At 52.3% G+C, this 57,325-nt stretch carries 57 protein-coding genes (2 of these 57 cut by a window edge); 29 read left to right on the top strand and 28 right to left on the bottom strand.

Translation table 11 applies throughout. The features are described 5' to 3' along the window. The 4 genes from DZC79_RS08505 to DZC79_RS08495 all read right to left on the bottom strand — a co-directional run. Positions 1-348: the 5' end (the start) of a hypothetical protein gene (locus DZC79_RS08505; RefSeq protein WP_157977014.1), read on the bottom strand. The gene continues 1,770 nt to the left of window position 1, outside the view; only the first 348 of its 2,118 coding nucleotides appear in the window; it begins with the start codon at positions 346-348; its stop codon lies beyond the left edge, outside the window. Between the two features lie 11 nt (positions 349-359). After that, complete coding sequence (gene nhaA / locus DZC79_RS08500) at positions 360-1,553, bottom strand: Na+/H+ antiporter NhaA (protein ID WP_118951135.1); 1,194 nt, start codon at positions 1,551-1,553, stop codon at positions 360-362. 98 nt (positions 1,554-1,651) lie between these two features. Continuing rightward, positions 1,652-1,822: a hypothetical protein gene (locus DZC79_RS21145; RefSeq protein ID WP_157977013.1), complete on the bottom strand. Its 171-nt coding sequence runs from the start codon at positions 1,820-1,822 to the stop codon at positions 1,652-1,654. Between the two features lie 282 nt (positions 1,823-2,104). Further along, positions 2,105-3,763 carry a pyruvate dehydrogenase complex dihydrolipoamide acetyltransferase gene (locus DZC79_RS08495; protein ID WP_118951134.1) on the bottom strand — a complete coding sequence of 553 codons (1,659 nt, stop codon included), beginning with the start codon at positions 3,761-3,763 and terminating at the stop codon, positions 2,105-2,107. Between the two features lie 222 nt (positions 3,764-3,985). Here DZC79_RS08495 and DZC79_RS08490 point away from each other — a divergent pair, with 222 nt between their 5' ends. Next, a complete protein-coding gene (locus DZC79_RS08490; RefSeq protein WP_118951133.1) occupies positions 3,986-4,294 on the top strand; it encodes a hypothetical protein in 309 nt (102 codons plus the stop codon). Positions 4,295-4,367: 73 nt separating this feature from the next. Here DZC79_RS08490 and rpsG read toward each other — a convergent pair whose 3' ends face one another. The 6 genes from rpsG to DZC79_RS08460 form a co-directional block, all read right to left on the bottom strand. Then, positions 4,368-4,835, bottom strand: a complete 468-nt coding sequence (gene rpsG / locus DZC79_RS08485; RefSeq protein ID WP_118951132.1) for a 30S ribosomal protein S7 — start codon at positions 4,833-4,835, stop codon at positions 4,368-4,370. An 81-nt stretch (positions 4,836-4,916) separates the two neighbouring features. Further along, positions 4,917-5,297 carry a 30S ribosomal protein S12 gene (gene rpsL / locus DZC79_RS08480; protein WP_118951131.1) on the bottom strand — a complete coding sequence of 127 codons (381 nt, stop codon included), beginning with the start codon at positions 5,295-5,297 and terminating at the stop codon, positions 4,917-4,919. A 107-nt stretch (positions 5,298-5,404) separates the two neighbouring features. Then, positions 5,405-5,869, bottom strand: a complete 465-nt coding sequence (locus DZC79_RS08475) for a hypothetical protein (RefSeq protein ID WP_118951130.1) — start codon at positions 5,867-5,869, stop codon at positions 5,405-5,407. Positions 5,870-5,874: 5 nt separating this feature from the next. Further along, positions 5,875-6,252 (bottom strand): hypothetical protein, encoded by a 378-nt coding sequence (locus tag DZC79_RS08470; RefSeq protein WP_118951129.1) that lies wholly within the window; start codon positions 6,250-6,252, stop codon positions 5,875-5,877. Then, positions 6,242-6,793, bottom strand: a complete 552-nt coding sequence (locus tag DZC79_RS08465) for an RNA polymerase sigma factor (protein ID WP_118951128.1) — start codon at positions 6,791-6,793, stop codon at positions 6,242-6,244. The genes DZC79_RS08470 and DZC79_RS08465 overlap by 11 nt, the downstream gene beginning before the upstream one ends. Positions 6,794-6,901: 108 nt before the next feature. After that, positions 6,902-8,041: an acyl-CoA dehydrogenase gene (locus DZC79_RS08460; RefSeq protein WP_118951127.1), complete on the bottom strand. Its 1,140-nt coding sequence runs from the start codon at positions 8,039-8,041 to the stop codon at positions 6,902-6,904. A gap of 155 nt (positions 8,042-8,196) precedes the next feature. Between DZC79_RS08460 and DZC79_RS08455 the strand changes: the two genes are divergently transcribed. The 3 genes from DZC79_RS08455 (at position 8,197) to DZC79_RS08450 (ending at position 9,884) form a co-directional block, all read left to right on the top strand. Beyond that, positions 8,197-8,421 carry a hypothetical protein gene (locus DZC79_RS08455; RefSeq protein WP_118951126.1) on the top strand — a complete coding sequence of 75 codons (225 nt, stop codon included), beginning with the start codon at positions 8,197-8,199 and terminating at the stop codon, positions 8,419-8,421. Between the two features lie 86 nt (positions 8,422-8,507). Beyond that, positions 8,508-8,708 carry a chryseobasin-related MNIO class RiPP peptide gene (locus DZC79_RS21140; RefSeq protein ID WP_157977012.1) on the top strand — a complete coding sequence of 67 codons (201 nt, stop codon included), beginning with the start codon at positions 8,508-8,510 and terminating at the stop codon, positions 8,706-8,708. Positions 8,709-8,750: 42 nt separating this feature from the next. After that, positions 8,751-9,884, top strand: coding sequence for a multinuclear nonheme iron-dependent oxidase (locus DZC79_RS08450; RefSeq protein WP_232831792.1), 1,134 nt, complete (start codon positions 8,751-8,753; stop codon positions 9,882-9,884). On the opposite strand, the gene DZC79_RS08445 is transcribed toward DZC79_RS08450, so the two are convergent. The 4 genes from DZC79_RS08445 to DZC79_RS08425 all read right to left on the bottom strand — a co-directional run bounded on the left by DZC79_RS08445 (position 9,881) and on the right by DZC79_RS08425 (position 15,286). Continuing rightward, complete coding sequence (locus tag DZC79_RS08445; protein ID WP_118951124.1) at positions 9,881-10,612, bottom strand: DUF481 domain-containing protein; 732 nt, start codon at positions 10,610-10,612, stop codon at positions 9,881-9,883. The genes DZC79_RS08450 and DZC79_RS08445 overlap by 4 nt on opposite strands. Positions 10,613-11,093: 481 nt before the next feature. After that, positions 11,094-12,500 carry a dihydrolipoyl dehydrogenase gene (lpdA, locus tag DZC79_RS08435; protein ID WP_118951122.1) on the bottom strand — a complete coding sequence of 469 codons (1,407 nt, stop codon included), beginning with the start codon at positions 12,498-12,500 and terminating at the stop codon, positions 11,094-11,096. 243 nt (positions 12,501-12,743) lie between these two features. Beyond that, on the bottom strand, positions 12,744-13,511 hold the full coding sequence (locus DZC79_RS08430; protein WP_118951121.1) for a DUF3592 domain-containing protein: 768 nt from the start codon (positions 13,509-13,511) through the stop codon (positions 12,744-12,746). Between the two features lie 185 nt (positions 13,512-13,696). Further along, entirely contained in the window at positions 13,697-15,286 is a 1,590-nt protein-coding gene (locus tag DZC79_RS08425; protein WP_118951120.1) for a T9SS type A sorting domain-containing protein, read from the bottom strand. 297 nt (positions 15,287-15,583) lie between these two features. On the opposite strand from DZC79_RS08425, the gene DZC79_RS08420 reads away from it, so the two are divergent. Next, on the top strand, positions 15,584-17,518 hold the full coding sequence (locus DZC79_RS08420; RefSeq protein ID WP_118951119.1) for an ABC transporter ATP-binding protein: 1,935 nt from the start codon (positions 15,584-15,586) through the stop codon (positions 17,516-17,518). 174 nt (positions 17,519-17,692) lie between these two features. Beyond that, positions 17,693-18,400, top strand: a complete 708-nt coding sequence (locus DZC79_RS08415; RefSeq protein ID WP_157977011.1) for a LuxR C-terminal-related transcriptional regulator — start codon at positions 17,693-17,695, stop codon at positions 18,398-18,400. Between the two features lie 195 nt (positions 18,401-18,595). Here DZC79_RS08415 and DZC79_RS08410 read toward each other — a convergent pair whose 3' ends face one another. The 6 genes from DZC79_RS08410 to DZC79_RS08385 form a co-directional block, all read right to left on the bottom strand. Next, positions 18,596-19,621: an MvdC/MvdD family ATP grasp protein gene (locus DZC79_RS08410; protein ID WP_118951117.1), complete on the bottom strand. Its 1,026-nt coding sequence runs from the start codon at positions 19,619-19,621 to the stop codon at positions 18,596-18,598. Positions 19,622-19,649: 28 nt separating this feature from the next. Beyond that, complete coding sequence (locus DZC79_RS08405; protein WP_157977010.1) at positions 19,650-20,648, bottom strand: MvdC/MvdD family ATP grasp protein; 999 nt, start codon at positions 20,646-20,648, stop codon at positions 19,650-19,652. Between the two features lie 125 nt (positions 20,649-20,773). Beyond that, positions 20,774-21,028, bottom strand: a complete 255-nt coding sequence (locus DZC79_RS08400) for a microviridin/marinostatin family tricyclic proteinase inhibitor (RefSeq protein ID WP_118951115.1) — start codon at positions 21,026-21,028, stop codon at positions 20,774-20,776. A 59-nt stretch (positions 21,029-21,087) separates the two neighbouring features. Then, the gene (locus DZC79_RS08395) at positions 21,088-21,321 is read right to left on the bottom strand and encodes a microviridin/marinostatin family tricyclic proteinase inhibitor (protein ID WP_118951114.1); all 234 of its coding nucleotides are present in this window, start codon (positions 21,319-21,321) and stop codon (positions 21,088-21,090) included. A gap of 40 nt (positions 21,322-21,361) precedes the next feature. Further along, complete coding sequence (locus DZC79_RS08390; protein ID WP_118951113.1) at positions 21,362-21,595, bottom strand: microviridin/marinostatin family tricyclic proteinase inhibitor; 234 nt, start codon at positions 21,593-21,595, stop codon at positions 21,362-21,364. Between the two features lie 56 nt (positions 21,596-21,651). Next, positions 21,652-21,891, bottom strand: a complete 240-nt coding sequence (locus tag DZC79_RS08385) for a microviridin/marinostatin family tricyclic proteinase inhibitor (protein ID WP_118951112.1) — start codon at positions 21,889-21,891, stop codon at positions 21,652-21,654. A 358-nt stretch (positions 21,892-22,249) separates the two neighbouring features. Between DZC79_RS08385 and DZC79_RS08380 the strand changes: the two genes are divergently transcribed. The 8 genes from DZC79_RS08380 (at position 22,250) to DZC79_RS08340 (ending at position 33,166) form a co-directional block, all read left to right on the top strand. Continuing rightward, positions 22,250-24,529 (top strand): NADP-dependent malic enzyme, encoded by a 2,280-nt coding sequence (locus DZC79_RS08380; RefSeq protein WP_118951111.1) that lies wholly within the window; start codon positions 22,250-22,252, stop codon positions 24,527-24,529. A gap of 63 nt (positions 24,530-24,592) precedes the next feature. After that, entirely contained in the window at positions 24,593-25,420 is an 828-nt protein-coding gene (locus tag DZC79_RS08375) for an RDD family protein (RefSeq protein ID WP_118951110.1), read from the top strand. 28 nt (positions 25,421-25,448) lie between these two features. Next, positions 25,449-26,051 (top strand): acyl carrier protein phosphodiesterase, encoded by a 603-nt coding sequence (locus tag DZC79_RS08370; RefSeq protein ID WP_157977009.1) that lies wholly within the window; start codon positions 25,449-25,451, stop codon positions 26,049-26,051. Between the two features lie 52 nt (positions 26,052-26,103). Then, on the top strand, positions 26,104-27,330 hold the full coding sequence (locus DZC79_RS08365) for a serine hydrolase domain-containing protein (protein WP_118951108.1): 1,227 nt from the start codon (positions 26,104-26,106) through the stop codon (positions 27,328-27,330). Between the two features lie 329 nt (positions 27,331-27,659). Next, positions 27,660-28,028: a BlaI/MecI/CopY family transcriptional regulator gene (locus DZC79_RS08360; RefSeq protein WP_118951107.1), complete on the top strand. Its 369-nt coding sequence runs from the start codon at positions 27,660-27,662 to the stop codon at positions 28,026-28,028. A gap of 51 nt (positions 28,029-28,079) precedes the next feature. Beyond that, entirely contained in the window at positions 28,080-29,798 is a 1,719-nt protein-coding gene (locus tag DZC79_RS08355) for a M56 family metallopeptidase (protein WP_118951106.1), read from the top strand. Between the two features lie 128 nt (positions 29,799-29,926). Continuing rightward, a complete protein-coding gene (locus DZC79_RS08350; RefSeq protein ID WP_118951105.1) occupies positions 29,927-30,364 on the top strand; it encodes a transposase-like zinc-binding domain-containing protein in 438 nt (145 codons plus the stop codon). A 324-nt stretch (positions 30,365-30,688) separates the two neighbouring features. After that, the gene (locus DZC79_RS08340) at positions 30,689-33,166 is read left to right on the top strand and encodes a TonB-dependent receptor (protein WP_118951103.1); all 2,478 of its coding nucleotides are present in this window, start codon (positions 30,689-30,691) and stop codon (positions 33,164-33,166) included. Between the two features lie 24 nt (positions 33,167-33,190). Here the strand turns inward: DZC79_RS08340 and DZC79_RS08335 are convergent, their stop codons facing one another. Further along, positions 33,191-35,206 (bottom strand): hypothetical protein, encoded by a 2,016-nt coding sequence (locus DZC79_RS08335; protein WP_118951102.1) that lies wholly within the window; start codon positions 35,204-35,206, stop codon positions 33,191-33,193. Between the two features lie 167 nt (positions 35,207-35,373). Here DZC79_RS08335 and dnaG point away from each other — a divergent pair, with 167 nt between their 5' ends. After that, on the top strand, positions 35,374-37,314 hold the full coding sequence (dnaG, locus tag DZC79_RS08330) for a DNA primase (RefSeq protein ID WP_118951101.1): 1,941 nt from the start codon (positions 35,374-35,376) through the stop codon (positions 37,312-37,314). Between the two features lie 66 nt (positions 37,315-37,380). On the opposite strand, the gene DZC79_RS08325 is transcribed toward dnaG, so the two are convergent. Further along, positions 37,381-38,805: a T9SS type A sorting domain-containing protein gene (locus DZC79_RS08325; protein ID WP_118951100.1), complete on the bottom strand. Its 1,425-nt coding sequence runs from the start codon at positions 38,803-38,805 to the stop codon at positions 37,381-37,383. 472 nt (positions 38,806-39,277) lie between these two features. Between DZC79_RS08325 and DZC79_RS08320 the strand changes: the two genes are divergently transcribed. From DZC79_RS08320 to pyk, 9 genes are all read left to right on the top strand, one after another. Then, positions 39,278-39,817: a TetR/AcrR family transcriptional regulator gene (locus DZC79_RS08320; RefSeq protein WP_118951099.1), complete on the top strand. Its 540-nt coding sequence runs from the start codon at positions 39,278-39,280 to the stop codon at positions 39,815-39,817. Positions 39,818-39,879: 62 nt separating this feature from the next. Beyond that, positions 39,880-41,550, top strand: a complete 1,671-nt coding sequence (gene ade / locus DZC79_RS08315; protein WP_118951485.1) for an adenine deaminase — start codon at positions 39,880-39,882, stop codon at positions 41,548-41,550. 50 nt (positions 41,551-41,600) lie between these two features. Next, positions 41,601-42,011 (top strand): energy transducer TonB, encoded by a 411-nt coding sequence (locus tag DZC79_RS08310; protein ID WP_118951098.1) that lies wholly within the window; start codon positions 41,601-41,603, stop codon positions 42,009-42,011. Positions 42,012-42,030: 19 nt separating this feature from the next. Beyond that, positions 42,031-42,429, top strand: a complete 399-nt coding sequence (locus tag DZC79_RS08305) for an energy transducer TonB (protein WP_157977008.1) — start codon at positions 42,031-42,033, stop codon at positions 42,427-42,429. Between the two features lie 9 nt (positions 42,430-42,438). Then, positions 42,439-42,897, top strand: a complete 459-nt coding sequence (locus DZC79_RS08300) for an energy transducer TonB (protein ID WP_118951096.1) — start codon at positions 42,439-42,441, stop codon at positions 42,895-42,897. Positions 42,898-42,902: 5 nt separating this feature from the next. Beyond that, positions 42,903-43,385: an energy transducer TonB gene (locus tag DZC79_RS08295; RefSeq protein WP_118951095.1), complete on the top strand. Its 483-nt coding sequence runs from the start codon at positions 42,903-42,905 to the stop codon at positions 43,383-43,385. Between the two features lie 7 nt (positions 43,386-43,392). Next, positions 43,393-44,382 carry a bifunctional heptose 7-phosphate kinase/heptose 1-phosphate adenyltransferase gene (locus DZC79_RS08290; protein ID WP_118951484.1) on the top strand — a complete coding sequence of 330 codons (990 nt, stop codon included), beginning with the start codon at positions 43,393-43,395 and terminating at the stop codon, positions 44,380-44,382. Between the two features lie 56 nt (positions 44,383-44,438). Next, positions 44,439-45,362: a PfkB family carbohydrate kinase gene (locus tag DZC79_RS08285; RefSeq protein ID WP_118951094.1), complete on the top strand. Its 924-nt coding sequence runs from the start codon at positions 44,439-44,441 to the stop codon at positions 45,360-45,362. A gap of 98 nt (positions 45,363-45,460) precedes the next feature. Next, entirely contained in the window at positions 45,461-46,882 is a 1,422-nt protein-coding gene (gene pyk / locus DZC79_RS08280; protein ID WP_118951093.1) for a pyruvate kinase, read from the top strand. A gap of 82 nt (positions 46,883-46,964) precedes the next feature. Here pyk and DZC79_RS08275 read toward each other — a convergent pair whose 3' ends face one another. The 4 genes from DZC79_RS08275 to DZC79_RS08260 all read right to left on the bottom strand — a co-directional run bounded on the left by DZC79_RS08275 (position 46,965) and on the right by DZC79_RS08260 (position 50,918). Beyond that, the gene (locus tag DZC79_RS08275) at positions 46,965-47,354 is read right to left on the bottom strand and encodes a hypothetical protein (protein ID WP_118951092.1); all 390 of its coding nucleotides are present in this window, start codon (positions 47,352-47,354) and stop codon (positions 46,965-46,967) included. Positions 47,355-47,622: 268 nt separating this feature from the next. Next, positions 47,623-49,413: a DUF885 domain-containing protein gene (locus DZC79_RS08270; protein WP_118951091.1), complete on the bottom strand. Its 1,791-nt coding sequence runs from the start codon at positions 49,411-49,413 to the stop codon at positions 47,623-47,625. Positions 49,414-49,508: 95 nt separating this feature from the next. Beyond that, a complete protein-coding gene (locus DZC79_RS08265) occupies positions 49,509-50,492 on the bottom strand; it encodes a cation diffusion facilitator family transporter (RefSeq protein ID WP_118951090.1) in 984 nt (327 codons plus the stop codon). Between the two features lie 30 nt (positions 50,493-50,522). Then, positions 50,523-50,918: a hypothetical protein gene (locus DZC79_RS08260; RefSeq protein ID WP_157977007.1), complete on the bottom strand. Its 396-nt coding sequence runs from the start codon at positions 50,916-50,918 to the stop codon at positions 50,523-50,525. 68 nt (positions 50,919-50,986) lie between these two features. Here DZC79_RS08260 and DZC79_RS08255 point away from each other — a divergent pair, with 68 nt between their 5' ends. After that, a complete protein-coding gene (locus DZC79_RS08255) occupies positions 50,987-51,952 on the top strand; it encodes a geranylgeranylglycerol-phosphate geranylgeranyltransferase (RefSeq protein WP_118951088.1) in 966 nt (321 codons plus the stop codon). Positions 51,953-51,969: 17 nt separating this feature from the next. After that, a complete protein-coding gene (locus DZC79_RS08250; protein ID WP_118951087.1) occupies positions 51,970-52,545 on the top strand; it encodes a Maf family nucleotide pyrophosphatase in 576 nt (191 codons plus the stop codon). Positions 52,546-52,627: 82 nt separating this feature from the next. Here the strand turns inward: DZC79_RS08250 and gpmI are convergent, their stop codons facing one another. Beyond that, entirely contained in the window at positions 52,628-54,157 is a 1,530-nt protein-coding gene (gpmI, locus tag DZC79_RS08245) for a 2,3-bisphosphoglycerate-independent phosphoglycerate mutase (RefSeq protein ID WP_118951086.1), read from the bottom strand. A gap of 242 nt (positions 54,158-54,399) precedes the next feature. Between gpmI and DZC79_RS08240 the strand changes: the two genes are divergently transcribed. Together DZC79_RS08240 and DZC79_RS08235 are read left to right on the top strand one after the other, a co-directional pair. Beyond that, on the top strand, positions 54,400-54,786 hold the full coding sequence (locus DZC79_RS08240) for a DUF4783 domain-containing protein (RefSeq protein ID WP_118951085.1): 387 nt from the start codon (positions 54,400-54,402) through the stop codon (positions 54,784-54,786). A 71-nt stretch (positions 54,787-54,857) separates the two neighbouring features. Next, on the top strand, positions 54,858-56,099 hold the full coding sequence (locus tag DZC79_RS08235) for a DUF1015 domain-containing protein (RefSeq protein ID WP_118951084.1): 1,242 nt from the start codon (positions 54,858-54,860) through the stop codon (positions 56,097-56,099). Between the two features lie 253 nt (positions 56,100-56,352). Here DZC79_RS08235 and DZC79_RS08230 read toward each other — a convergent pair whose 3' ends face one another. Next, complete coding sequence (locus tag DZC79_RS08230; protein ID WP_118951083.1) at positions 56,353-56,814, bottom strand: GNAT family N-acetyltransferase; 462 nt, start codon at positions 56,812-56,814, stop codon at positions 56,353-56,355. 102 nt (positions 56,815-56,916) lie between these two features. Here DZC79_RS08230 and DZC79_RS08225 point away from each other — a divergent pair, with 102 nt between their 5' ends. Next, positions 56,917-57,325 carry the 5' end (the start) of a BT_3928 family protein gene (locus DZC79_RS08225; RefSeq protein WP_118951082.1) on the top strand. It continues 818 nt past the right edge of the window, so 409 of the gene's 1,227 nt are visible here — the first part of the coding sequence; its start codon is at positions 56,917-56,919; its stop codon lies off the right edge, out of view.

Below are 57,325 nucleotides of genomic sequence, written 5' to 3'. Positions count from 1 at the left end.
ATAGTTGAAGAAGGCCAGCGTATGATCAGAGAGATCCCAGATATGGTGGCAGAACCAGCGAAAAGGAATGGTAAATAAGGGTGTGTTGTCTGTAGCATAGACATAATCGCCGAAAGGATAGCTGAAGCTATTATACTTGAACAAGCCTTCAGGTCCTATCGGTTCCTTTACATAGCTCAGCAAGGTGAAATTATTCTTCAGCCCGTCGCCCCACATCGTCAGCATGTTCTCATCGGGATGAAACATATGGCCGGGAAAGACCAGGCAAAGCAAGAGCAGGTGAAACAAGGCAACGAGGCTATAGGCCGTCGTTCTCCGTTGCCATAAGCTGCTGGGCATTTTTTTCATTCAGGACAGGTTTATTCCGGCTCCTTTCCGGCTGACGAAGATGCAACGCTTTTGCGGTATAAAAAAACATAGCCGGCAATTCCCGATACCGCCGAGGCAATAAGGATACCCAGCTTGGCTGTTGTTTGCACAGGACCTTCGCTGAAAGCCAGCAGGGCGATAAAAATGGACATGGTAAAGCCGATCCCGGCCAGCAGGCCCATCCCCAGGACATGGCGCCAGTCGAGGCCGCCCGGAAGGCCCGCCAGGCGCAGCTTTACAGCCAGGTAGCTGAATAGCGTGATCCCCAGCGGCTTGCCCAGGATAAGGCCGGCCAGGATACCGTAATTGACCGGAGATTGCAATGCTGCAGCCGGATCGGCGGGCAAAACGATCGCCGTATTGGCAAGAGCGAATAAGGGGAGCACGATAAAGTTAACCGGGATATGCAGGCGGTGTTCCAGGTGTGCGATCCGGTCGAGTGGCAGGGCAAAGGCCAGCAATACGCCCGCCAGGGTAGCATGTACGCCCGAGTTGAACAGGCAATACCAGAGCAGGATGCCGAGCAGGAAATAAGGAAGCAGGGGCTTCAGCTTAAGCCGGTTCAAGGCCAGCAGCAGGATAAAAATGCCCGCAGCGCCCAGCAGGTAACCCATATGGATCGTATCGGTATAAAAGAGCGCAATGGCTACAATGGCGCCCAGGTCGTCGATAATGGCCAGGGCGGTTAGTAATACCCTGAGCTGCAAGGGCGCCCTGCGTCCCAGCAAAGAAAGGATGCCTAGGGAGAAGGCGATATCGGTAGCCATAGGCACGCCCCATCCGCCGGCATAGCCCGAGCCTGTATTGCACAAAAAATAAAAGCAAGCCGGCAACAACATGCCGCCCAGCGCTGCAAAGGCCGGCAGGCCTGCCTTGCGCCGGTCGTTCAGCTCGCCCTGCAGCAGTTCCCGCCGGATCTCCATACCAACCAGGAGAAAGAATAAGGCCATGGCGCCGTCGTTGATCATATGCAGCAGGCTGTGCGGCAGATGCAGCATGCCGGAGGAGAGCGGTAACGCGGTTTCCCAGAAGCCGGTATAGAAATGGCCCCAGCGGGTATTGCTCCACAACATAGAAATGAACGTGCAGCCCAGCAAAGTAATACCGATAGCCCGGCTGTCCTGTATAAAGGTATGGAGCGGGGAAAGCAGGCGTCGCCTGATCGCATGGGTCAGTTTGTTCATGTCGGGAGGAAGTGTTGGTCCGTCCGGCAAATTTCGGAATTTTATTCCGGCTGGCCTGCCTTTACCTTTATGGGATATCAGGGCGGAACATCTGTGCATCATACAGCGCGTGTACCTCCGTAGCTGCGTAGCGCCTGTGTCAGGTAGCCGGAGGTATAAGGCTCCTGGTAGGCCATATCCCGGCTGTTGTAGTCATGGGCCTGCGCGTCGCAGAGGCTCAGCATCAGCAGGGCCGACGCTCTTTTCCCCTTATTGCGGCTCAGGGACAATACTTTTTTATACTGTTCTATAGCTGCTTTACATTCATAATAATCGCCGCGATAGCGTTGGTGAGCGCAGGGCTCATATCAACTTCGGAATGGTTCTTCCAGAAATAAAAAGAATGTTCGGCTGTCTGCTGGCGGCAGGGCTGGAAGGGCAACAAGCATAATACCGGGAGCGCAGGTATCATGAGATGGGGCGGTAGCAGCCTGCTACGGCCGCTGCTTCTATAAATTAGCAAGAACGCCGGTTTTGCCGACGTTCTTGCTAAATATATTTCTTTCCTATTGCTATACGAGCATGGTTACCGGGTTTTCCAGGTAGGCCTTCAGCGTTTGCATGAATGCCGCGCCCACAGCGCCGTCTACCACGCGGTGGTCACAGCTCAGGGTCAGCTTCAGCAAATTGCGTACCACTACCTGGCCGTCTTCCACCACCGGTGTTGCTTCGATCTTACCAATGGCCAGGATGCAGGCATCGGGCGGGTTGATGATGGCGGTAAATTCGTCAATATCCATCATACCCAGGTTGGATACGGTAAACGTATTGCCGGTAAATTCATGCGGCTGCAGCTTGCGGTTGCGGGCTTTCTTGATCAGCTCGGCGGCTTCGGCCGATATCTGGGACAGGGACTTCTGATCGGCAAATTTGATCACCGGTACAATAAGCCCGTCTTCAATGGCTACAGCAGTACCCACGCTGATGTGGTGGTTCTCGCGGATGAAATCACCCATCCAGCTGCTGTTCACGGCAGGATGCTTGCGCAGCGCCATTGCACAGGCCTTGATGATATAGTCGTTGAAGGAGATCTTCACCGGGGATACTTCGTTCATGGCCTTGCGCGCTTCTATGGCATTGTCCATCTTGATGGTCATACGCAGGTAAAAGTGCGGTGCGCTGAATTTGCTTTCGCTCAGGCGGCGGGCCACTACGCTGCGCATCTGCGACAACGGTTTGTCGGTATGGCTTTCCTGGCCGAGCGGCGCAGCTGTAGTACCTGCGGCTGCGGCAGCCGGCGTTTGTGCCGCAGGCTTGGGCTTGTAGCTGTCGATGTCGCGCTTAATGATGCGGCCGCCTTCGCCGGTACCTTCCAGCTCGCTGAGCGCTATGCCCTTTTCTTCGGCCATTTTGCGGGCCAGGGGCGATATTTTCAGCCGGTCGTCGCCGGAAGCTTGTTCAAAGCCGCCTGTGGCATGGCTTGCAGCGCTTTCCTGCTTTTCTGCGGGGGCTGCAGTGCCGGCTTTTTCCTTATTTGCTCCGGGTGCTGCTTCTGCTGCGCCGCCTTCATCTTCCAGGTAAGGTGCAATATCGGTGCCTTCCTTGCCTACGATGGCAATGATATCATTAACTTTGGCAGCCTGTCCGGCTTCTACGCCGATATACAGCAGGGTGCCGTCTGCATAGCCCATCACTTCCATGGTCGCCTTATCGGTCTCCACTTCGGCCAGCACGTCGTCTCCTTTTACCTTATCGCCTTTATTCTTCAGCCAGCTGACGATTTTGCCTTCGGTCATGGTATCGCTCAGCAAGGGCATGCGGATCACCGTAGCGTCGCCCGATTTGGGCTTGGCAGCCTTCTTCGTTTCGGCTTTGGGCGCCTCGGCTGCTTCTTTTTGAAGCTCTTCTTTCGGCGCCTCTTTTTTGCTTTCCTTTTGTTCGGGAGCAGCGCCGCCTTTGCTCTCTTGCTCCAGCAAGGCTTTATAATCTTCGCCCTCTTTGCCTACGATGGCGATAATACCGTTTACCGGGGCGGCTTTTCCTTTCTCTACGCCGATATAAAGCAGAGTGCCTTCTACATAAGGCATCACTTCCATGGTGGCTTTGTCGGTCTCCACCTCGGCAATAACATCATCGGATTTTACCTTGTCGCCCACTTTCTTATGCCACTCAGCGATCACGCCTTCTTTCATCGTGTCGCTCAGGAGCGGCATCCGGATTACTTCAGCCATAGTTTGTTTATTGTCAGTTTTTTTGAACGCTCAAAAATAGTTATTTTGAACTGAAAAAAAGAAGGAAAGGGAAAATGATGACCAATGTTAACGCGGCTTAAGGCCGGGTAGCAGAGCATCCTGCGGGAAGCGGCCTTCAACGTTAAAACAATATGAAATTCGGTAAACTGTCGGGACAGGCTGCAAAAATTTGAAGAACTTTAAGGATAAAATATAAAGCATATGAGTGTAGGCGCGAAACATATTGCCACCTTCCTGCTGGGCGCCGCTGCCGGAGCCGCGGCCCTGAAGTATGCCTCGATGAGCGAGGAAGAACGCGAAAAGCTAATGGCCAGCCTGAAAGAAAAGGCCGAGAAAGTGAAAGGAGAGGCAGAGGATACCTTTGAAAAGGCCAAGGATTATTTTTCCGAGCTGACCACCAAAGGCGGCGAATCGCTGAAGGAGCACTGGGCCGATGCCGAGAGCTTCCTGAAGGATCTTTTCAGGGGCAAAGAAGAGCAGGGTGGCGGGGAAAAAGCGAACCCGGCCTGATCCTGCTATAGCCTGGTCTATAAAAAAACCTGCAAGCAAAGCTCGCAGGTTTTTTTCCAAAAAAAGTATAAGGTTATACCCGGAAGTGAGCAAATGCTTTGTTCGCATCAGCCATACGGTGTGTATCTTCTTTCTTCTTGAAAGCACCACCTTCACCTTTGCTTGCTGCTACGATCTCGTTAGCCAGCTTGTCGGCCATGGTCTTGCCATTGCGCTCGCGGCTGTAACGGATCAGCCATTTCATGCTGAGGGAGATCTTACGATCGGCACGTACTTCGGAAGGGATCTGGAAGGTAGCACCACCGATGCGGCGGCTGCGTACTTCTACAGAAGGGGTAACGTTTTGTAACGCTTTTTTCCAGATCTCGTAGCCATCTTCAGAAGTCATCTGGCTTACTTTATCTACAGCATCATAGAAGATGTTGAAAGCAGTTGTTTTTTTACCGGCCCACATCATCGTGTTCACGAAACGGGTAACTTGTTTGTCATTGAACTTTGGATCCGGAGCCAAAGGGTGTTTTTTAGCTTGCGCCTTTCTCATCGATTTTTAATTTTTAATTCGCAGGCTGAATTTCTTCAAGTATTAAAACTTTACTCAGCCTATAGGTAGATAAACTATTGCTTATTTTTTCGCTTTTTCCTTCTTGGTACCGTACTTGGAGCGGCTTTGCTTACGGTCTTTTACACCGGCAGTATCCAAAGCGCCGCGTACGATGTGGTAACGCACACCTGGCAGATCCTTCACACGACCACCGCGGATCAGCACGATGGAGTGTTCCTGCAGGTTGTGACCTTCACCGGGAATATAGGCGATCACCTCAATTTTGTTGGTCAGACGTACTTTCGCCACTTTACGCAGCGCCGAGTTCGGCTTCTTGGGAGTTGTAGTGTACACACGGGTACATACACCGCGACGCTGAGGGCAATCATCCAATGCGGGTGATTTTGATTTGGCTTTGATCTGAGTACGTCCCTTACGAACTAATTGTTGTATAGTAGGCATTCCTGTTAATTAAATATTTTTTTGGACTGCAAAGGTAAGTCCTTTTATTATTTATCCAAAATTTTTTTACTTTTAATTTGTGGCTTTAACATTGGCGCCTTACCTTATTACCGGTTGGCGCGCCTTTTTTGCCTTTCGGCCTGTATCTTCAGGGCAAAGTCCTGTTCGGCCTGCTGCAGGCGCAGCAATTCGGTAGGGCTCAGCACTTTCAGAAATTCTTTTTTGTACTGCTCTTTGAGCGCCAGCATCTTTTTCGCACGATCCAGCTTGTCGTCCATTAGCTGATCCGCTTCTTCATCGTTCAGGGAAGGCTTGTCTTTAAGCTGCTGCTGCAGGCTGCCGCGCGCAATGTCTCTTTTGGCGGCCTGATAGGCCTCGTAAACCGGTAACAGCCTGCCGGCTCTTTGCTCATCGAGCTGCAGCCGGTCGATAATAAAGGCCCAGCGGGCCTCTTTTACCCTTTGCATGGCCTTGCCCTTTGTCGGCGGCGGTGCGGCGACGGATTGTGCATGGATAGCCGGCGCTGCCCAAAGTATGCCACAGATAAGGACGATGCTGAATAAATACTTCATAACCGTTAGTTTTCAGAGGATTCGCCGGCTTCGGCCAGCTCTTCTTCATTCAATTGATGGATCCAGCTCAGCTCGGCATCGCTGAGGCTGCTGATAGCCTTATCCAGCTGTTGCTCGGGGCTTAGCTGCCTGGCAGGTGTCGCCGTGTGTGGGCCATTCTGCTGTTGTACTACATATATAGATAAGATAAGCGCTATGCCTGAAGCCATTCCGGCGGCCAGGCGTGGCATCAGCCGTTTGCTGCGGGGGGGCGCCTGTTGTGCCCGGTCGGCCAGAACACCGGCCTTCAGCCTTTGCTGCATGGCTTCCCATTGCTCCCCGTTCACCTGGTACGGGCTATGGCGCTTCAGGTAGTCTTCCCGCTCTTCCATATTATCCTTCATGACTCAGCTGTTTTTTAAGACGCTCAAAAGCATAATGATAATTGGTTTTCAGGCTGGAAACCGAGGAACCGGTAATGCTGCTGATCTCTTCGTAGCTCAGTTCATCAAAATACCGCATATTGAAGACCAGGCGTTGCTTTTCGGGCAGCAGCAATATCGCTTCATGGAATTTCAGCAATATGGTTTCCGCCTTCATGCTGTTTTCGGCATATAAAGTTTGTGCCAGCCACTGACCTTCATCGTCGAATCCTTTCAGCACCAGCTTCTTTTGCCGGTAAAATTTGAGACACTGCCGCGTAGCAATGGTATGCAGCCAGGTATACAGCCGGCTATCGCCCCGGAAGCTGTCTATGGCCCTGAATACATCGATCAGCGTATCCTGCAGCACATCTTCCGCATCCTGCTCGCCCACCACCAGTCGCCGGATGTATTGGTACAGCCGGCGGCCATAGGTCTTCATCAGCAGATCAAATCCCTTGTCCACATCACCTTCCCGGCTACATAGCTGTATGATCTGCTCATCGATATCGTTAACGGCCATAAATTAAGGACACTGTTTATGAGAGTCGCAGGGAAGCCAAAGGTTAAAAAAGGAGAAGTCAAGTTTTTGAAAACTTGACTTCTCCTTTTTATCATTGATGCTTCGCAATTATTTCAGGATAGTACGGCTGATCACGATCTTTTGTACCTCGCTGGTGCCTTCGTAGATCTGGGTGATCTTCGCATCGCGCATCAGGCGCTCTACGTGGAATTCTTTTACATAGCCATAGCCGCCGTGAATCTGTACCGCTTCGTTGGTCACACTCTGGGCAATCTCGGAGGCGTATAGCTTAGCCATAGAACCCGCCAGGGTATAGTCCTGGCCCTGGTCTTTCAGCCAGGCCGCTTTAAGGCAAAGCAGGCGGGCCGTTTCGATCTGGGTAGCCATGTCGGCCAGCTTGAAAGCGACGGCCTGGTGGTTCATGATCTCGGTTCCGAAAGCTTTACGCTCTTTGGAATATTTAAGCGCCAGCTCATAAGCGCCGCTGGCAATACCGAGGGCCTGGGAGGCGATGCCGATACGGCCGCCACCGAGGGTTTTCATGGCAAAGTTGAAGCCGAAGCCATCCTCGCCGATACGGTTTTCCTTGGGCACTTTCACATCCTGGAAAGAAATGCTGTGGGTGTCGCTGCCGCGGATACCCAGCTTGTTTTCCTTGGCGCCCACTGTAACACCAGGTGTATTTTTATCTACGATAAAGGCATTGATCCCTTTATGCTTTTTAGCGATATCCGTCTGGGCAATGACCAGGTAGGTAGAAGCGGAGTTACCGTTGGTGATCCAATTCTTAATGCCATTGAGCACATAATGATCGCCTTTGTCTTCGGCAGTGGTCCTTTGAGAGGTTGCATCGGAACCAGCTTCAGGCTCGCTCAGCAGGAACGCGCCGATCTGCTGACCGGAAGCCAGGGGTACCAGGTATTTTTGCTTTTGCTCTTCAGTACCATAGGTTTCCAGGCCCCAGCATACCAGGGAATTGTTCACGCTCATCACTACCGAAGCGGAAGCATCCACTTTGGAGATCTCTTCCATAGCCAGCACATAGGATATCGCATCCATTCCGGAACCACCGTATTTAGGGTCTACCATCATACCCAGGAAACCCAGCTCACCCAGCTTCTTGATCTGTTCAGCAGGAAATTTCTGATGCTCGTCGCGCTCGATCACACCGGGCAGCAGCTCATTTTGGGCGAAATCACGGGCAGCCTTCTGTACGGCCAGTTGTTCTTCGGAAAGTTGAAAGTTCATAAACAGGTTAAGTTTTGGGACAAATAGTCAAACAGGCTGCAAAAATAATTTTTTACCCCGTATCCGCAAATTGTCTTTCCTGCCCCTTTCTTAAAAAGTGTGAACCGGAATATGGAATCCTGCCGGTAAAGGCATCTTGTTCTAAAACGATCCCTATGAAAGTATCCCAAACCTTATTGCAGGCCCTGAGCCTTGCCCTGGTGGCGGGCTCCTGCGGTACCGCCAGCACCGGGCAAGAAGCCTCCCGGCAGCAATCCCGCCCTGAAGCCCGGACGAAGGCCCCAAAACAAACCGACACGCTGTACCGCGTCGACAGCCTGGGACCAGCAAAATCCAAAAGCTGCGGCAAGCATTATTGCCCCGCCTGTGGCATGGGATAAAAAAAATCCGGGGTGCTCTAAGATATACCTTTACGGTCGCGTCTATATAGGAAAGAACGGTATCATTCATCATTAAAGACAAGACCATGAAGATCTCAAAAGCATTGTTGGGCGCTATCCTGGTAGGGATTGCCGTACAAACGACGGCGACTTCCTGCAGCAAGAAAGAAGTAAGCCCTGTCAAAACGGACACCGGCGCTCCGGGCGAGCAGGTACAGCCGCCGCACTCCGATCCGCCACCAACCCCGCCGCCGGGCGGAGACTGTCCCGCATGTGGTATGGGATAAAAGAAGCATATACAGGACAGCTATCGACTAACAGACTGGATTATGGACAAGATCAGATCAACTATTGCGTGTAACCTGGATGCCGGCATTTTGTCGGCATCTTTACCTTTATTGGAGGAAGCCCGCGTAGAGGCCATTGAATGGTCGTTCGATACTTTATTCAAGCTGGAAACGGTGCCTCAATGGTTTGAAGCGCTGCTGGAAGCCTTCAGCAAAGAAGGCCACCTTATCGGTCACGGTGTCTTCTTTTCCCTGTTCTCGGGACGATGGCTGCCCGAACAGCAGGCCTGGCTCGATCACCTGCGACGGCTTTGCCGGCAATACCATTTCGATCACATCACCGAACATTTCGGGTTCATGACGGGCGCCGATTTTCACCATGGCGCACCGCTCAGCATTCCCTTTACGGCCGAAACCCTGGCCATAGGCCGCGACCGCCTGGCCCGTATTTATGAGGCCTGCGGCTGCCCGGTAGGCCTGGAGAACCTGGCTTTTTCCTATTCCCTCGATGAAGTGAAGCGGCACGGCGCCTTCCTGGAAGCCCTGTTGGAGCCCCTGAATGGCTTCATTATACTGGATCTGCACAACCTGTATTGCCAGCTCCATAATTTTTCCCTCGATTTTGACACCCTTATCCGCTTGTATCCGCTGCACAGGGTCCGCGAGATCCATATCTCGGGCGGCAGCTGGGAGCCCTCGGACCTGTTCGGCGGGCAGCCGGTACGCCGGGATACTCACGACGATGCTGTGCCTGAAACGGTATTTACCCTCCTGGAAAAAACGATACCGATGTGCCCCCTCCTGAAATACGTGGTAATGGAGCAATTGGGTGCAGGGCTGGAAACAGAGGCGAGCCGGCAGGCTTTCCGCAACGATTTTCTCCGCATGGACGGGATCGTTTCGGCGGCAGCCAGCGATCCGCAGGCTTTCCGACCGGAAGCCTTTTTACCGCAGGTTCCGGTAATACCCGGTCCTGTAACCGAGTCGATGGCGCTCCACACGCAGCAGCTCGAATTGTCAGCGATCCTGGAAGCCAGCGCCGGCTATGAGGAAGCGTACCACAGGCTGCAGCATTCCTCTCTCGCCGCTACCGGCTGGCAGGTGGAGACCTGGCAACCGCATATGCTCGAAACGGCCATTCATATTGCGCAGAAGTGGCGTAAGAAAAGTACCTAAAAGAAACGTTCGGCCACCAGGCCATATGTAAAGAGGATATTTTCCCGCCGGGTGCGGCTTACATTGTTGTAGGTAAAGGTGGTGGTAAAGCTCAGCCATTTCCATACTTTGATGCCCAGGCTGGCATTGGCCGTAATGATGAAATCGCCGCCGTAGTTGAGCGAAGGCTGGTAAAAGCCGGCGCTGTTAAAAGTGAGCAGCTCCTTATATTTAAGCCGGTACTGCAGCCTTAAGGAATTCCGGAAAGTATGATAGCTGAGCTCCGACTGGTCTTCCTGGATAATGTTGCTGCGTTCGTAGAGGAAGCCATCGCTGATGCTGAACATCATCTGCTCCCTGTCGATAAGCCGGTAAGCCACGCCCAGCCCGCTTTGAAGCTGCTCCTTGATCTTCAGCGAAAAGCTGGACGTGAAATTGACCAGGCCCCAGTAATAAAAATGCGGGAAGGTCGCATACAGGTTAAAGTCCAGCGTCGTATTGAAATCATTGTTGGTCAGTTTATCGGGGGTATTGCCATAGATCCAGGCGGTGGTCGAATTCATCACGAAGCTTTTCTTCCGCACACTATACTTCACACCATTGTTCAGCAGGTAAGTCAGCCCGTCGGCGGTGCGGTTAAAAGTGCCCGATGAAGAAACATTGATCATATGGTGCACCGAATCGCTGAATTGCGCGCGGACGCCAAAAGGGAACAGGAGAAGAAAAAGCAGGTAAAGGTATCGGGCCATCGGCAAAACATGCAGTGCCGGCGCAGCCGCCGGCGTTTATTGGCCTGTAAAGATAGTCCCGCCCGCCAAGACGGCGAAACGCTTATTATTGTTTTAACAGTTGCGCCGCCTGTGTATAATACTTCAGGGCAGCTGTATCACATGGGTTTTTTGATAAAATTGCAATAGGGACCCGATATGCCGTTCCTGTTGCACCGACGGTTGAGAGAACAATGGCTGGATCGGGATATTTTCTTAGCTGTTCTTGTTTTGCTCCTACGGAGCAAGGCTATAATGGATGATGCTACTACAAACGTTCGGCTCCGTAGGAGCCATACAGCAGGGATGAATGATATGACCATCTGCAAAAGCGTTGTCTTGCGGTACTGAGTATGAGTTGCCCTCAGCATGCGTCCTGTTGTCTTGTAATCCTATAAAAAAATACCGCTCCTGTACAAGGAGCGGTATGCTATCTGAAAAATGTATTTGACCATTATCCGGCTTACAGGTGGATCGCTTCGCCCAGGGCCACTTCAATCGCGTCTTTTACCGCTTCGCTCATGGTCGGATGGGGGAAGATGGTATCCAGCTGCTCGTGCCAGGTAGTTTCGAGCTTGCGGGCGGTTACCGTCTCGGAAATGATCTCGGTCACATTGGCGCCGATCATGTGCGTACCCAGCCATTCGCCGTATTTGGCGTCGAATACCACTTTAACGAAGCCTTCGTTGGCGCCGGCTGCAGTAGCCTTACCGCTGGCAGAGAAGGGAAATTTACCCACCTTGATCTCGTAGCCGGCTTCTTTGGCCTGTTTTTCGGTCATGCCTACCGATGCGATCTCGGGTGTGCAATAGGTACAGCCCGGTACATTGCCGTAATCGAGCGGCTCGGGCTGATGCGCGAATTTGCCTTCCTGCTTACCAATAGCTTCGATACAGATCACGGCTTCCTTCATGGCTACGTGTGCCAGGGCCTGGCCGGGAACGATATCGCCGATGGCGTAGATGCCTTCAACATTGGTCTTGTAGTAAGGATCGACAGTTACTTTACCCTTATCTGTTGCGATGTTCAGGGTTTCAATGCCGATGTTTTCCAGGTTGGTCGCTACGCCTACAGCGCTCAGCAGCACGTCGGCTTCGAGGGTTACTTCTCCGCTGGCTGTTTTTACGGTGGCTTTTACGCCATTGCCGCTGATGTCTACTTTTTCTACAGAAGAATTGGTCATCACATCGATGCCTTTCTTCTTGAATGATTTTTCCAGCTCTTTGGAGATATCTTCATCTTCTACCGGTACGATACGCGGCATGAATTCAACGATGGTTACCTTGGTGCCGATACTGTGGTAGAAGTAGCCGAACTCAACGCCGATAGCGCCGCTGCCCACTACGATCATGGACTTGGGCTGCTGGGGCAGTATCATCGCTTCGCGATAGCCGATCACCTTCTTGCCATCGATAGGCAGATTGGGCAGCTCGCGGCTGCGGCCGCCGGTAGCCAGCACGATGTGCCTGGCCTGGTGGGTGGTTACATTACCATCGGCGCCGGTTACTTCCACTTCTTTTTTGGCGTTGAGCTTACCATGTCCTACCAGCACATCGATCTTGTTCTTCTTCATCAGGAACTGGATACCCTTGCTCATTTTATCGGCAACACCACGGCTACGCTGGATCACTTTTCCGAAGTCCACTTTAGCGCCCTCTACCATCATGCCGTAGTCCTGCGCGTGGCTGATATATTCAAATACCTGCGCTGATTTCAGCAGGGCTTTTGTAGGGATACATCCCCAGTTGAGGCAGATACCGCCCAGGCTTTCTTTTTCAACGATTGCTGTTTTGAAACCCAATTGGGAAGCGCGGATAGCGGCAACATACCCGCCGGGACCACTGCCGATTACGATCACATCGTATGCCATAAGAAGAAATTGATTTGTTTTCTACAATTTATAAAACAGGGCAAATGTAGGTAATAAAATGTAAAAATACAGGGTAGAAGCTGCGGCATTACCGGGGCATAATGTTTTGATAAATGTCAGGATGAGGCTGGCCCGGCAACCTTTACAGTACAGCTTTATTGATAAATGTCAGGGAGGTCTGGATCTGTAAAACCATGGTCGTTTTTATAATGAGCAGAGCAGGGTTGTGGCGCTGCCTGAATTTTACGCTTGCTTCCCTGCAAGCATCCGCACATAACCATAGAAGGAAGGTAGCAGCACCAGCAGGAAAAAGATGCAGATGGCCAGCGCCCACATCGGCATATCCGGCTTGTCGCCCCTGAAATAGGCAATAACGGCATAACCCAGGCCGGCAATAAAGCCCAGCATGGCCAGGGGAATGATGACGAAAAGTAAAATATTGATGCCTAACCGGCTCAGGCCCTGCATGCGGGCGCCGCTGGCATAGGCGATACCGGCTACCGAAAAATAAGCGAGGATCAGGAGCATCACAAAGCCGCCACCGACAAGGATATATTTGCTTGTGGAAAATGCCTCAACGCGGTTCATACCGGGTTTATAGCCTACGGTCAGCACTGCGCCTATGGTCTCGGGACTGGAAGAGGATACGTCCGATTTCAGCTGATGCTCCTGGCCATTCCCATCCCGGAAGACGACGATCGGCCGGTACATGGTTGTACGACGGGTGTAGTCTTTATCGCGGCTTTCACTGACATAGGACTCATGATCGACCACCCGGGCCTCGTAGCGGGGCAAGGTAAAAGCATTGTATACAAAGCCACCCAGCATGCCGGTGAGGCCCGTGGTAAGGCTGAGCACAACAAATACCACAAGGCCCACATAGCCTATACCCATGCAGCCGGGCTTGCGGCCGCCGCGGCGGAGGATGCCTGCAGTGATGATGATGGACACGAGCAGTACGCCCAGGGCTGTCCAGCCAAAAACCGTGATCTGTAGGAGGATCGGATGCATAGCGCAAATTAAGTGCTTCCCTGTCTGAATGCTGCTGCCGGATTTTTATTCGCCGGCATACCGTACAAAAGCGGGCATCCCGGATCGGCTTGCGTCGGTAAGGTGTCCCTCGCAAACAGGAGAAGGGCTGCCGCATGGGCAACCCTTCTGTGCAATCGATACACAAGTATCAGACAGCGTCCGGACTAGTGTTTGACGAACTTCATATTGTTCATTGCCTGCGTGTCGCCGCCGGCGATCCGGACAAAATAAGTGCCGTTGGCCAGGCTTTGTACGTTGATCAGGGCTTTGCCATTGGCGATGCTACCTTCCGATACTTTTTTGCCGTACAGGTCGAAAACAAAATAGCGGTATTGCGCATCGGAGCGGGGGGCGTTCAGGGTCAGGAAATCCGTAGCAGGATTGGGTGACAGGGTAAACCCGGCGATGGTTTCCGCTATGCCTTGCTGCTCGGGCTGACCGGGCCGCCAATGGACCATGCCGAGGTTCTGTATGGTCCACACCTGCTCTGCAACGGATTGCTTGCCCACATTGTAATGCTCGAAGGCCGCGCTCTTTCCCCATATGGTATAACGTCCTGAGATGGCTATAGCGGAAGGCGCGTTGAAGTCGGGCGTGTCGCAGATGTCCAGGTATTGGCTGGGCGTAGTCGGTACAAAGCTGCCATCCTGCAGGTCAAGCCCTACAAAAGTGCTGTTCTGGGCAGAAGGAGGTCCGGGCAGGTTGGCCGTGTGCCAGCCTACGACGATCTTATCGCTGACAAAGGAGAGGGCCGGCAGGCGGTTCACGTTCGAAGCGATGGAGGGCGGGAAGCCCGGCATGCCGGTATTCAGAACCCTTGAAGCGATTGGTGTTGTACCGTTGTAGGCGTCGAACAGGATCTGGTAAGTCGAGGTGCCGGGATTGTTTTGCATCATGGTAACGGCAAAGCGTGTTGACGCATCCAGGGGAGAAGCGATCCTCGGGTTGTTCAGGCTGAAAGCGGGGTAAGAAGAGGACGTGATTGTCGGACCTGTTGTGGGGGTAAGCATCCTGTTGGCTACTTTGTAGCCTGCACGATTCTGCCGGAGGCCTACAATTTTTACCTTCATATTCGGTGTCGAAAGGGAATGCTGCAGGCTTACATCCGGTTGTATCCAGTCGTTAAGGACCGTTGTGTTGCCGGGTACCGAAGCCACAGGCGTTGCGCCGGGCGTCAGTACGCCTGTTTTGCAGTAAGTCTGGTTACCGACCTGGTAGGCGATCGCATAATTGCCATCATTGTCGGCATCGATATTGATGCAGGTGAGGGTGTCGTTAGGAGAAGTATAGGAATGGACCAGCACAGGAGCGGCCAGGGGACCGAAATTGGGCGTGCCACCGGTATTGAACAGGCTCCAGGTCATGCAGTAGCCACCGCCGGAGGCGCTGTAATAAACGATCAGCGCGGCGATGGCGACATTGTTCTCAATCAGCACCACATCGGGGTCATAAGCGTCCGCCGGCAAGGTCAGGCTGCCGAAGGTACCTACCGCATGAGATCCGTGCCAGTAAAACCTGGGCGTGCTGGACCCGGGATGGTCGGTCACGGTTACATTCAGGAAGTTGGCAAACCATACGCTGGTCGAACCGTAAGGATTAGAAAACTCGGCCCGGGTGTCGGTGCCTACGTTCCAGACTTTTTTCAACCCGTTAAGCGAACCGTAAAAGGTTTCGGGAGCGGTGGACGGCTGGTACTGGGCCGATGCCGGCAAGGCAAACGCTGCCGCCAGGCCGATAGTAATGAGTGTTTTCATAAATGGTTTTTTATAAATGGAAAATGGTAGGAAAGGAATACTGGGCGCCGGTTAACTTTTCCTGATACCTGTTCTACAAAAATGGAATTATATACCGGAAGGAAAAGCTTTAATACATGATCCTGTCAATTTATTTCATAAACCTGTTATCCGCTGCATATTCTTGCAGGAGCGCCGCCGGACCTGCACGAACAGCTATGGAGGCGCCTATATCCGAAGGGCGGAAGAATCCCCGTAAAATAGATTAATTTTGTTCCCTCAAATTGTAAACCGGCCGCCTTCACGGCGGAAAATGATATGTTATTAGCGTTAAACAATGTTTCCTTTTCTTTCGGCGCCAGGCCTATGCTCACGGAGGCCAACTGGCAGATCGGCGAGGGGGAACGTATAGGCCTTATCGGTCCCAACGGGGCGGGAAAATCTACGTTGCTGCGCCTGATCATGGGAGAATATTCGATCGACAGTGGCAATATACAGCGAGCCAACGATACCTCTATAGGCTTCTTTAACCAGGACCTGCTGAGCTTTTCCTCCTCCGATTCCATCCTTTCGGTAGGCATGACGGCCTTTGAAAAGGCCGTGGCCATCGAGAAGACGATGGAAAGCATCATGAAGGATCTTGAGACCAACGGTGACGATGAAGAGCTGTTGCTGCAATACAGCGAGGCGCTGCACGACTTTGAAATGGCCGGCGGCTACGAGATGGAGCACCGCACAGCCGAGGTGCTGGAAGGCCTGGGCTTTTCGACGGCCGATCTGCAGCGCCCTTATAATGAGTTCAGCGGCGGATGGCGTATGCGTGTGCTGCTGGCAAAGCTGATGCTGCAGCAGCCCGATATCCTGATGCTGGATGAACCGACCAACCACCTGGATCTGCCTTCGATCGAATGGTTGGAACGTTACCTGCAAAGCTATCCCGGTACAGTGATCATCGTATCGCATGACCGCTATTTCCTCGACCGCATGGTGACCCGCATTGTAGAGCTGTTTCAGCAGGACCTGATCAGCTACAGCGGCAACTATTCGTTCTACGAAGTGGAAAAGGCCACCCGCATGGAATTCCTGGAAAGGGAGTTTGAGAACCAGCAGAAATTTATTGAGCAGCAGGAGCGTTTTATCGAACGCTTCAAAGCGAAAGCCAGCAAGGCCAAGCAGGCGCAAAGCCTGATGAAAAAGCTGGACAAGATAGAGCGGATCGAGCTGCCCGGGAATAATGCCCCGAGAATGAACATCAGCTTTGATGTGGAGAAGCAGCCGGGTAAGATCATCTGCGACCTGAAGCATGCCTCGAAGAGCTATGGTACGGTTGAGATACTGAAGAATACCAATGCGGAGATCGATCGCGGCGACAAGATCGCGCTGGTAGGCGCCAATGGTAAGGGTAAATCCACCCTGATGCGCATCGTCGCCGGTACCGAACCGTTCGAAGGCGAACGGAGCGGCTGGCACAATGTAAAAGCGAGCTTTTATGCGCAGCACCAGCTGGAGTCACTTCACCTCGATCATACGATACTGGAAGAGATGAAGAACTGTGGCAGCGGAAAAACAGAGCTGGAGCTAAGGCAGCTTCTGGGTTGCTTTCTGTTCAGTGGCGACGATGTGTTTAAAAAGATCAAGGTATTGTCCGGCGGTGAGAAGGCGAGAGTAGCCCTGGCCAAGGTAATCGCCAGCAAGGCCAATTTCCTGCTGCTTGACGAACCGACCAACCACCTGGATATGCAATCGGTGGAGCTGCTGATCGAAGCCCTGAACAAGTACGAAGGCACTTATGTGCTGATCTCGCACGATCGTTACTTTGTCAGCCGTACGGCTAATAAATACTGGGAGATCGAAGACGGCAAGGTAAATGCTTTCCCCGGCACCTATGAAGAATGGGCTACCTGGAAGGAAGATCGGGCCGAACGCCAGAAACAGGCTGCTGTACAGGCGCCCGAGCCCCGTAAGCAGGAAGTGAAAAAGGAAGCGAAGCCCATAGATACCCGGGAGCAGAACGATCGCAAAAAGGAGCTGCAGAAGCATCAGAAGGAGTTTCAGAAAGTAGAGCAGCAGGTAAGCGAAGCTGAAGCGATAAAAGTTCGCCTGGAGCAGGCTATGGCCGACCCCCAGGTTTATGCCGACAATAAAAAATTTAAAGAGATCGAACAGCAGTACCAGGTATGCCTGGCGTCGCTCAGCGATGTACAGCAGCGCTATGACAGCCTCTTTGAGAAGATCATGGAGCTGGAAGGTTAGGCATGGTGTGCCTGTATGCAGGAAAAAACAAAAAAGCGGAATGGAGAATCCATTCCGCTTTTTTGTTTTGAACGGCCAGCTTAGGCCGGCAGATGAGCTAAGGTTAAGGGGCCTTTACGGGGTAAAGGTAGACAGAAGTTTTTGGGCGCTATATACCCGTTAACAGGTATATTTGTGTTATCCTTAACCATGACCATGACACCGCAGATATCACCCGGTCTTCAGCTACGCATAGATAAAAAAATAACCCAGCTGCACGGCATCGCCGCGCAGCTGCCTGGTGTGATCATTGTCCATTCGATTCCCGGATTCTGCGTGGAATATATGTCGCAGCCTGGCCTGGATAGCCTGGGTACCACAGTCAGCAAGCTGAAGGCCATGGGTATGGACTATTATGCCTATTATTTCAATGAAGAAGATGCCGCCGACTATATTCCCAAAGTAGCGGCGATGATCGGACGGAATAATTTTGACGAGCAGGTCTCTTTCTTCCAGCAGGTAAGGCGCTTTCCGGGTGATGCCTGGAGCTGGTATTTCAGCACCACACGCTTGTTTCTGCAGGATGAAGCCGGGCAGCCCCTGCTCACCATTACAACCGCTTTGCCTATCGATCCCCTGCAACATGTAACGCCCAAGGTGAGCAGGCTGCTCGATGAGACCAATTTTGTACGCACCCATCAGCAGCTGTTTGAAAGCCTCACCGACCGTGAGCGCGAAGTGCTGCGGCTGCTGGCCATGTCTTACTCCGCTGCAGAAATCGCCGGCCAGCTGGTAATCTCGGTACATACCGTAGAGACGCACCGTAAAAACCTGCGGAAGAAGCTGCAGGCCACCACCGCTTACGAGATCAACCGCTTCGCTTCGGCCTTCAACCTGATTTAAGGATGCCGATATTTTCTCGCAACGCCGCTGCATTGCTGGAGAAGATAAAACACTACAGTAACTTAGTGCCTCTGCGGCTTTGTGAGCAAAGAACCGCCGCGAGAAAATTGAACATATTAATGCCACCTCGGCGCTTCTGCAAAAAAGCAAAGGCGTATCCGGTACGGGTACGCCTTTGCTATAGCAATATAATAGCTATACAGTAAGGGTAGGCTCGGCCAGCGTGATGGGCTGAAACCGCCTGGGCGCCACTCCCAGCAATACTTTCGCGATCTGTTCCGAGATCTGTCCCTGGATCAGCCGGTCGAGCCAGAAGTATTCGCCCGCCGAGTTGATCTCCAGGAAATAGTATTCCCCTTCGGGATTAACGATAATATCTATTGCGCCGTAATTGATCTGGTAAACGTCCATCAGGCGTAGCAGCTTGTCTTTAATGTCTTCGGGCAGCTCGTAAGGATCCCATTGCTCCAGCAGCTCGAGGCCCTCCCTGCGCCAGTCTACTTTGGCATTCTCCAGCTTCTGCGAGTCTACGGAGAAGCAGTAAACGGCATCGCCTACGATGGTGATGCGCAGCTCTCTCGCTTTTTCGATCTTTTCCTGGAACTGCATGGGGCAGTACTGCAGGGTGTCGACAGTGTCGAGGTTGTCTTCGGTGATCACGTTGGTAAAAACGACATGCTCTATACCCTCACGGTAGATGGCAAAGGAGCTCTGCATCTTCACGATAGCGCCGGCAAGATGTTCTTTTACAAAGCGGCGGGCTTCTTCCGGGCTGTTGGTAATGCAGGTATCAGGTACATTAAGGCCCAGGCCCGAAGCGATCTTCATTTGTTCCTCCTTGCTGTCGAGGCGGCGATACTGGCTGAAACGGCCGATCTGGAAGCAATGCAGGCCTTCGAGCATACCGAAAAGGGTTTGCCGTACCTCGCCGTGAACGCTGCTCAGGTATTCGGGTTCCAGCACTTTGTTGAGCCCGTCGCCAAGGTTGTGGCTGCGGCGGTACCATACCGCATCAACATCATGAATAGTTTCCCGTTTGCCATCGCGGTCGAGGAAGATTTGCCATTGCCCTTGCTGGTAGCAGGTACTGAGGGCATATTCGAGCGGGTACAGGTCCACATTGAAGCGGATCACCTCGGCGCCCATCCGGCGCAGGTTTTCCGATACGGTCTCGATACATTCATTGTCGCGGGTATGGGTAATGATAAGTACTTTTTTCATCAGGTCTTTTTTTGCGTTGGCAATATGTTTAGTTCATTAAGGGCTGTGTTGTGGGTATGCGTGCCGATAGTTTGGAAGCAATCGTTTGCCCTATGGCGTAGCCCAGGTCGCGCTGCAGCATGCCCCATTCTCCCTGTGGATTGACCTCAAGGAAAATATAGCGGCCATCGGTATGGCGTATCACATCGATGGCCCCGAAGAGCAGGCCCATTTCCTTCATCATGCGGTCCAGCGCGCCGGCAATGTCTTCGGGCAAAGTATAGGCTTGCCATACCAATGGGATATCGGAGGCGATCCGCCAGTCGGTGCGGCCGCGGGCAGAGCTGCTGGCATCGATCTTGCCGGCAAAGAATTCGCCGTCTACATAAACGATCCTTAGTTCATAGGCTTTAGGAACCAGTTCCTGGAAGATCATAGGGCAGTAGGGCAATCCTGTCAGCTGCTCCAGGTCTTGCTCTGCAACCTGTGTTGTTGGGAAGAAAGGGGTATCACCCGACATGCTGCGCGATAAAGTGCCGTGCAGCTTGGTGATCATTTGCCCTTTACAGGTCTCATAAAAGAAATGGCGTACCTGTTCCGGGTCGTTGGTGAAAAGGCTTTCGGGTATCTCCAATCCGTTCCTGCGGGCCAGCTCGAGCTGCAGGGCTTTGTTGCCTCCGATCCAGTGATCCTGCGCAATAGGATTCATCCAGGGCACATGGCGCAAGGCGTCGAAGAAGAGATCGCGCATGGTAGTGTACTCCTGGTAGAAAATGGATTGAAACTGTGGATCCAGTTCTGGTGGCGGTTTTACGCCCCATAGCTTGCGGTACCAGACCCCGCTTACGTCGCTGCTGCTGAAGCTGCGGTCGCGGGTATGCAGGGTAAAGGAGAGTGAGCGGTCGGGCTGCGAAGCATAGCTGAAGGTCAGCTCCTGCGAGAAGTCGTCAGTGTTAAGCCGGTATACATCGTGGCCCAGTTCCCGGAACGCGTTTTGTACGATGTCGATCGTATAGAAGTCCTGGGTATGGGAAAGGCAAAGGATCATAGCATGTCCGGGGTTTAAGGAAAGCCGGTGGGAGCGGTGCCAGGGAAGCATCAGCACCGGCCGCGGATACAAATGGAGCTGTCCGTTCCCGGGCAGCTCCATCCGGATAAAATCAGGATCGGTAATTACAGATCGATAAAGATCGGATCATCGTCACCATCAGACGGATACTTTTGCGTCTGTGCCATGTCCGACAGGGGCTTTGTAGAACCGTCTTCGTCAGAGTCGGAGGGATACTTTTTCGTCTCGGGCGAATCGGCCAGGCTCATCGTATGGATCGGCGAGTCATCGCCACCTTGTACATTGTTTTCCGTTTTTTTGTCCATTTGATTCTCCAGGAAATTGGAGAAGAAGGGTTTTTTCAGGTTTTGCTTCTTCATAAAAAAGAATGGGTTTGGTGATTAAAAAAGCAGTTGGACAGTCCTTGGACTGGCTATTGTCAGGCATCTTCCCAATCGGAAGGATACTTCTTGGAATAATCGTCGTCCTTCTCTTTATCTGTAGGATTGTCTTCCTGGTCGGAGGGGTATTTCTGGGTCTGGGCCTGATCTGTGATCACATCGGTGGGTGAAGGATCGCCACCGCCCTGGATGCCCAGGGAAGAATCTTTCCCCATTTGATTTTCGAGGAAAGCAGCGAAGAAGGGCCTTTGCAGGCCGGTGCTCTTTTTCATAACGGTTGTGTTTGGTGTTTGGTGAGATAAGCAATGCTACTTACATCCATTCGTCGTTATCGGAAGGCGCCTTCATGGTTTGTACAGAATCTTTGATCACGCTGGTCGGGCTGGGATTGTCTTCCTGGTCGGAAGGATATTTCATGGTTTGCGGCTGATCCGCCAGCACGCTTGTCGGCGAAGGATCATCGCCACCCTGAATAGATTGCCGGGCCTGGCTTTCAAGGAAAGAGGCAAAAAAAGGCTGGTGCAAACTGTTCGTCTTCTTTTTCATTTGGGTTTGATTTGGTGGATGAGAAAAGAGGAAACATTAAAGCTTATAGGGCAGGCTTAGATACCGTCTTCATCGCCGTCTGAAGGATATTTGTCGGTATGACGAATATCTGCAGCCGGTTTGGTTGTCGTGGCATCTTCCTGATCGCTGGGATATTTGTTGGTCTGGGCTTCCTCCAGGTCGGAAGGGAACTTAAGTGTTTGTCCGCCCTGGATGGCGGTTTCGGTTGTCCTCTTCAGCTGGTTTTCGAGAAATCCGGCAAAGAAAGGTTTTGCGAGGCCTTGTTCTTTTTTCATATTGTTTTGGTTTGGACGTTAGAAAAATACCACCCGTTACCGGCCTGGTATTACCGGTAACCGATTTTACTAAAACGTTACCGAAGTTAAAATCATTTTTTCTGAATAAAAAAATATTGGCTGAACTTTAGACGATAAACCACTGGTGCAAGAAGATAGAATTTATTTAAAAATAGTTATGTAAAATGGTGACAGATAATTGTCTGTATGTGAATTGGTTTTTAACCTGGGAAAAAGGCCAGGTGGAGCAGGTGCCGGTAAAGCCCTCTTTACCGCTGGTTATATCTGTTTGAAAGCGCGGCCCGGCCGGCTTGCAGGTGTCATGGAAATGTGCCCGAATTGGTTAAATTTGCTTCTTATGAACAATCGTAAAATCAACCCGCAGGATGCGCTGGATTACCACAGCCAGGGGCGTCCGGGAAAAATAAAAGTCGTTCCCACAAAGAATACCAAAACCCAGAGAGACCTTTCCTTAGCTTATTCCCCCGGTGTAGCCGAGCCTTGCCTGGCGATTAAAGACAATCCCGAAGATGTTTATAAATATACGGCCAAGGGTAACCTGGTTGCGGTGATCAGCAATGGTACCGCGGTGCTGGGCCTGGGCGATATAGGCCCCGAAGCCGGCAAGCCGGTGATGGAAGGAAAAGGGGTCCTGTTCAAAATATTTGCCGATATCGATGTATTCGACATCGAGCTGAATGCAAAAGGCGTTGAAGAATTCATCCAGGTCGTAAAAGCGCTGGAGCCTACTTTCGGCGGCATCAACCTGGAAGACATCAAAGCGCCGGAATGTTTTGAGATCGAGCGCCGACTGAAAGAAGAGCTGAACATACCGGTGATGCACGACGACCAGCACGGTACGGCGATCATATCGGCCGCGGCCCTGCTGAATGCGCTGGAGCTGGTGAACAAGAAGATCGAAGAGGTAACCTTCGTCGTGAACGGGGCCGGCGCGGCGGCTATTGCCTGTGCCAAGCTTTATGTCGCCCTGGGCGCCCGCCAGGAAAATATACTGATGCTCGACAGCAAGGGAGTACTTAATACTACACGCACGGGCCTCGATGCGTTGAAGCAGGAATTTGTACGCGATACGCCCATCAATACACTGGAAGAAGCCATGAAAGGCGCCGATGTCTTCATCGGGCTCAGCAAGGCCGGCGTATTGACGCAGGATATGGTGCGTTCCATGGCTACCCAGCCCCTGGTGTTTGCTATGGCCAATCCCGATCCCGAAATTACCTGGGAAGATGCGGTAGGCGCCCGTCCCGACGTGATCATGGCTACGGGGCGCAGCGACTATCCCAACCAGGTGAACAACGTGCTGGGCTTTCCTTTTATCTTCCGTGGCGCGTTGGACGTACGTTCCCGGCAGATCAATGAAGAAATGAAGCTGGCCGCCGTAAGGTCCCTGGCGGCGCTTACCCGCGAGCCTGTGCCCGATATGGTTACTATGGCTTATGGCGAGAAGAACCTTTCCTTCGGTCCGCAATATATTATTCCCAAGCCTCTCGATCCTCGTCTGCTCACAAGAGTAGCGCCTGCAGTGGCCAGGGCCGCTATCGAAAGTGGTGTGGCCCGCCAGCCCATCGAAGACTGGGAGAAGTATGAGCAGGAGCTGGCGGCACGCCTGGGTCTCGATAATTATGTCATACGGGTGCTCAACAATAAGGCCCGTAAAGATCCGCGCCGTGTGGTCTTTGCCGAAGCTGATAATGTAAAGGTGCTGAAGGCCGCGCAGATCGTGAAGGACGAAGGCATTGCGATGCCGATACTGCTGGGCAATGAGAAAAGGATCGAGCAACTGTTGTTTGAAAATAATATCGAGCTGAAAGGCGTACAGGTGATCGATCCCCGCAGCGATGAGATGATCGAGAAACGGAATCGCTTCGGCGAGCTTTTCTTTGAAAAGCGGCAGCGCAGGGGCTTCAATATCTACGAGGCCAAAAAGATCATGAAGGAGCGGAACTATTTTGGCTGCATGATGGTGGAGACGGGCGAAGCTGATGCGCTGATCAGCGGCCTTACCCGCAATTACCCCGATACGATAAGACCTGCGCTGGAAATCATCGGTATGGAAGAGGGTGTGAAAAAAGTAGCAGGCATGTACATCATCCTTCGCCCGCAGGGCCCGCTGTTCCTGGCAGATACGACGGTGAACCTGAACCCTACAGCCGAAGAGCTGGCCGATATCACGATGCTTACTGCTAAAGAAGTACGGCAGTTTAATATCGAGCCACGTGTGGCGATGCTGTCCTATTCCAATTTCGGCAGCAGCCGCACACCCGAGGCGATCATGGTGCGCGAGGCTTTGCAGCTGGTAAAGCAGGCCGATCCGGGGCTGGTAGTAGACGGCGAGATACAGGCTTCCATGGCCTTCAACAAGGAAGTGCTGAAAGACAGCTATCCCTTCTCCCCGCTGATCGACGGCGAGGTGAATACCCTCATCTTCCCCAATCTTTCAGCTGGTAATATTGCTTATAATCTGCTGATGGAAGTAGGCGGTTTTGAAGTGATCGGTCCTGTATTGCTGGGCCTCAGGAAGCCGGTGCACATCCTGCAGCTGGGCAGCAGCGTGCGGCAGATCTGCAGCATGGTGGCCATGGCCGTTATGGATGCGCAGGTGAAATGCACAAAATAAAGATTCAACAGGCAGTTGCCGCAGGCCTTAGCGTCTGCGGCGCTTCCACGAACAAGCAGCTACATGGCTTTATTTACGGTAACGACCCCTTTCAATATCGACCTGGAGTTCTCCCTGGCCGCTTTCCACAAGCGCATGTTCGCCTGGCTCATCGACCTGCTGGTGATCTTTATCTATTGCTATATCATGCTGTTCTTTATTTATGCCAACCTGATAACGGACTTCTCCTGGCGGGAGCAGACCCGCGACAATGTCCAGTCGGTGCTGGTGCTGTGTAGCGTGTCGATACCGGTGATGCTGTACCATCTGCTGTTTGAAGTATTCATGAATGGCAGAAGCCCTGGCAAATGGATGCTGGGCATCAAGGTCATGAATCGTGAAGGGGCTTCGGCTACTTTGTCGCAGCTGCTGCTGCGCTGGGTCCTGTGCCTGCCCAACTATTTCCTGATCATGGTGATATGGGCCTATAATCCCTTTTTTCTGCTGGTGATTGCTATGCTGCTGGGCGTTACTGCGCTGCCTGATATTATCTGCATTGCCGTATCGTCCAAGTCGCAGCGTCTGGGCGACCTGGCTGCAGGAACGGTGGTGGTGGACACGCGTTACCGCATGGATATCGCCGAAACCATTTATGTCGCGGTAGAGGCCGAAGGCTATGAGCCGCAGTACCCGCAGGTGCTTAAGCTTTCCGACCGCGATATCAATGGTATCCGAAACCTGCTGACGGATAAGCTGAGCAAGGAGTCGGAAAATTATATCTATCGCGTAGCCTACCGTATTGAAGAGGTGCTGCAGATCAAGATGAACAGCGAGCCTGTTGATTTTCTCCGTACTCTGCTCAAAGATTACAATTACCTCACGCAGCACCAGGGCGAGGCCGACAGGCATTGATGTCAATGATCTTTAAAACGAAACTATTTTGAACTACCTCGGACACGCCTTGCTATCTTTCAAGCATCCCGAAATCCTGGCCGGCAATATGATCGGCGATTTCGTGAAAGGATCGAAGGCGCTGGACAATTTTCCCGAAGGCATCAGGCAGGGCCTGCTGCTGCACCGCAAGATCGATAGCTTTGCCGATGCACATCCTGCTACCTTGAAGGCAAAGAACCTGTTCCGTCCCGACTACAGGCTTTATTCAGGCGCTTTTGTCGACAGTCTTTACGATCACTTCCTGGCCAACGATCCACATTACTTCGCCAGGGAAAAGGACCTCTTCGATTTTGCCCGCGAAGTATATGAAACCCTGCAACAATACGGGGAGCTGCTGCCCGAAGGCTTCAGACGGATGCTCCCATACATGGTCAGCGACAACTGGCTGTACAGCTACCGTACCCTGAAGGGCATGCAAAATGCCTTCAGAGGACTTGCCCGCAGGGCGCAATATATCGAGAGCAGCGATAAAGCTTACGAGATACTGGTCGGCCATTATTACGAGCTCAACCAATACTACTTCGACTTTATGGATGACGTTTCCGTATATGTCAAAAATGAGTTAAACGGGATATCCCCAGGGTTATAGCTTGTACCTTTGCCGCTTCGGCGTTACATTTACGGGTTATTTTTTGCTTATCATGATCAGAGCTTTTTTCAGGGTACCCTTTTTTCTATTATCCTTTTGTTTCTTTTTTGTTGCCTGTCAGACGGTTTCCGAGCAGAATGCCCAGGCCAGCCCCGCGCTCAGCCCGCCGGATAACGCATTTTCAACCATAAAGCTTGGCTTTGCCGACACCAGCTCGGAGGAAGGGCAGACCCTGATCCGCCGCCTGGATTCTTTCTACCGCCGGGAAGTAGGGGCGGGCTTCAATGGCAGCGTGCTGGTGGGCTACAAAGGCAAGATCCTTTACGAACGCTACTTCGGTTATTGCAACCGTGCAGAAGGTACCCAGCTATGCGCGCAGAATCCCAGCCAGCTGGCCTCTACTTCAAAGCCTTTTACCGCTACTGCTGTACTGTGGCTGCACCAGAACCGCTACCTCGATATCAACCAGCCGGTGCAGAAATACCTGAAAGACTTTCCCTATCCCGACATTACCATCGCTATGCTGCTGTGCCAGCGCAGCGGCCTGCCCGATTATACCAAAATGGGTAACCGTTACTGGAAAAGCGATGCACCGATGTACAACGAAGACCTGCTGCAGATCTTTGCCAAATACCAACCCCGCCTCAATGCCCGGCCCAATACGCGCTTTGAATACAGCAACACCAATTTCGCCATGCTGGCGCGGGTTATCGAAGAGGTAGCCAAAATGCCCTACAAGCAGTTCATGAAAGAGTTCATTTTCGAGCCCCTGGGGATGAAGCATACTTTTGTATATGATCCTGCTGAGCGTGGGCGTTACAATGATATGATTACCCAAAGCTACCAGTACAACTGGTCGGTGTATAAAGAAACCAACGAAGACGGTGTGTATGGCGACAAGGGTATTTACAGTACGGTGGAGGATATGTACCGCTGGGACCAGTCATTTTACAACCATACGCTGCTGAACGAAAAAACATTGCGTATGGCTTATACCGGCTATTCCAATGAAAGGCCGGGCATCAAGAACTATGGCTACGGCTGGCGCATGCTCAACTTTCCCGACGGCTACAAGATCATTTATCACAACGGCTGGTGGCACGGCAACAATACCGTATTCTACCGCTTCGTGAAAGATAATTTTACCATTATTGTGCTGGGCAATAAATACAACAGCAAGATATACGGGCATGCCAAATCGATCTACAGCATTGTTAAGAATACCAGCGAGCATTCCGGTATCGAATGGGAAGAGAGCGGTAGTCCGAAGGAAGAATAAGACCAGCAATGGACAAAATATAGCTGAAGCCAGGCCATGAGCCTGGCTTCCTTTTTGTGCTCTGGTTGCCGCTCGTATTGCGCATTAAGATCACAGCGAGGGTGATGTGTATCTTTCTCTCGGCGAGTGAAAATTTAAAGTCTTGACTTCCTGATGAGGAAAAAATAGTGATCCTTCGGTTCCTTCGGAGACCTCGGGATGACAGTCGCTTTTGTATTCTGGTTTTATCCCTCCGGGAAACTTTTTAGAAAAAAAGCAAGAAAAATTTTGTCATTACGAAAAGTGTCGTACATTTGCTACGAATATATTCGTAATTGAAATCAAAAGTGATGAAGAACATTAAGCCTACAGAAAGCGAGCTGGAGATCCTCAATGTGATCTGGGACAAGGGACAGGCTACCGTAAGGGACGTGCACGAAGTTCTGGAAACCCAGAAACAATCGGGCTATACGACTACATTGAAACTGATGCAGATCATGTACGAAAAAGGATTGCTTGAACGTGAAGCATCCGGGAAGTCGCATGTGTACACGGCGACAATCGAACGTGAGGAAGCTCAGGGTCAGATGCTGCAGCGTATGATCGACAATGTATTCAGCGGCTCGGCCTCCCAGCTGGTGATGCAAGCTTTAGGTCATCACAAATCTTCGCCCGAGGAGATCGAAGCGATCAGGGAATACCTGAAGACGCTGGAATAGCTCCGGGGCAAGTCCGAACCTTGAATTTCATTATCCTCAAACCAATAGATCATGAATGGAATTGCCGGATTTCAACAACCGTTGATGCAGGCGTTGGGCCTGGCTGTGCTGCATTCGATATGGCAGGGTATGCTCTTGTTCTGTCTGCTGAAGCCTGCCCTGGGTATGATTTCGGAGCGCCGCGCGGTGCTGCGCTACCGGATCACTTACTGTGCCCTCGTGTTGCTCTTCGGTCTTTTCCTTTATGATTTTGTTTCTGAATGGCGGCTGTCTATGGCCTTACAGGAGCTGTCGATGCAAATGTATCACACACCTGAGCCGCCGGCCACAGTTACCGCCGTATCCTGGCAGGATAGCCTGCTGATCAGCTATGTCACCTTGTTTCGCCGGTACACGCCGGTGCTGGCGCTGCTCTATGCTTCGGGCCTGCTGCTCCTGAGCTTTAAGCTCATCCGCGAGCTGTTGCAGGTGCGCTACCTGCGCCGCCAGGTGATGCTTCCCGAAAGCTTGCTGCAGGAGCGTTTCCTTGAATTGAAAGAACAGACGGGTATCCGCAGGACGGTTACGCTCGGCTTGTCGCAGCAGGTGCAGGTACCGCTGATGCTGGGGCACCTGAAGCCCATGATCCTGCTGCCCCTGTCGCTGGTCACCCGGCTGGACGCACAGCAGCTCGAGGCTATATTGCTGCACGAGCTGGCGCACATCCGCCGCCACGATTATCTCTGGAATATCCTGCAGATGGTCATGGAGACCCTGCTCTTCTTCAATCCCGTGACCTGGTGGCTCAGTTCCGTGATCCGCGAAGAACGTGAACACTGCTGTGACGACTATGTTTTAAAAAGCACGCAGAAATCATTGCCCTATGCCCGGGCCTTGCTGGCCCTGGAAGAATACCGCCTTGCCCGCTACACAGCTGTGATGCAGGCTACCGGTAACAAGAAAAACTCATTACTGAACCGTATAAAGAGAATGACAGCTATGAAACAGCCTAAAGAAAAATCACAGAAAATACTGGCAACTGTTACGATCGTCGTTTTGCTGGCCGCTATGGCTTGCTTCGCTACCGCGTTCGGCCAGGACAACAAAGAAAAGAAGTCTAAAAAATCGTTGACCAAGGCATACTCAAAAAACAAAATAACCGTTGTTGACGAGGATGGGAAGGTCAATACCTATCATGCCGGTGACAGCACCGAAGTGGCGGAAGCGCTGAAGGCTGTGCCCAGCGCCATGGCCCTGGCTGAAGATGCAATGAAAGCAGTGGATTGGAAGCAGATCGGCGAAACCGTCAACCAGTCGGTAAGCCAGGCCATGGAGCAGGTCAATGCCTCGGTGGACTGGGACGCTATCCAGAAGAATACAGATGAAAGCATCCGCAAGGCAACCGAATCGGTGAACTGGAACGATATTCAGCAGAAAGTGGACGATGCGATGAAACAGGTAGACTGGGATGCTATACAGGCCAGCGTGGATCAGGCTATGAAAAAAGCTGGTGCATCGGCTAAAGATGTCGACTGGGCGGAGATACGCAAGGATATGGACGAGGCCAAGGCAGAAGTGGCCCAGGCCATGAGCGAAGCGAAGGCTGAAATGAGCCAGGTCGACCGTAACGAAATACGCGAGGCGCTGAAGGAAGCCCGGAGAGAGACCCGCAAGGCTTTGAGAGAGGCCAGGGAAGAAACTAGGAAGGCAATGAGGGAAGCGCAGGAGGAGACCCGCAAGGCGATGGAGGAGGCGCAGGCAGAAATGCAGGATGGCAAAGACACTGAGTAAAAGGATTTAACCAAAAACATTAAGCCGGTGTTTGCCCCCAATACAGACGCCGGTTCCATAGAGCCAATAAAACAATAACCCGCAGGTAATTAATTCATGGAATTAGTTACAGGCCTTTTATTACCATCATGGAATGCCCGAAATGTCATTCAGATAAAAAAATAAAGGCAGGTATCGTCAACAAGCGTCAGCGGTACAAATGCAAATCCTGCTCTTTCTATTACACCGTAGCGTTCAAAGCCGGGATCACGCCGAAGCTGAAGCGGCTCGCCCTGGTGATGTACCTGCAAGGATTGGGGCCCAACCATATCAGCAAAGCGCTTGGCGTCAGCAGCGCTACTGTACTGAACTGGATCAAGGCTTTTGGCCTGAACGCCGGTGAGCTGCCCAGCGTACGACAGGACGTAAAGCAGGTAGCGCCGGACGAGATGCATACCTACATCAGCTCCCGGCGGAGCAAGGGTGGCGCGGGCATGATGCTCATTAGCTGGGAGGAGGGCGGCTACAAAGTATTGCTGACCACGGGCGCTTCCACAGACGAGGAATGCAAAGCTGCTCCCTGCTGATCATTACCCTTTGCTGGTTTCATTGGCCGGCTTCCCGGTAGTTCGGGGAATCAGTGCTACGGTAATGTTGAATAGGATCAGCCAGGAGTATAACCATAAGGCAATAGTGTTTAAAATCCCGTCCGGTAAACCAAAACCTGTTGACTGAAATGAGCAACGATCTCTTGTAACGTTTCCTGAACGGGGATGCGGTACCCCCCAGTACCTTTATGCGTTCGTCCGTTCTTCTTAATTGTAATCTTTACTGAAGCAACCGATGCATAGCCGGTGCACATCCGTGTGCCGCTAAGCATAGGTCTGTTCTATAACGAAACCCAACCAGCAATGAGAGAGCACCACCCCTTGTTTGACTTTCCCCGCAACCTAAAAAGACAGCTACGGATCTTTCCGGTATGCCTGATCCTGTTGCTGTTGCACAGCGCCTTTGCCCGGCTGAATGCGCAGGAGGCGGAGAACGCAGGTTTGTATACGCTTGAAGGCTGGCTGACGGACAGCAGCAATCATGAAGCCGTTGGCTTTGCCACGGTCACTTTATACGATACTGTGCGCCGGCAAATCGCAGCGGAGATCGCAGACAGTGGCGGCCATTTTCTCATGAAAGACTTACCTGCAGGCCCTTACAGCCTGGAAGCTACTTTCCTTGGTTATGAGACGACCAGGATAGCGCCGGTGCACATCAGCAATGCCTCGCTTAACCTGGGCAGCATAGGGATGAAGCCCGAAAAGCAGAACCTCGGAACCGTAACCATTACTGCCACCAAAGCGCTGATACAGGATAAGGGCGACAGGATCGTTTATAATACGGAGAATGATATTACCAACTCGGGAGGAGTGGCCTCGGATGTGCTGCGGAAGGTACCCGGTGTCTCCGTCGATCCCGGCGGGCAGGTAGCGCTTCGTGGCAGCTCGAATATCAAAGTGCTGATCAACGGCAAGCCCTCCAGCATTATGGCCCGTAACCTGGGCGATGCGCTGAAGATGATCCCTGCCAATACCATCAAGTCCATCGAGATCATGACCACGCCCTCCGCTCGTTTCGATGCCGAAGGCGCCGGTGGTGTGATCAATATCATTACCAAAAAAGGACTGAAGGGTACTACCGGAAATGTCAATATCACCGGCGGCAACTTTGAGCAGGGCATAGGTGGTATGCTGGGCTTTAAAACGGATAAGCTGGAGACGAATTTTTCCTTCAACCTGAAGCGGGAACGGGAAAAGAGCAAGGCGGAACGTAGCCGTTCCATGCTTTATGAAGGCACCCGGGTCAATACGCTTTTCCAAACAGAAGACAAGGATAACACGTCAACCACGGGCTTTGCGGAGCTGAACATGAACTATACACCGGACACGCTTAACACGATTGGTTTCGCGGCCAATATATGGGGCGGTGAATGGCCCAGCAACCGTACAGGTTACTCAAAGCTGACCAACGATACGCTGAACAGGGTGATGGAAGAGTATACCCAGGCGACCCGCTTCAAGAACCCCTACTATAACGTCGAGCTGAACCTGAGCTATAACCGTAAGATGAAACGGCCGGGCCGTGAATTTTCCCTGCTGGGACAATACAGCTATATGATCGATAACTATCCTTACACTACCGATCAGCTCAATATGGCCAACCAGCTTACCTACCGGGAGCACAATACCAATAAAAGCCACAATGGCGAATGGACCCTGCAGGGCGATTACACACATCCTATAGGCAAGCATGTGCTGGAGTTAGGAGCCAAGGGCATTATCCGTACAGCCAGCAGCGACTACCGCGTGGAAAGCTCGGAGGCCGGAGGAGATCCCGCCCAGCTGCTGCCCAACCCTGCGAGGACCAATGTCTTTGATTATACACAAGGGGTTGGCAGCGCCTATGCCTCGCTCAAGCTGAATTTTAGTAAGGATTGGATGCTGGTGGCCGGCGGGCGTGTTGAGTATACTTATGTCAAAGGCGACTTCAAAACGAACAACACATCCTTCGACACACGCTATACCAATTGGATACCCAGCATTATACTTTCCAGAAAATTCGGCGGGATGCATACCATCAAGGCCAGCTATACCCAGCGTATCTTCAGGCCGCAGGTATGGTCGCTCAATCCCTTTATCGATGCCAGCGATCCTAAAAACCAGTTTACCGGCAATCCCAATCTCAAACCCGAGCTGAATCATGTTGTTGAGTTTTCCTACAACCTGACTACCAAGGGCGGCGCCAATATCAATACGACACTGTATGGACGCAGGCTGAACAATTCCATAGAAGAGGTGGCCACACCGCTGAGCGATGGGGCCTGGCTGACCCGCAAAGAGAATATAGGCAATATGACCCGCTATGGTATTTCAGAATCCGCTTCGGTCGATATTACGAAGCAGTGGTCGGTGAACGGCGACCTTGACCTGGAACATGTGAGCTTCAAAAGCCCGGCCTGGGAGAACACCGGCTGGATATTCAGGACCAATCTCAATATGACCTACCGGCTTCCCAAAGACTATACCCTGCAGGCCTCGGGTGGCTGGAATACCGGCTGGATCTGGTTCCAGGGGCGCAATTATGGCTGGCACTATTATATGATAGGCGCAAAGAAAGAATTCTGGAACAAGAATGCCAGCATCACCGTTAATATCGCCAATCCGTTTGAGACCAACCTGAGGGTAAGAGTGAAGGAAGAGCGCCCCAACTCGGTAGCCTCAACCCATATCGATTTCGTCCGTCCTTCGTTCCGGCTCACCTTCGCCTGGAAATTCGGGCAGCTCTCCGATGGCGGAAGCAAGAAGGTGAAAAAGGTGGAGAATGATGACAAGACACGCTAGGATGACGAGTTACTGCCGGTAACCTTATTTCTTTTCTGCCGATCCTTTACGGCCGATGTTGAACAGGCGGTAAGCCAGCAGCACACCGGCTTCTTCCGGCTTGGTATAAGTGTAGGTGTCGCGCGGTACAATTTCTTTCCCATTGCGGTCGAGCACATAATAGGTGACCGTTTTCTTGGTACCGCTGCTGCCGAACTTCAGGGTAACTTCCGGCGCCAGCACATTGCCGGCTACCCAGTTGATGTTGCAGCGCTTGAGCCGGTCTATCAGCTTGGCATCGGCTCCGCCCAGGACTTTTAGCCGCAGGTTGGGCTGCAGGTCCGAATAGGGAAGCAGCTGCGGGAAATTAGTATAAAAGGAATACAGGCTTTCATTATACTCGCTGATGCTTTTCCTTTTCTGTGCGCATTCGGCCAGCGCTTCGTAAGTACGGGCCACGAACAGCTTCTCATACTCCATATCCGTGCGCTCGTGGTTAAGGATATCGTAGAGCACCTGCTGGGCTTCTTTATAATTTCCCTTTTTCATCTGCAGCCGGGCAATATAGAGCTTGAAATATTTTTTGATCAGCTTGCGCTGATCGTCTTTCAGCTCATCCTGGAAACGCTGTGTAAAAAAGTTGGTGCTGAAGTCGCGCATCAGGTACCAGATCTCGTCCCAGGTAACCGTGCTCTCCGTGGAGAACAGCCGGTAGATCACCAGGTCGCGCTCGGGGTTCATGGCAAACTGGTTGACGATAAGATATTGCAGCAGGTATTTGCTGCTCGACTCCTCCGCTACTTTGGTCAGGGCCGAGGGCGTGTACCACCAGCCTTTATTTTCAAACTTGATCTGCTGCAGCCGGCCGATATTGTTCATCAGCTTTACCAGGTTAATGCTGAAGTCGTAATGGCTTTGGCCCAGCGTCGTTCCGATATGGACCTCCTTAAACGCCTCTGCTTTCTTTATGTAACGCTCGCTTTCGGCAATGTCGCCGTAATAAGCGCAGCAACGCGCCAGGGCGATGTTGTACCAGCCGAATCCCGGCGTTGAGCCCACCGCCTTGATCATATCCTTCATATCCTGGATGCCCTTTTTGGGATTGGCTTTGTAGATATTGAGGATCGAGCTGTAGTAAGCCCATTCCTGCAGCCGCTTGTCGCCTACGTCCTGGGTACTGGCGATCTCATATTCCTTTTCGGCCTGCCTGAAATTGCCGCAGATGGCCAGGAACGTCGCATAGTTATTATGCGAAAAGACCGGCGTCTCTTTCATCAGGTTGTAATAACGTGTTGCCGAATCGATATTGAGGGCGTAGCTGTACAGGATCGCCTTGTAGTGATAGACGCCTTGCCTTGCCGCCGTTTCATAGCCGGGAAAGAAGGCTTCATTCAATTGCTTGTCGAGCCGGATCTTCCGGAAGGCCGAATCCAGGTAACGGTTGGCCAGCTGCTCGTTCTGGCTGATGCTGTTTTTCAGGAAAGAATATTTGGCAGTGGTATAGAAGCGGTTGCGGTGTACCGTCCAGGCCAGGTAATCGTATGCCTGCAGGAAGCCCTCGTTTTGAAAGTTCCATTTCAGCGCTTTGCGCAGTACGTTGAAGGCATCCTGGGGCTGCTCTACATTGTTGTAGCAATCCACAAGGTTATAGGCAATGATGGAATAATCCATCTGGAAACGGTATGCCGGGTAATAGGTCATCAGGTCTGCGCTACGCGTTCGCAGCATACGTGCATAGTCGCGTTCCAGCTGGCCGAGCGCTTTCTTCAGGGGAACTATAGCATTTTTGTAGCCCAGGAAATCGGCAGCATGATTCACCTTGTACATACCCTCGTACATCCAGCCGACATAGTAGCTGCTGTCGGTACGGATAAATTCCCGGGAGCGGGGCAGGGCATCGTTGCTGTTGAAATCGGTGCCCATTCTTTTGGCGTCGATCTCGTATCGTTTCTGCTGATTGCGGGGATGGTTTACCGGAATCAGCTGGGCCTGGGCCTGTTCCGCATAAACCAGGATGAAGAATAAGAAAAAAGCAAAATACCGGGCGATCTGTTGTAACATTAATTTTTCCTGGATATTGATACAGTCCAATAACCAAAAATACCGAAATTCAACAGCGGAAGAAAATTTTCTTGGCGCTGCGGCAAAGGCAACGGGCAGGTCTGCCGGCGGCGACCGCAATATTGACAGCGCTCCGCTGCCCGATATTTAGCTACCTTCGCGGAGAGATGATTGCACCCGAGTCCATACAACAGGTCATTAACCGAAGCGATATCGTAGAGGTGATCGGCCAGTTCCTGAAGTTGCGGAAGAGAGGAACCAATTATATTGCGAACTGTCCTTTTCACAACGAAAAATCACCGTCCTTTAATGTCAACCCGGCCAAAGGGATCTATAAATGCTTTGGTTGCGGGAAAGGCGGCGACGTGGTGTCCTTTGTGGAGGAGTATGAAAAATTTTCCTTTGTAGAGGCGATCCGCTGGCTGGCCAACTATTACCAGATAACCCTCAACGAGACCGAAGCGCCGGAAGAGTATAAGCACCACCAGCAGATCGAAGAGAGCCTGCGCATTATCAACGAATTTGCCGCGCAGTATTTCCAGGATATCCTGGCCAACAACGAAGAAGGCCAGCTTATCGGCGGCAGCTATTTCCGCGAGCGGGGTTTCCGGCAGCATATTATCGACCAGTTCCGGCTGGGCTACTGCCTCGACAAATGGGACGGTTTTGTCACAGAGGCCTTATCCAAAGGCTACAGCCAGGAATTGCTGGAAAAAGCCGGGCTGATCAAAGCACGGGATGGCCGCCCTTACGACAACTATAAGGGCCGTGTCATCTTTCCCATCTTCAGCGCTACCGGCCGTATCCTCGGCTTCGGCGCCCGTATCCTCAAAAAGACGGATCATGCGCCTAAATACGTCAATTCTCCCGAGAACGAGCTGTATGTAAAGAACAAGGTGCTTTATGGCCTATACCAGTCGCGGCAAAGCATCAGCAAGCAGGATGAATGTTTCCTGGTAGAAGGCTACACTGATGTGATCTCCCTGCACCAGGCCGGCGTTACCAATGTGGTAGCCTCCAGCGGTACCTCGCTTACCGAAGGTCAGCTGAAGCTCATCAGCAACCTGACCAAAAATCTGACAATCCTCTACGACGGCGATGCGGCGGGTATCAAAGCTGCTATGCGCGGCCTGGACATGGCTCTCGCCGAAAGCTTTAATGTAAAGCTGGTATTGCTCCCCGACGGTGAAGACCCCGATAGCTTTGTGCAGCAATCGGGCGCCGAAGCGTTCAATGCCTATGTCGCGGAGCACAAGCGCGACGTTATCGGTTTCCGGCTCGAAGTGGGCATGAAGGAAGCCGGCAACGATCCGATGAAAAAGTCGCAGCTGGTCAACGAGATCGCCGAGACGATATCCAGGATCAACAAGACAGAAGACTTTACCCTGCAGCAGCACTATATACGCGAAAGCGCTACCCAGCTGCAGATCGACGAGCAGGGACTTATCAACCTGGTCAATAAATTCATACGGGAACGCCTGCAGCAGGAGCAGCGCCAGCAGGAGCGCAGGCAATCGCAGGAAGCGGCTCTGCCCGATGAGCCTTTAGTCTATGTGGACGAAGCCACCGGCGAGTCGATGGTGATCGACGTGGTGCAGAAGGATCACCGCGAAGAGTGGCAGCTATTGCGCATCCTGCTCGAGTATGGCGATAAACCCTATAAAGACGCCGGCACGGTAGCGCAGCTCTTCTTTGAGACCATTGATCTGGACCTGATCGAGAACACGCTGGCCCGGCAAATGGTGACCGAATACCATGAATACTGGGCCCAGAATCACCTGCTCCCCGATCAGAAATATTTTACCAGTCATACTGATCGCAATATCCGCCAGAAGGCTGCCGACCTGCTCCATACGAATTATGCTCCCAGCCTTAACTGGCAGGAGAAGCACCGTATAGAGGTGCTGCATGGCGACCAGATCTATGAAGAGGAGATCGAAAGCACCTTTGCCTACTTCGAGCTGAAGCTGCTGCGCCGCCTGCTCAACGAGAATATGAAGCAGATGCAGCACGAAAAGGACGTACAGAAGATCATGACCCTGATGAAGGCCCATCAAAGCCTGAAGCAGCGGGAGAAAGAGCTGATGGCTATCGTGATCATCCGGTAAACAGGTAGGGCCTTGCATGCAAGGCCCTACCTGTTTACCGGATACAATGTCCTGTATTCTCTTATTTTACTCCTGTCCGCTCCTGACCAGGCGCAGCGTGGTGACACCTCCCTGGAAATAAAGCTTCACGTAATAAAGCCCCTGGGGCACAGCGCTGAGGTCTAGACTTATGGTATTGCCTGTTGAGAGCGGTTTTTTCCGGTATACCTGTCTGCCCGCAATGTCATATAGTGCAGCTGCCGAGGGCATTTCGGGCACCAGGATATTGCAGCGGTCGCCGGCCGCCGGGTTGGGATAGATATACGCTCCGGGCCGCCCGTTGCGGATGGGCACGATCACGGAGTAATGTTTTTTGCCGTCCCTGTCTTCCTGTTCCAGCCGGTAAAAGGAGGCGCCGGGCAGCGGCGCGGCGTCGGTATACCGATAGGTTCTTTTCTCCTGGCTGGAAGGGCTGCCGGGAACAGTTCCGATAGCCGTCCAGCTTTTCTGATCGCTGCTCCGCTGGATGGTAAAGCGAAGGTTATCTGTTTCCGACGCAGTAGACCATTCCAGGTTTACCTCTCCCGCTGCAAGCGCGCCTTTGAAGTAGAGCAGGGTTACCGGCAATATTTGCTGGCAGGGTACATCTGTTCCCAGCAAGCTGTATTGGAATAGCCCGGCGCGGATATTGTTGATGAGCGCAATGTTATCGGTCGTATTACCATTGCCGGGTGTTTCGCTGGCAGATGCGGCGTTGAGAAAATGGCTGCTGAAATAATAGCTGCCGCAATCGAAATAGACCACCGTATTGGCTGCTGTTCCCGCATAGCCGTTGAAGGAGGACAGGCTTACCTCGGCGAAGGTGGGAAACACCGTAAACACATTGCCCACCGTAGGCGTGCTGAAACCGAAGCCATGAAAGAAGGTGCCATCAGGACGACGTACCTGGATCGCATCTCCGTTATTGGCCAGCCCGATCTGACCGGTCCAGTTGGCTCCCAGGGGCGGGATGGTGCCGGCAGTGCAGGTGTAGCTCGTAGACGTGGCATTAGGGCTGCCGCTGCAGGCTCGTAATAAGCTGCTGGTCCCGGGTATATAATAAGTAAATCCACCGTTTTCAATATGCGCTACGTCCTGTCCGTTGATGTCCAATTGCCGGAAGGTCCATGCCGGATTGACATCGGCAGCATTGTAGATCACGATGAGGGCGCCGATAGGTACCGCAGCAAGGGTGTCGCTGGGTGCGAAACGGAAATGGCCGTTGGCAATACCGGGAGCCACACCACCGGTCAGCTGGAAGTCCCCGTTGTTATCGTCGATGATCCAGTCGCGCAGATCCACAGTGCCGGAAGCCTGTGTGGCGCTGCCTACAACAAGCAATTCGATGAACTCCTGTGCGCCTGCGGGCCCTTGTGAAATTTCGTTAACGATGATACCCTGTGCCGGTAACGTCCCGGTGAAAATGGTAGCCGTCAGGACGGTTAACACGACTGGCAGTACAACTCTTTTCATAAAGGTTTGGTTTGGTTACCTATAAATTACAATCCTTCTGCGTTTTGGCTGACCCTGACCTGCTACCGGCCATTCCTAATTGCCGGCTTTTAGCTGCCGTACCCCTTACGGAACAATAAGGTAAGGAGACATTCGCCTGGCAATCTGTTGGTTAGCGCAATATCTGTCGCCGATGTTCACGTGTTGTTAAATTTTCAGGATTAAACAGGGTTTGTTTTCCGCTAAATAGCCTGTAAACAATGGGTTTTCTATGAAAAATGAATACATATTTTTTGTTTTTTTGAGCATAATTGTTTCTTTGGAAATAATGATCCATGCGTTTGTACAGATCGTCTTTGGTTCAGGATTCAGGGCTGTGCAGGTGAATTAATTTGTAATCCTTTCGTATTCCTTTTATTTTTGCCGCCTTGCCTGGATCGATTCATTGACGCTTAAATCTTCCATTTTAAAACCTAATTTCCCCGTCGCATACATGAACAGAAAGCAAAGCATAGCGGATAGCGCCCTTACCTTATTTGCCAGCAGGGGCTATGATAACACTTCCACGCAGCTGATCGCAAAAGAAGCCGGGGTTTCAGAAGCCCTTATCTTCAAGCATTTCGGCAATAAGGAGAAGCTGCTTTCCTTTATCATTAAAGAGGGGTATAAGCGCATCGTTGAGAGCAACCGTGGTATTTTCCAGGACAAGCAACCGCTGGATTTCGTCTATACGGTGATCGAATTGCCGTATAAGCTGGTATGGGAAGAGCCGCAATTCTGGGAATTGCAGTATCGTCTCCTGGACCTGGAGATATCGATGAAGCAGCACGAACGTTTCATGCAGCCGCTGAATGCTATGCTGGTAAAGGCTTTTAAAGAGCTGGGCTATGAACAACCGGAAAAAGAAACTGAGCTGATGCTCGTATTTGTAGAAGCCTTCTGGAAATACCTGATCGCGCACCGGGAAGAGAACAAGACCAAGTTCCTGGAGCTGCAGCGTTTTTTTAAAACAAAATATGCGCAACATCGCTGATCTTTGGAAGAGGCCCTGAATGCCTCTTTTTTTATGTCGCTTTACTAAGTATGAAATATACCATGGAAACACACATCCTTAGCGGACAATACGTAGATCTGTTCCAAAGGAAGATATTCCCCGCAGAGCTACGTATTTCCGGAAGCAAAATTGCAGCCATTATCCCCTTGGAAACAGCGCCTCAGCACTACCTGCTGCCTGGCTTTGTCGACGCGCATATTCATATCGAAAGCGCGATGCTGGTGCCTTCGGAATTTGCGCGTATGGCGGTAGTGCATGGCACGGTCGCTACGGTAAGCGATCCGCACGAGATCGCTAATGTATGCGGTGTGGCCGGTGTAGATTATATGATCCGCAATGCTGCCGGCGTTCCCCTGAAATTCAATTTTGGTGCACCCAGCTGTGTGCCGGCTACACCTTTTGAATCCGCAGGAGCTACTATAGATGTTACCGGCATTGAGGCTTTGCTGGAACGAAAAGAGATCCGCTACCTGGCGGAAATGATGAACTTTCCGGGTGTGCTGAATAAGGACGTCTCCGTAATGGCCAAGATCGCGGCAGCGCAGCGAAACGGAAAGCCTGTCGACGGCCACGCCCCGGGCCTGCAGGGTGATGCGGCCCGCAGGTACGCTTCGGCGGGCATCAGCACCGATCACGAATGCGTAGCGCTGGAAGAAGCCCTCGATAAGATTGAAGCGGGTATGCTGATCCTGATCAGGGAGGGAAGCGCAGCCCGCAACTATGCAGCCCTGGCGCCGCTGCTGCGCAGCCATCCAGGCAAAGTCATGTTCTGCAGTGATGATAAACATCCCGATGAGCTGGTGAAAGGACATATCAACGAGCTGGTGGTAAGAGCTGTGGCGGAGGGATACCCGGTCTTTGACGTGCTGCATGCCGCCTGCGTGCTGCCGGTGCTGCACTATGGGCTGGATGTGGGATTGCTGCGTGCAGGAGATCCCGCCGACCTGATCGTGGTCGATAACCTGGAGCAGTTTACCATCCTGGAAACGTATATCGACGGTCGTAAAGTGGCGGAGCAGGGCAAGAGCCTTGTTGCGTCTATACCTGTGGAGCCGATCAATCACTTTAATGCTTCCGCGCTTGTTCCCGAAGCCTTTCGCCTGGCAGCGCCGGCAAAATCGGCTGCTGCAATTGGCTGCCGTGTGATCGATGCGCTCGACGGGCAATTGATTACCGGTACTTCGGAGGCCTTGCTCCCGGTAGCCGATGGTGCCGTTATGACCGATGCCCGCCAGGATGTGCTGAAGATCGTTGTCGTGAACCGCTACCGGGATGCCGCACCGTCAATTGGCTTTATCCGCAATTTCGGCCTGAAGCGTGGCGCCCTGGCTTCCAGTGTGGCACATGACAGCCATAACATTGTCGTGGTCGGCGTAGACGATGAAAGCATCTGCCGGGCGGTAAACGCCATCATTGCGCACAAAGGTGGCATCAGCCTTGACGACGGAGCAGCTTCGGAAATCATGCCGCTGCCGGTGGCCGGCCTTATGACCGATGGCGATGCAGCCTCGGCCGGCCTGCAATATGAAAAATTGACGTTAAAAGCGAAGACGCTGGGCACCAAGCTGGCAGCACCTTTTATGACCTTGTCCTTTATGGCCTTACCTGTGATCCCTTATTTAAAGATGACGGACAAAGGCCTGTTCGATGTGAGCCGTTTTGCGTTTACCGACGTCTTTAGCACTGCCGCAAACGGTGCTGAAGGTGCCTGAATTGGCAAATATTCTTTATTTTTGGCTTTTGTTTAGCCAGTGGGGCAGCTATGAAGTACCTTATCCTGATTATGTCGTTTTGGGTGATGTCGCCGGAACTTTATGCCCGGCAGAAGGTAGGCGCTACACCTGTTACGTCGCTTTCTGAAAAAGAAAGACCGAAATATCCCGGCGGCGATGCCGCATTGAAAAAATACCTCTGCCTTAACCTGCGTTATCCCTCTAAGGCGATCGATGAAAAGGTGCAGGGCGAGGTCGTGGTCTCCTTCCTTATCGATGAACAAGGCCGTATCTCCGATATAGCCGCAACCAAAGGCATCGGCTATGGCTGCGATGAGGAGGCGATACGCGTGGTGAAGGCCATGCCCAGGTGGCAGCCGGGACGGTTGGAAGGGCAGCCGGTAAAGGTAACCTATAACCTGCCTGTCGTTTTTGAATTACAGGACGACTCCGGAAAATAAACGCATGAATCATACAAACATGAAAAAGCTTGGTATACTGCTTGTGTTCCTGCTCTTCGGCGCAGGAATTTCTTTTGCCCAGGAAAAAGGGGGCATTCCCCGGCAGATATTGACGGTGGCCGAACAAATGCCCGAGTTTCCCGGTGGTGTGGAAGCTTTGAAAACTTACCTGGCCAAAACACTACATTATCCCAAAAGCGCTTATAAAAAAGAGATACAAGGCCGCGTGCTGGCCCGCTTTATCGTAGAGCCGGATGGCAGCATCAGCGATCCGGAAATACTCAACAGCCTCAGCGAAGACTGCGACAAGGAGACCCTGCGCGTGATCCGGAAGATGCCCCGCTGGCACCCCGCAAGGCAAAATAATGCCTTTGTCGCGGTGTATTACACTTTACCCATTACCTTTAGCCTCGATTAATCATAACACATGAGAAAAAGCATTGGCATATTGCTGTCTTTGTTACCGCTTGGCACTATGGCACAGCAGGTAAAGGATAAGCCAGGGAAGACTGAGAACATAACTGCTCCTAAACCGCCGCAGGAACGTATATTCCGTACCGTAGAGCAATTGCCCGAGTTTCCCGGCGGTAGCCAGGCGCTACAGGCTTACTTCAAACAACGGCTGCATTATCCGCCCGCTGCCTTAAAGATGAATATAGAAGGCCAGGTCGTGCTGCAGTTTGTCGTCGATCAGGCGGGGAAGATCAGCGATATCCGGATAATGAAAGATATCGGCGGCGGCTGTGGCCGGGAAGCAGTACGGCTGGTGGAAGCTATGCCCCAATGGCGGCCGGCCAAACAAAGCGGCCACCCGGTAAGCTGCATCTATAGCCTCCCCGTTGCTTTTCACAAAGACAAAGTGGATACCGCGGGGATAAAACGATAGCGCCTATGTTGTACAAAACAGGAATAATCCTGCTCTTGAGCGGGCTTAGCTATGCGGCCAGCGGCCAGCAAGCCGATACGGCCGGTAAGCCGATACCGTCCTATGATCCGAAGGACATCCTTATCGATGCTCCGCCTTCGGCTCCGGTGGATGCCCGGCAGGAGGTAGAGCAGATGCCTGAATTTCCCGGCGGGCAACGCGCGCTGATGTCCTACCTTTCCAGGACCCTGGAGTATCCCCATAAAGCCGTCGTCGACGGCGTGGAGGGCAAAGTGCTGGTTGAGTTTGTCGTTTGTGAGAACGGCGCCCTGTGCGAAGAAAAAATAATCAAAAGCCTTGGCAGCGGCTGTGATGAAGAAGTGCTCCGCGTAGTGAAGAAGATGCCAAAGTGGAAGCCGGCCCTTAAGGACGGAAAGCCGGTGAAAACGAGCTACAGGTTACCCGTACAATTTAAGTTTGCGGAAGAAGCACCCAAAGAAAAGAAATAACCAATTGATGCCAGAAAAGATATTTGAAGATTTTTCAAAGCTGCATGTCATCGTAGCCGGCGATGTCATGCTGGACAATTACCGCTGGGGCGATGTAGAACGTATCTCCCCCGAAGCACCGGTACCGGTGGTTTCGATACGCCGGTCGGAAAGCCGCCTGGGTGGCGCTGCGAACGTAGCGCTCAACTGCAAAGCCCTGGGGGCAAAAGTAACAGTCGCCAGCGTGATCGGCGACGATGAAGAAGGTCGCAGGCTGCTGCAATTGCTGGAAGAGCAGGGCGTAGGTACCACACTGATCCATAAGAGCGATGCGCGCATCACCACGACCAAGACCCGCATCCTGAGCCGTAACCAGCAAATGGTACGCCTCGATACCGAAATGAAGGAGGAGCTGAATACCCGCGACGAGCATGCTTTTATTGATGCGACGCTGCGTTTTCTCCAGATACAAAAACCCGATGTGCTCATCTTTGAAGATTATAACAAAGGCGTGCTTAAAGAGAATGTGATCGACAGGATCATCGCGCATTGCAAAGCCCTCAATATACTGGTGGCCGTGGACCCCAAGCTGGATCATTTCTTTGCCTACCGCCAGGTAGATATTTTCAAGCCCAACCTTAAAGAGATCAGGGAAGGTCTGCATTTGCCGCTGGTGAATATCGACAGGACTGCGATGGATGAAGCGCACCGTCTGCTGCAGGAACGGCTGCAGCACCGTATTTCCTTTATTACGCTTTCGGAAAGAGGCGTTTATTACCACGATGAGAACGGCGGAAAGATAGTACCTTCGCACCTGCGGCAGATTGCGGATGTAAGCGGCGCCGGCGACACCGTGATCGCTGTAGCAGCTATGGTCTATGCGCTCACCCGCGATACACAGCTGATGGCCGAATGGTCCAACATTGCCGGCGGGCTGGTTTGTGAAACGGTGGGTGTGGTGCCGGTCGATAAGCAAAAGCTGATGAACGAGATCAGGCGCCTGAAAGGGGACCTGTGATATTCCTTTATTATTTCACTTTTCAAATACGGGACCACGATCCCTTAAACACAACAATGTCTTTAATCACAGTAGGCACGATGGCCTTCGACGCCCTGGAAACACCTTTCGGAAAAGTAGACCGCATTATCGGCGGATCTGCAACTTATGTGGCCTGGGCTGCTTCCAATTTTTATCAGCCCATTAAACAGGTTTCTATTGTCGGCGGCGATTTTCCCCAGGAAGAATTTGACCAGCTGGCTGCCAGGGGTGTAGTGTTCGACGGTGTAGAAGTGGTAAAGGAAGGAAAATCGTTTTTCTGGAGCGGGCGTTATCACCTGGACATGAATACCCGAGACAGCCTGGTTACCGAGCTGAACGTGCTGGAGCAGTTCAATCCCCAGCTGCCTGAAAGCTACCAGGACTGTGAATACCTGATGCTGGGCAACCTGGTGCCTGCTGTACAGCAGAGTGTCATCAGGCAGCTGCGCAACCGTCCCAAGCTCATCGTTATGGATACCATGAACTTCTGGATGGATGTTGCCCTGGCCGATCTGAAAGAAACCCTGAAGCTGGTGGATGTGCTGGTAGTGAATGATGCAGAAGCCCGTCAGCTTTCCGAGGAGTTTTCCCTGGTAAAAGCTGCTAAGAAGATCATGGCCATGGGGCCACGATTCCTGGTCGTGAAAAAAGGTGAGCACGGTGCGCTGCTGTTCCACGAAGACCGCGTTTTTTCGGCGCCGGCAATGCCCCTGGAAGTGGTGTTCGATCCCACCGGTGCGGGGGATACCTTTGCGGGCGGCTTCATCGGTCACCTGGCGCGTACCGGCGATATCTCGTTCGATAATATGAAAACGGCGATCATCGTGGGTTCCGCTATGGCTTCTTTCTGCGTGGAAAAGTTCGGTCCCGAAAGGATGAAAGAAATTTCACATAATGATATTGCCCGGCGTATGCAACAGTTTTCGGAGCTGGTTAATTTTGAGACCGCGACGGTCTGATCCGGCAAAAACATGCTGTGCCGTTATGTATTCCCGCAGTCTTTTTTCTGTGAATGAATGCTGCCGGAAATACTTCATTTCTATAATCGCGTATTATAATGTTGCACAAAACGAAGATCATCGCAACCGTAGGGCCTGCTTGCGATACCTATGAAAAGTTACTGGCCCTGGTCCATGCCGGTGTGAATGTATTCCGGCTCAACTTCTCGCATGGTTCTCATGAGAAACATGCAGAAGTGATCGGGAATATCAGGAAGATCAACGGCGAATTTCCGTTCAACATAGCCATCCTGGCCGATCTCCAGGGACCGAAGCTGCGCGTGGGTGAGATTGAGGATAATTCCCTGCTGCTGCTCCAGGACGATATTATCACCTTTACCAATGTGCCCTGTACCGGTACCAAGGATGCTATTTATATTTCTTATCCCAACTTCCATAAGGATGCCAAAGTAGGAGAAAGCATATTGCTTGACGATGGCAAGATCGAGACCCGCGTAACGGAGATCACTGCCGATGGCCTGGTAAAGGCCAGGGTGATCAACGGCGGCGTACTGCTGCCACGGAAAGGCGTAAACCTTCCCGATACACAGATATCCATTCCATCCCTTACGGAAAAAGATCTGCGCGACCTGGACTTCATCATCAACCAGAAGATCGATTGGATCGGCCTTTCCTTTGTACGCCGTCCTAACGATATCCTGGATCTGAAGCTGAAGCTGAAAGATAAGAACAGCCCCGCCAAGATCATTGCCAAGATCGAAAAACCCGAGGCCCTGCAGCACTTGCGGGAGATCATCCTGGCTTCAGACGCGGTAATGGTGGCCCGTGGCGATCTGGGTGTGGAAATGCCCGTGGAGAAGATTCCCATGATCCAGAAAGAGATCGTGCGCAAATGTATCCACCGCGCCAAGCCCGTGATCATTGCCACACAGATGATGGAAAGCATGATCGATCGTACGCGGCCCAACCGAAGCGAGATCACCGATGTAGCCAACGCTGTAATGGAAGGCGCCGATGCTGTAATGCTCAGCGGCGAAACCGCTATGGGCGCGCATCCGGCGCTGGTGGTGCAAACAATGGTCAGCATTGTGCGGGAGGTGGAAAAGGAAGAGACGGTATACAACCGCAACCTGGTGCCGCAGCCGCATTCGCCTTCTTTCCTCAGCGATGCCCTGTGCTACAATGCCTGTAAAATTGCAGAAGATGTGCATGCCGACGCGCTGATCGGCATGACCCAGAGCGGCTACACCGGCTTTATGCTTTCCAGCTTCCGGCCGCATTCCCCGCTGTTCGTTTTTACTAAAACACAGACGCTCATCAACCAGCTCAGCCTGAGCTGGGGCGTACAGGCTTTTTTCTACGATAAGGAAGAAGGTATGGACAGCATCATCGCCGACCAGATCGCCATTCTGAAAGAGAAAGGCCTGATCAAAGCGGGTAATGTGGTGGTCAATACCGGCAGCACACCGGTGAACGAGCATCTGCCTACGAATATGCTGAAGGTGACAAAAGTAAGTTAACCTGGTACGGACTTAATCCTGATAAACGTGTATCGCCGGCTTTCAGCCGGCGATACACGTTTATAGCAGCTATCGATAGCTGTTAATTCGGAGTCCGGCTGATCACCGGGGCATAGCGGGCGTAACGGTAGGCCGGCGGCAAACCGGCTGCATCTTTTTTTCTTGTGGTCACCTTTCCTGTAGCCCGGTTCCCGGTCTCAGACACACAGAGCAATTGGTCGCCCTCGCTCCGGATGTCGACTGCTATTGTTTCAAGGGTATCAAGCATCATGCCTTTCCATTGCGGGGTAAATGCATAGCCGCCACCCAGCCCGATATAATAAGCTGTTATGATTTGCTGCTCCCGATAAAAGGTAGGGTTGGGGAGGTTGATCGCAACAGTGCTGAACCGCCCGTTCCTGCTGTTGAATAAATAGATCGATGCAGCATGCTTAAAGCCCGTTCCGGAGGAACCATAATATTCGATCAGCAAATCTTTGCAGCCATCGCCGTTAATGTTAATCAGGTTGTCGGTGCCATGCAGGCTGCATCATCAGATCGGCTTTTCTGCTCTTCTATCAGTCCTGCGGCCTTCCGGCCCAGGGGAGTGGTGTCTTGTGGCGGGGCAGCAGCCTTTACGAGTGTCTCCTTTTAGGTTATCGTATCCTGTAAAGCCGTTGCGGGTGGCGCCGTTTCCGATCTGCAGGAGAAATAAATCACCGGCACACTCCATAAAAGACGAAGCCATTGGCTGGCCTGCCTTATTGCTTTTGCGCCGCCCATTCTTTTATGTGCTGTTCCAGTATGTCGAGCGGCATGCTGCCATTCTTCAATACCTCATCGTGGAAGGTGGCAATATTGAACCCGGCGCCGAGCTGTTTGGCGCATGCTTCCCTCAGCCTGCGGATCGTGAGCGAACCCACCTTATAGCCAAGCGCTTGTCCGGGCCAGGCCATGTACCGCTCGATTTCTATCGTTGCCGCCTCTGTAGAGATCTGCTCGTTGTCGGTCATGTATTGAATGGCTTCTTCGCGGGTCATGCGGCGGGCATGCAGCCCTGCATCTACCACCAGCCGGATGGCCCTGTGCATCTCGGCGCCCAGCGCGCCCATGTATTGATAAGGATCGGTATACAGGCCCAGCTCCTTACCCAGGCTTTCGCAGTACAGCGCCCAGCCCTCTATGTAAGCATTGTCGCCGGTCGAGAATCTGCGGAAGGCGGGCAGCGTGGTATCTTCCTGCTGCAGGGAGATCTGGTAGTGATGACCGGGGATCGCTTCATGCAGGAACAGGCTTTCCATCTGCTCTTCCACTACATTATATTTTTCCGGATCGAGGATCAGCACATAGAAGACGCCCGGCCTTTTCCCATCGGGACTACCCTGGAAGTATTGCGAGGAGCCGCTCTTGGCCCGGAAGGCTTCGATCTGCCTGATCTCAAAAGGCGTGCGGGGCTCGTGCAGGAAAAGCTTGCGCAGCTGTGGCTTCATGCGTGTGTGAATGTGCTCATAAGCAGCAAGGATCTCTTCAGCACTGTGGAAAGGCATGAAGCGTTTATCGCCAGCCAGGTAGGCGAAGAACGCTTTCAGGTCGCCGGAGAAGCCGGTGGCCGTTTTGATGCTGTCCATCAGCGTACGGATACGCTTCACTTCGGAAAGGCCCAGGTTATAGACCTCGTCAGCCTTCATGCCGGTAGAAGTGCTGCTGCGTATAGCATAGTCGTAATAGGCCTGCCCATCAGGTACGTCCCAGATGCCGGAGCTGGTACGTGCAGCCGGCAGGTATTCCTCCTGCAGGAAGGCGCCCAGCTTTTTGTAGGCCGGGTTGATCACCGATGCGATCATTTCCCGGTAAGCATTACTCAGGCGTGCCTGTTCGGGCCCGGTAATCTCCCTGGGCAGCTTCAGGATCGGCTGGTAGAACACGGAAAGCTTGGGATCGATAGCCACCATGTTCTGCATCTGGGGAATCATTTTTACCACCAGCGCTTTGGGCAATACATACCGGACGGCGATCCCTTTACGGAAATAAGCGATGGCGCTGTCGACATAAGGGCCGAAAGCTTTCATACGTTGCAGCCAGTTGTCATAATCCTTTACCGTATTGAAAGGCTGGATCAATGCGCCGCTGCCCATCTGGGCAAAGGTGAGGTGGAAACCGCCGATCTGCTCGAGCGGTATGTAGTTGCTGTGAAAGGCCAGCCCGTCAAGCTTCCGTTTCAGCTCATAGTTCAGGCAATCGTAATTGATGCGGTCCTTGTCGTTCAGCTTTTCACGGCTGAAGCCTGATAGCTCCTTCTGTATTTTTTTCAGACTGGTTCTGACCTTGGCGCGATAGCTGTCGGTAAAATCGGCATAGAGCTTGTCGTTGTAGCGGTCGTCGCCGTTGGCCGTTGCTTCCAGGGGATACAGCGCGATGTTTTCCTGGTAATAACGTTCGAAAAGCGCTGCCAGTGCAGGGTTCTGTGTACGGGCCCCCGAGGTGGCCGGGGTATCGGAACAGGAAGTCAGGTAAAGAAAGCAACAGAGCAAAAAGACGATCGGCTTATTCATGGAATGGTTGGCTTTTAGTCAGCAGAATGAAGGTAAAACATTCCCTGTGAAAAAAAGACAGCGCATCTTGCGTGAGGCCGGAGCCGGTATAAAGATCAGGTCAGGTCGCTACCATGCTTTTTATTGCGCAGCACATTTTCCAGGTCCCAGGGCACCTGGCATGTAAACGGATGCTGGCGCACCGGGCAGGAGTCAAGGGCACAGATAGGACAGGAGAACGATTCGCAGCCGTCGACATGGACAAACAGCTCTATGGCATTGCCAAACTTGAGCCGGATAAGCCGGTCCAGCGCCTCAATCTCTTCATGAGCTTCCCGCACATTATAATACCAGGGCAGGGTGAGGTGCCCGTCCAGGTGCAGCACATTGCCGTACTGGATCATGCGCAGGTTGTGCAGGTCGGTCCACTGCGGGCGGCGATGCTCCTGCAGGTAAGCGATCAGCTCTTCGAGCAAGGCCAGGTCGGCCTCGTCCATGATCCCCGCCAGGGACTTACGCATCACACGGTAGCCGGCAACAAGGATAACGACCGCGAAGATCATCGCCACTACGGCATCGAGCCACAGCCAGCCGGTAATCTTCATCAGGAAGAGCCCGGCAATAATACCTATAGTGGAATAAGTATCGGTACGCAGGTGCCTGCCTCCAGCCTGCAGCGCTGCAGACTTGACCTTTATGCCACGCTGAATGGCATAAGTACCGGCCGCATAGTTGATCACCGCTGTAGCTGCCAGCAGGGCAAGACCCCAATCCAGCTGCTGCACCCGGCCCGGATGCAGCAGGCTTTCGATCGCCTCGTAAATGATGGCAACGCCCGCGATAATGATAAGCGTACCTTCTATAGCCGAGGAAATAAATTCGGCTTTGCCGTGTCCATAAGGATGGTTCTGGTCTCTGGGCTTGCCAGCCAGCCATATGCTGTACCAGCCGATAAGGCCCGTGGCTACATTGACCGTGCTTTCCATGGCATCGGTAAACACGGCTACGGAGCGGGTCCACCACCAGGCGATGATCTTGATAAGGAACAAAGCGATGGCCAAGAAGGCAATATTGCGTTGAAGGCGGACCTGGCTGGCCATTTCCGGATAGTTATTGAATGAAAGACAAAGTTACGCAGCGGGTTGATCCTCCACGAATGCGGGTTCTTTTAATTTATCGTTACGGAAAAGCCGGCGAAGGGCGGCAGCGGTCCAGCTGCCCAGGCCTGCGGTAACAAAGCCCGTCAGGGCGGTAACGACAATCATAAAGAGATAAGAAGGCAGGTGAAACAGCATTGCCATTTTCCCGCTGAGGATATGTTCATTGGCCTGGTCGGCCATAAGGCACAGCAATATAGTACAAGAAGCAGCACCCAGACCTGCTGCAAGGAAGGCTTGCCAGTGGCGGCGCAGGGGTAGCACAAGCGTAATGCATCCGCCGATAAGGGCCGGTATCCACCAGGGCATTACCATCAATGCAAAGTAGCAGGCGACGGCGTTGAGCAGCAAGACAAATAGAAAGCGCAAGGTGACCTTCGATTAATTGATAAGGCAAGTTAACCCATTTTTACTTTCTTTGTGCCAATTTTGCTCACATGAAACCTGCGACTGCTTTTTTTCAGCTGATCAGATGGCGTAATCTGCTTATTGTGCTGCTGACCCAGTGGTTTATATGGCAGTGTGTGATCAGGCCTATGGTGTCCTGGAGCAGGGTGCCGGTCTTTCTCAATACGCCCCGTTTCCTGCTGCTCAGCCTGTCTACGGTATTGATTGCAGCCGCAGGTTATATCATCAACGACTATTTCGATGTAAAGATCGACCTCATCAACCGGCCGCAAAAAGTGATCATCGAAAAGACGATCAGCCGCAGGGCTGCTATACTCTGGCACAGCCTGTTCAATGTGATCGGCTTCTTGCTGGCCTTATACCTGGCGCGTGCGCTAGGCAATTACTTCGTGGTCAGCATACAGCTGGCCTGCACCGTGCTGCTATGGTTCTATTCCACTACCTTCAAGCGTCAATTCATCACCGGGAATGTAGTGGTCGCCCTGCTTACCGGTCTCACCGTGATGATCCTTGCCGTGTACGAACCGGCTTTGTATCCGCATATTAACTTCCGGTATTTCCTTACGGAAGGCGGCAGGCTGCTGGTCAATCCTTTTGGGGTCATTGCTGTGTATACCTACTTTGCCTTTATGCTGACCTGGATGCGGGAGATTGTGAAAGATATGGAAGATTTCAAAGGGGATGCGGAAGACGGTTGCGTTACGATGCCGATACGTATAGGCCTGCAACGTTCTACCTGGTTTGTGATCGGCTTCGGTATCCTGGCGATCGCTCCCTTGTGCGTCGCAGCGGTGAAGCTGTTCTCCGGCAGCTGGGCGATTCTCGGGGTCTATATCTTTATTGCCCTGGTGATACCCCTGATCGCCTGGCTCCTCTTCCTGCCGCGAAAAGCTACGGCAAAGCATTATGGCGATGCCAGCCGCTGGCTGAAGATCATTATGCTGGCAGGTATTGCATCCCTCTTGCTGTACTTCTGGCTGCAGTACTACCTGTAATTTTTTTAAATAATGTGATGAAAAAGATACTACTCGCTTCCCAATCGCCGCGCCGCAAGCAATTGCTGGAGCAGGCCGAACTATCGTTTGAGATCAGGACGGCGCATGCCAATGAAGACTTTCCCGGCACAATGGCCGCAGAGCAGGTGCCGTTGTTCATTGCCGGTAATAAAGCTAAAGCCGTACAGGATACTTTGCCCGACGGAGAAAGAGCGGATACGGTTATTATTGCAGCCGATACGGTAGTGGTGCTCGACAACCGTATCATCGGTAAGCCCGTTGATGAGGCCGATGCTCATGCGATCCTCCGTAGTCTTTCGGGACGGACGCACAGCGTGATCACCGGTGTTGTGATCCTGTCGGGCAGCTATAAAGAAACGCTGCAGGAAATTACTGAAGTGGATTTTCTGCCACTGACCGATGAGCAGATTGCACATTATGTAGGCCGCTACCAGCCTATGGACAAGGCGGGGGCTTATGCCATACAGGAATGGATAGGCCTGGTGGGTATCCGCCGTATCAATGGTGACTTCTACAATGTAATGGGTTTGCCTGTCAATCGCGTATTGCAGGCCCTGGACCGGCTGTCCTGACCGACTTTGCAAAATGGATGTTAATAAAATAGGCGTCATGCATCATAATTTTTGCATAACGCCTATGCTGCTATCAACCCGATTAATCGATCAGTACCTCGCCGGTCATCTCTTTGGGAATATCCAGGCCCATATAACGCAGTATTGTGGGGGCAAGGTCGCCCAGCTTACCCGGGCGCAGCTTGCCTTTATAGTCGTTGGAAATTAGAAAGAGCGGTACCGGGTTCAAAGTATGCGCTGTGTTAGGGCTGCCATCTTCGTTAACCAGGTAGTCCGAATTGCCGTGATCCGCCGTGAGGAAGATGCCGTAACCCTTTTCCAGCGCCAGGGGCACGATACGTGATACGCAGTGGTCGACCGTCTGCGTGGCCTTGATCGCTGCTTCCCACACACCGGTATGACCGACCATGTCGGTATTGGCGAAATTGAGGCAGATGAAATCTACGCTTTGCTTATCGATCTCGGGAAGGATCGCATCGGTGATCTCGTTGGCGCTCATCTCCGGCTTCAGGTCATAGGTCGGCACATCCTTCGGTGAAGGCAGCAATATGCGCCGCTCGCCTTCGAACGGCTCTTCCCGCCCGCCGGAGAAGAAGAACGTAACGTGCGGGTACTTCTCCGTTTCCGCGATCCTTATCTGTTTCATATGATCGCGGGCCAGCACTTCGCCCAGGGTATTGTTCAGGTTGTCGTTGTGAAAGAGCACGCCGACATTGCGGAAGCTGTGGTCGTATTCGGTCATGGTTACGTAACGCAGCTTCAATGGATGCATATCCTGCTCAGGAAAGGCTTGCTGGGTAAGGACTTCCGTAATTTCGCGGCAACGATCGGTCCTGAAATTGAAGCAGATCACCGCATCGTCCTCCCTGATCTCGGCAAGCGGATTGCCCGCACTATCCGTAGCAATGATCGGCTTAATGAATTCATCGGTAATGCCCGTAACATATGAAGTCTTTACGGCTTCCAGCGGATGCTGTGTACGCTCGCCCTTGCCTTTTGTCAGCGCGTCGTAGGCCAGCTTTACCCGCTCCCAGCGTTTATCGCGGTCCATGGCATAATAGCGGCCGGTAACGGATGCAAGTATACCTCTTGTGCCTGAAAGGCGCTGCTGTAGCTCCTCCAGGAATCCCAGGCCGCTTTTGGGATCGGTATCCCGGCCATCGGTAAACGCGTGAACAGCATAGCGTGGCACGCCCGCTTCTTCGGCATAGCTGCACAGGGCCTCGAGATGGCGGATATGGGAATGCACGCCGCCGTCGCTCAGGAGCCCGATAAAGTGAAGCGTCTTCTGCTTTTGCTTGCAATAGTCCAGCGTTTCCGCCAGCATTGTATTTTGCTTCAGCTCGCCATCTCTTACCGCGATATTGATCCGCTGCAGCTCCTGGTATACAATACGGCCCGCACCTATATTCAGATGACCGACCTCCGAGTTGCCCATCTGGCCTTCGGGCAGGCCCACCGCTTCGCCGCAGGTGATCAGCTCGGTATGAGGATAGGTTTGATAGAGCGAGGATACGAAAGCCGGGTGTGCATTGACGATGGCATCTGCCTTCGGTACTTTACCATGGCCCCAGCCATCCATGATAATCAGCATCGCGCGTTTATGATTCATGCGCGCAAAGATAGGAAAGGATCGGTCGCATAAAACATGTTCCCTGTTGTATATCGACGTTTGGCTTCCATCCGATTTTTCATGATTTTTGCGTGCCTCAGGGTAAGCGTTGTAAAGGAATGTTTCCTATTTGTAAAGAAAAGTGCAAAAAAATGAATTTGTGGCATAATTATTGATCATAAAAATTATTAAAACGTATACCCTAGACCCCAATCCCCGTATGTAAGTATTCCTAGCGAAACATGAAAAAATATTTGGCTATATTTATTGCTGCAATATTTGTATTTGGTAGTGTTTTTGCACAGCCTCAAATCGATGATGTATCCAATTCATTGAACAAGGGCGAGGTATCTAATGTTGTCAAGTACTTTGACCGGATTGTAGATATTACCATCAACAGCGACCAATCTACGTACAGCAAGTCGCAGGCAGAAATGGTGGTAAAAAGCTTTTTCTCCAAAAATCAGGCGCGCTCCTTCCTGGTCAGGCACAAAGGTGTTGCTGCCAGCGATAACTCCGTATTCGTAATCGGGGAACTGAAAACTGCAAATGGCCCTTACAGGGTCTATATTTTTTTCAAACAGAGAGATAAAAACTATTGGCTGCAGCAGATAAAGTTTGAGCAATAAGCTCCTTCGGCCCGCCCTTCGCTATTTTTACTATTTTTGCCTCCTCTAAAACATAAAAGTCAATTCTTTGCATGGCAAAAATTATCCCTTTTAAAGGCCTGCGGCCGCCCCGGGCGCTGGCATCTCAGGTTGCTACCCTGCCTTATGATGTTTGCAGCGTGGAAGAGGCACGGCAATTCAAAGACAATCCTTATCACTTCTATCATGTTACCCGTTCGGAGATCGACCTTAGCCCTACAGTAGATGTACACAGCCCCGAGGTGTATGAAAGAGCTGCCGAGAACCTGAACGATATGATTGAAAAGGGTGTTTTGGTACAGGATAAAGAGCCCTGCTATTATCTCTACGAGCTCGTAATGAACGGGAGATCCCAGACCGGCCTGGTGTGCGGCTCTTCCCTGGATGACTATAACAACGGGATCATTAAGAAGCATGAATATACGCGGCCTGAAAAAGAGCTGGACCGCATCAATCATATCAAGACCACACACGCGCAAACCGGCATCGTTTTCCTGGCCTACAACAATGTGGAAGCCATGGATCGCTTTGTCGCCGACTGGAAGCAGGAGCATGAGCCGGACTACGACTTCACTGCTGAAGATGGCATCCGCCACATCTTCTGGGTGATCAGCGATTACAGTAAGGTAAGCCTCATCACCGACCTGTTTGCCGATGATGTGCCGGCAACTTATATTGCAGACGGCCATCACCGCGCGGCCTCTGCTGCAAAGGTGGCCGAAGAATTCCGCGAGCAGGAGCTCCGTATCTCCGGCGATGAATCTTTCAATTACTTTCTTACCTGCATCTTCCCCGCCAGCCAACTGCAGATACTCGATTATAACCGCGTGGTAAAAGACCTGAACGGGATGAGCATCGACGTATTTCTGGCAGCCCTCGAAAAAGACTTTACTGTTACCCTTAAAGGCAAAGAACAGTTCAAACCGCAGCAGGCGCATGAGTTCGGACTATATACCGGCGGTAGCTGGTACCAGCTGACTGCCCGCGAAGGCACCTTCAGCACCGACCCCATTGGGGTGCTGGATGTGAGCATTTTGCAGCAGAATGTATTGAGCAAGCTGCTGGAAATACACGATCCGCGTACCGATAAACGCGTGGAATTTGTAGGTGGCATCCGTGGCCTGGGCGAACTGGAAAAACGTGTGAACAGCGGTGAAATGGTGGCCGCCTTCTCCTGCTACCCGGTAAGCATCCGCCAGCTGTTCGAGGTGGCCGATAGCGGTAACGTCATGCCGCCCAAGAGCACCTGGTTTGAGCCGAAGACCCGCGACGGGCTGGTCGTTTACATGATCTGATCGCTGAGATGATATATTGCAGACAGCGCCCGGAACCTATTCCGGGCGCTGTTTTTGCTGCCATGCTTGTAGCGGCGTAGCATGCTACGTTAGTACCCAACCAATATATCTCTGTATGCACGGTTTTTATCGGTACCTGGTGTAGAGACGTAGCACATGCTACGTCTCTACACCAGGTACACAGGGTTACATCTCCACTCTACACACAGGTTATATTTCTATCCAGGGTACGTTTAACCGCTTCTGCTGTATTTCAGCCGGGCTCCGTTTTCGTTTGCAACAGCATTTCGATATGCGGAATACCATCTTCAAGGTAGGATTCGCCTACAGGCAAAAATCCCAGCGATTCATAAAAGCGTTGCAGGTATAGCTGCGCGCTGATGCGTACAGGAACATTGTTCCAGCGCATCCGGATACAAGCAAGAGCCTCCTGCATCAACTGCCGGCCGATGCCCTGGCCCCTGGCCGCGCTATCGCTGGCAACACGGCCGATAGAGGATTCGGGATAAGATAAGCCAGCCGGCAAGATGCGGCAACAGGCCAGCATGCGGGCCTGTCCGTCGCTGCACCACAGGTGCAATGCATCCTGGTCTTTATCATCCTGGTCCAGGTAAGGGCAGTTTTGCTCTACAACAAAAACACGGCTGCGCAGCTGCAACAAAGCATAAAGCTCGGCAGTGCTGAGCTCGTCAAAAGATTTGCAATGCCAGTTCATACGACAAAGATAGCGCTATGCCGCTGCCGGAGCGGTAACAACTTATTCACTTCCTTTTTCAGGGCATTCCTTATTTTTACGGCTCACTAAACGGCAAACCTCATGACCCAACTCAACCCAGCAGGTCCGGCGGGAACAACAGGCGGCAAGCCGGCACGCAACGCCGGGTTTTACCTGTTGCAGGCTATCCGCATTCTCGTCGGATTGTTATTCATCTTCTCGGGGCTCATCAAAGCCAACGACCCCTCGGGGCTGGCCTACAAGATGGAAGAGTTCTTTGAGCTGTGGCACATGACGTTCTTTTCACCTTATGCGCTCGCCTTCTCGATCACCATTATCGTTTTTGAGATTGTGGCCGGCGTAGGACTATTGCTGGGCTATGCTTTCCGGCAGTTCTCTTTTCTGCTGCTGCTGCTCATGATCTTTTTTACCTTCCTCACGGGGTATGCGATCTGGTACGAGCATGTCAACCACCGCGAGCTGAAATGTGGCTGCTTCGGTGATTGCATCC

The organism is Taibaiella helva (assembly GCF_003545695.1).
Taxonomy (GTDB): domain Bacteria; phylum Bacteroidota; class Bacteroidia; order Chitinophagales; family Chitinophagaceae; genus Taibaiella; species Taibaiella helva.
Note: the sequence above shows the minus strand (reverse complement) of the source record. Positions and strands in the feature narration are given on the sequence as shown.

Coding starts and splice junctions, on each gene's coding strand:
- DZC79_RS08285 (WP_118951094.1), top strand. CDS start 44,439: ATGTCTTTAATCACAGTAGGCACGATGGCCTTCGACGCCCTGGAAACA.
- DZC79_RS08325 (WP_118951100.1), bottom strand. CDS start 38,805: ATGAAAAGAGTTGTACTGCCAGTCGTGTTAACCGTCCTGACGGCTACC.
- nhaA (WP_118951135.1), bottom strand. CDS start 1,553: ATGAACAAACTGACCCATGCGATCAGGCGACGCCTGCTTTCCCCGCTC.
- DZC79_RS08385 (WP_118951112.1), bottom strand. CDS start 21,891: ATGAAAAAAGAACAAGGCCTCGCAAAACCTTTCTTTGCCGGATTTCTC.
- DZC79_RS08425 (WP_118951120.1), bottom strand. CDS start 15,286: ATGAAAACACTCATTACTATCGGCCTGGCGGCAGCGTTTGCCTTGCCG.
- DZC79_RS08340 (WP_118951103.1), top strand. CDS start 30,689: ATGAGAGAGCACCACCCCTTGTTTGACTTTCCCCGCAACCTAAAAAGA.
- DZC79_RS08265 (WP_118951090.1), bottom strand. CDS start 50,492: ATGGCCAGCCAGGTCCGCCTTCAACGCAATATTGCCTTCTTGGCCATC.
- DZC79_RS08310 (WP_118951098.1), top strand. CDS start 41,601: ATGAAGTACCTTATCCTGATTATGTCGTTTTGGGTGATGTCGCCGGAA.
- DZC79_RS08255 (WP_118951088.1), top strand. CDS start 50,987: ATGAAACCTGCGACTGCTTTTTTTCAGCTGATCAGATGGCGTAATCTG.
- DZC79_RS08490 (WP_118951133.1), top strand. CDS start 3,986: ATGAGTGTAGGCGCGAAACATATTGCCACCTTCCTGCTGGGCGCCGCT.
- DZC79_RS08420 (WP_118951119.1), top strand. CDS start 15,584: ATGTTATTAGCGTTAAACAATGTTTCCTTTTCTTTCGGCGCCAGGCCT.
- DZC79_RS21140 (WP_157977012.1), top strand. CDS start 8,508: ATGAAGATCTCAAAAGCATTGTTGGGCGCTATCCTGGTAGGGATTGCC.
- DZC79_RS08380 (WP_118951111.1), top strand. CDS start 22,250: ATGAACAATCGTAAAATCAACCCGCAGGATGCGCTGGATTACCACAGC.
- DZC79_RS08230 (WP_118951083.1), bottom strand. CDS start 56,814: ATGAACTGGCATTGCAAATCTTTTGACGAGCTCAGCACTGCCGAGCTT.
- rpsG (WP_118951132.1), bottom strand. CDS start 4,835: ATGAGAAAGGCGCAAGCTAAAAAACACCCTTTGGCTCCGGATCCAAAG.
- gpmI (WP_118951086.1), bottom strand. CDS start 54,157: ATGAATCATAAACGCGCGATGCTGATTATCATGGATGGCTGGGGCCAT.
- lpdA (WP_118951122.1), bottom strand. CDS start 12,500: ATGGCATACGATGTGATCGTAATCGGCAGTGGTCCCGGCGGGTATGTT.
- DZC79_RS08350 (WP_118951105.1), top strand. CDS start 29,927: ATGGAATGCCCGAAATGTCATTCAGATAAAAAAATAAAGGCAGGTATC.
- DZC79_RS08250 (WP_118951087.1), top strand. CDS start 51,970: ATGAAAAAGATACTACTCGCTTCCCAATCGCCGCGCCGCAAGCAATTG.
- dnaG (WP_118951101.1), top strand. CDS start 35,374: ATGATTGCACCCGAGTCCATACAACAGGTCATTAACCGAAGCGATATC.
- DZC79_RS08335 (WP_118951102.1), bottom strand. CDS start 35,206: ATGTTACAACAGATCGCCCGGTATTTTGCTTTTTTCTTATTCTTCATC.
- DZC79_RS08270 (WP_118951091.1), bottom strand. CDS start 49,413: ATGAATAAGCCGATCGTCTTTTTGCTCTGTTGCTTTCTTTACCTGACT.
- DZC79_RS08450 (WP_232831792.1), top strand. CDS start 8,751: ATGGACAAGATCAGATCAACTATTGCGTGTAACCTGGATGCCGGCATT.
- pyk (WP_118951093.1), top strand. CDS start 45,461: ATGTTGCACAAAACGAAGATCATCGCAACCGTAGGGCCTGCTTGCGAT.
- DZC79_RS08465 (WP_118951128.1), bottom strand. CDS start 6,793: ATGGCCGTTAACGATATCGATGAGCAGATCATACAGCTATGTAGCCGG.
- DZC79_RS08295 (WP_118951095.1), top strand. CDS start 42,903: ATGTTGTACAAAACAGGAATAATCCTGCTCTTGAGCGGGCTTAGCTAT.
- DZC79_RS08240 (WP_118951085.1), top strand. CDS start 54,400: ATGAAAAAATATTTGGCTATATTTATTGCTGCAATATTTGTATTTGGT.
- DZC79_RS08360 (WP_118951107.1), top strand. CDS start 27,660: ATGAAGAACATTAAGCCTACAGAAAGCGAGCTGGAGATCCTCAATGTG.
- DZC79_RS08375 (WP_118951110.1), top strand. CDS start 24,593: ATGGCTTTATTTACGGTAACGACCCCTTTCAATATCGACCTGGAGTTC.
- DZC79_RS08400 (WP_118951115.1), bottom strand. CDS start 21,028: ATGAAGAAGCAAAACCTGAAAAAACCCTTCTTCTCCAATTTCCTGGAG.
- DZC79_RS08300 (WP_118951096.1), top strand. CDS start 42,439: ATGAGAAAAAGCATTGGCATATTGCTGTCTTTGTTACCGCTTGGCACT.
- DZC79_RS08445 (WP_118951124.1), bottom strand. CDS start 10,612: ATGGCCCGATACCTTTACCTGCTTTTTCTTCTCCTGTTCCCTTTTGGC.
- DZC79_RS08430 (WP_118951121.1), bottom strand. CDS start 13,511: ATGCATCCGATCCTCCTACAGATCACGGTTTTTGGCTGGACAGCCCTG.
- DZC79_RS08495 (WP_118951134.1), bottom strand. CDS start 3,763: ATGGCTGAAGTAATCCGGATGCCGCTCCTGAGCGACACGATGAAAGAA.
- DZC79_RS08290 (WP_118951484.1), top strand. CDS start 43,393: ATGCCAGAAAAGATATTTGAAGATTTTTCAAAGCTGCATGTCATCGTA.
- DZC79_RS08395 (WP_118951114.1), bottom strand. CDS start 21,321: ATGAAAAAGAGCACCGGCCTGCAAAGGCCCTTCTTCGCTGCTTTCCTC.
- DZC79_RS08470 (WP_118951129.1), bottom strand. CDS start 6,252: ATGAAGGATAATATGGAAGAGCGGGAAGACTACCTGAAGCGCCATAGC.
- DZC79_RS08460 (WP_118951127.1), bottom strand. CDS start 8,041: ATGAACTTTCAACTTTCCGAAGAACAACTGGCCGTACAGAAGGCTGCC.
- DZC79_RS08355 (WP_118951106.1), top strand. CDS start 28,080: ATGAATGGAATTGCCGGATTTCAACAACCGTTGATGCAGGCGTTGGGC.
- DZC79_RS08320 (WP_118951099.1), top strand. CDS start 39,278: ATGAACAGAAAGCAAAGCATAGCGGATAGCGCCCTTACCTTATTTGCC.
- ade (WP_118951485.1), top strand. CDS start 39,880: ATGGAAACACACATCCTTAGCGGACAATACGTAGATCTGTTCCAAAGG.
- DZC79_RS08410 (WP_118951117.1), bottom strand. CDS start 19,621: ATGAAAAAAGTACTTATCATTACCCATACCCGCGACAATGAATGTATC.
- DZC79_RS08405 (WP_157977010.1), bottom strand. CDS start 20,648: ATGATCCTTTGCCTTTCCCATACCCAGGACTTCTATACGATCGACATC.
- DZC79_RS08455 (WP_118951126.1), top strand. CDS start 8,197: ATGAAAGTATCCCAAACCTTATTGCAGGCCCTGAGCCTTGCCCTGGTG.
- rpsL (WP_118951131.1), bottom strand. CDS start 5,297: ATGCCTACTATACAACAATTAGTTCGTAAGGGACGTACTCAGATCAAA.
- DZC79_RS08390 (WP_118951113.1), bottom strand. CDS start 21,595: ATGAAAAAGAAGACGAACAGTTTGCACCAGCCTTTTTTTGCCTCTTTC.
- DZC79_RS08475 (WP_118951130.1), bottom strand. CDS start 5,869: ATGAAGTATTTATTCAGCATCGTCCTTATCTGTGGCATACTTTGGGCA.
- DZC79_RS08365 (WP_118951108.1), top strand. CDS start 26,104: ATGATCAGAGCTTTTTTCAGGGTACCCTTTTTTCTATTATCCTTTTGT.
- DZC79_RS08235 (WP_118951084.1), top strand. CDS start 54,858: ATGGCAAAAATTATCCCTTTTAAAGGCCTGCGGCCGCCCCGGGCGCTG.
- DZC79_RS08305 (WP_157977008.1), top strand. CDS start 42,031: ATGAAAAAGCTTGGTATACTGCTTGTGTTCCTGCTCTTCGGCGCAGGA.